This window comes from Natronomonas salinimetallica (genome assembly GCF_013839515.1).
GTDB lineage: Archaea > Halobacteriota > Halobacteria > Halobacteriales > Haloarculaceae > Natronomonas.
In genome coordinates this window covers 54988-107704 of the sequence record NZ_JACDNQ010000009.1, presented here as the reverse complement: position 1 = coordinate 107704, position 52717 = coordinate 54988, and the positions used below count along the sequence as shown (strand labels likewise).

Below are 52717 nucleotides of genomic sequence, written 5' to 3'. Positions count from 1 at the left end.
GTCCAGGCGGACCCCAATCCAACCGCCAGTTTTTGCCCGTTGTGCTTACCCACAAATACGCTGTCGAGAGGCTTAATTCCGGCGGTTGTGGCCGTGCTGTCGGATTCATCCCCGCCGTGAACGGCGAGGCTTTCTCCTTGACTTTCCGTAAACGCATTACCACCGGCGATCCCGATGTCGCGCGATTCGCGCCCCGGTGTCGCGGCCGCGTCACGGACGGATCGCCGGCCACATCAAAGGAGCGCCGCCGCCGCGTCGAACGCCGCGCCGTCGAAGACGACGAGTCCGGGCAACAAGAACACGGTCACGACCGCCGCGGTGAGCACGGCGGCGTACAGCGCAGTCGGGTAGTGCGCGATGGTTCGGCCCTCGATCGGCTCTTCGATCCACATCGCTTTGACCACGCGGCTGTAATAATACAGGCTCAACGCGCTGTTGATCGCACCGACCAGCGCGAGCCACCAGACGCCCGCACCGACGGCACCCGCAAAGAGATAATACTTCGAGACGAACCCGCCGCCGACCGGTAGGCCGGCAAGCGAGAACATAAAGACGGTCATCGCAACGCAGGCCAGCGGTGCCTGGCGGGCGAGGCCGTTGTAGTCCTCGAAGGTACGGCCGATCTCCCAGTGTTCGACGAGCGCGACGAAGAGGAACGCACCGGTGTTCATGAACCCGTATACGAGCAGGTGAAGCATGCTCGCCCCGAGAACGGTCGCACCCGCGCTCGCCCCGCCGACGCCGGTCAGCGCGGCCAGCCCGATCAGTACGTATCCCGCGTGTCCGATCGAGGAGTACGCGAGCATCCGCTTGACGCGCTCTTGGGTCGCCGCCGCGAAGTTCCCGATGGTCATCGTCAACACCGCGAGGATCTGGAAGACGAGCACCCAATCGATCGCTCCGACGACCGACTGGATCGGGAACCCGACCAACAGGATGCGGAACGCGAGGACGAATCCGGCCGCCTTCGAAGCCGACGAGAGGAACGCCGAGACCGGCGCGGGCGCGCCTTCGTAGGCGTCGGGGGCCCAGAAGTGAAACGGGACGGACGCCGTTTTGAACGCGAGACCGCCGATTATCATGAGCACACCGGTTCCGAACACGCCGGGGTAGGTGGCAGCCGCCTCGCCGGCCGCGTCGGCGACGTCCGAGAGCAGGAGGCTCCCGGTCGAAGCGTAGACGAGCGAGATCCCGTAGACGAGGATCGCCGAGGAGAGCGCCCCGATCAGGAAGTATTTGAGCCCTCCCTCGACGGAGCCGCGGTTCCCCTTCAGGTACGCGACGAGCGCGTAGGAGGGCAGACTCGCGAGTTCGAGCGAGACGAACGCGACGGCGAGACTGTTCGCCGACGCCATAAGCGACATCCCGGTCGCCGCGAGCAGGATGAGCATGTAGTACTCGGCTCTGTGGGGCATCTCACGGACGTAATCGAAGGAAGCGACCGCGACGAGCGCCGTCACGCTGCCGAAGATGAACGTGAAAAGCAGGCTCATCCCATCGACGACGAGCTGGCCGCCGAACAGCTCGATACCGCCCGAAGCGGCCCCGGAAAGCAAGAACACGCCGGAGGCCGCAAGCGCGCCGACCGCCCCGAACGCCGAGACGCCGGCGAGTACGCCCCCGCTCGTCTTCCCCGGACTGAACGCATCGATCACGAAGAGAGCGAGCGCGGCGAGGACGAACGCCCCGGCCGGCGCGAGCGCGAGGCCACCGGCGATCATCGGAGCCCACCCCCGAAGCCGACGTCGATGACGTCAAGCGTCGCGTCCCGGATCATCTCGAAGAACAGGTCCGGGGCGACGCCGAGCGCGATGATGAGCACCACGAGCACCACGAGCGGCGCGACGTCGTGTAGCGGTGCCCGTCCGAGTTCGTAGTCGGTTTCGAGTCGGAAGGGGCCGAACAGCGACCGCTGCATCGCCCACAGGAGATACCCGGCGACGATCACGATACCGAACATCGCGGCGGCAGCGAAAAGCGGCGCGGCCGGCAGCACCGTCGACTCGAACGTACCGATGAAGACGAACAGTTCAGCCATGAAGCCGGCCATGAGCGGTAGTCCCATGTAGGCGAACGCGCCGGTGAGAAACACGGTGGCAGTCACCGGCATTTTGCTCGCGAGCCCCGACATGTCGCCGATCATCCGGGTGTGTGTCGCGTTATAGAAGACGCCGACCGTCATGAACAGGAGTCCGGAGATGAGCCCGTGGGCGACCATCTGGAACGTCGCGCCGCCGACGCCGTAGACGGTGTACGCGACGAGCCCCAGGATGACGTAGCCCATAGAGGAGACGGACGAGTACGCGACGACGCGTTTGAGGTCCTGTTGGGCCAACGCGAGCAACGCGCCGTAGATGATCGAGATGACGGCGATGGCGGCGATCGGCGCGGCCAGCATCGCGGCCTGTTGGGGCAGTATCGTGAAGTTGAACCGAAGGAGGGCGTAGGTACCCATCTTCAGGAGGACGCCGGCCAGAAGCACCGAGACCGGCGTCGGGGCCTCGACGTGGGCGTCCGGCAGCCAGGTGTGGAACGGAACGATCGGGACCTTCACCGCGAAGCCGGCGAACATCGCGAGGAAGGCGGCCATCGCGAGCGCGTCGGGGCCGATGCCGATCGTCGACGTGCCGAGATAACCGAGTTGGCCCGCCCGGAGCGCCTCGGCGATGGCGGGCATGCTCGTCGAGGAGATCGCGTCGCCGAGGCCGAAGATCAGTCCGAAGTAGCCGATGAACATCACGAGCGAGGCGACGTTCGTGTAGACGAAGAACTTGATCGCGGCGTACTTCCGACGGGGACCGCCCCAGACGCCGATGAGCAGATACATCGGGATCAACACGGCTTCCCAGAAGACGAACCAGAGGACGAAATCCAGCGCCGAGAAGACGCCGATGAGGCTGCCTTCCAAAAAGAGGACGAGGCCGTAGAATTCGCTCTGGCGGCTGTCGATCGGCGTCCACGCGCTCAGGATGGCGAGCGTCGTCAGTACCGTCGAGAGGACGATAAGCGGCATGGAGATCCCATCGAGACCGACGTGGTAGTTGACGGCGTAGGGGCCGAACTGCAGCCACTCGGCGAACGCCTCGTAGGCGACGTCACCGCCCAAGAAAGCGTTGCCGCTTCCGTCGAACCCGAGATACATATACAGCGATACGAGAAGCGGTGCGAGCGAGACGCCGAAGGCGACTCGCCCGGCGTAGCCGCTCGGGGCGACGAAGACGACGGCGGCACCGATCAGACACGACAGGATGAGTGCCTCGACGAACATCAGAGCCACCCCCCGAGGATCGCAAAGACCACGAGCAACGCGAGCAGGCTCAAGAGGATGAGCGCCGCGTAGTTCGTCACGATACCCGTCTGGATCCGCCGCAGACGGCTCCCGGCCGAGAGACTCACGCTCGAGGTCGCGTTGACCGCGCCGTCGATGACGCCCTGATCGAACGTGTCGGCAGCCGAGGACAGCCGGACCGTGAAGCCTTCGGCGAGCCACACCTGATATTCGTCCTGGTAGTAGTTGTGCATGAGAAGCGTCCGTAGACCGCCGAGTTTCTCCGTGTGTCGTGTCGGTACCGCGCCGCGATAGAGGCCGTACGCGGAGCCGGCACCGAGGAGCGCCAGTCCGAGGCTGAGACCGGCACCCAAAAGCAGCGTCGTCACCTCGCTACCGACGTAGGCCGACGTGTATCCCGCGTGGTCGTGTAACAGTTCGCTGTAGTGTTCTCCGTGGGTCAGGAGGCCGACGTCGCGTTCGAGATAGCCCTCGAGGAACGCGACGTGGAGGCTGCCGCCCGAGAGCTTCTCGACCGGAACGAGGTTGATCCCCCCCGCGATGACCGCCAGTACACCGAGGACCGACAGCGGGAATTTGACGTTCCAGCGGACACCGTGGGGGTCCTCGGCGGTATCGCTTCGGGGCTCGCCGTGGAACGTGAGAAGCACCATCCGGATCGTATAGAAGCCGGTCAGAAACACCGCGGCAAGCGCCATCGCGTACGCGCCGAAAAGCAGTGGGCTCCCCCCGAGTGCGTGGATGAGCGTCTCGAAGAGCACCTCGTCTTTCGACCAGAAGCCGGAGAAGGGGAAGATGCCGGCGAGCGCGAGCGATCCGAAGAGGAACGTAACGTACGTGACCGGCATCTCGTCTTTCAGCCCGCCCATCTTCCACATGTCCTCGTCGTGGTGCATCGCGATGATAACCGATCCCGCACCGAGGAACAACAGCGCTTTGAACACCGCATGAGTCGTCAGATGGAAGAACGCGGCGACGTAGCTGCCGGCGCCCAACGCGAGCATCATGTAGCCGTACTGGCTGATCGTCGAGTACGCGAGCACCTGCTTGATTTCGTCTTTGACCACGGCCATCGTCGCGGCGAAGAGGGCGGTAAAGCCGCCGACGAAGGCGATGATCGCGAGCACCGTCGGCAACAGCGCATAGAAGCCATACATCCGAGCGACGAGGTATACGCCGGCGGCGACCATCGTCGCGGCGTGGATCAACGCGGAGACGGGCGTCGGGCCCTCCATCGCATCGGGCAACCACGTGTGGAACGGGAACTGTGCGGATTTACCGAGCGCGCCGCCCAACACGAGCAGCCCGAGCACGGAGAACCACGTCTCGGCTCCGAACCCGAAGAACGTCTCGCCGGCCGCGATCGCCTCCTCGGCCAACACGGGAAAGCCCTCGCTACCGGCGAAGCCCGCGGTCCCGAACGTGACCAGAACGCCGACGACGCCGACGAGGAAGAAATAATCGCCGAATCGGGTGACGAGGAACGCCTTCTTCGCCGCCGACGGGGGGGCGTCCTCCGTGAACCAGTGGCCGATGAGCAGATACGAACAGAGGCCCACGAGTTCGAAGAAAATGAACGCCATGAGCAGGTTGTCCGCGATGACGAACGCGAGCATGCTCGCGGTGAACAGCCCCAACCCGGCGTAGTACCGCGGCAGCCCCGGTTCGCCCTCGTCGTTCATGTAGCCCAGAGAGAAGACGTGGACGAGAAAGGCGATGAGCGAGACGATCACGAGCATCGCCGCCGAAAGCTGATCGATCAGGATTCCGAACGTCAGATCAAACGTCGCGTCGGCATCGACGAGCGTGTACCACGTCTGGTTGTGCGGTTCACCGGTCAGGAGGAGCCACGCGAGGGTGGCAAGAGAGAGTCCGAGCGTGCCCGCGGTCGCGAGGCTCCCGACGACGGCCCCCCGCCTCGGAAGCCACGCGCCGAAAAAGAGCGCGAGCGCGAAGGATGCGAGCGGGAGCAGGACGATCGCCGGAGTGAGTTCGTATATAACCGACATCTTACCACCTCAGGGTCGTCGCGTCTGTCACGTCGACGTCGCCGAAGTTCCGCTGTAGTACGAGGATGATCCCGATCCCGATCGCGACCTCCGCGGCCGCGATCGCGATGACGAAGAGCGCGAACACCTGGCCGGTGATCTCGCCCCAATAGAACGCGAAGACGACGAGGTTGATGTTCGCGGCGTTGAGCAACAACTCGACGCTCATCAAGAACAACAGCGCGTTCCGGCGGGTGAGCACGCCGAAGAGGCCGGCACAGAATACCGCGGCCGAGAGGACCATATAATACTCGACGGGGACGGTTTCGAGCACCATCAGGGCTCGTCCTCCGTGTCCTTTTTCGCCAGCAATATCGCGCCGTCGAGGGCGGCATCGAGCACGACCGCGATCGTGATGAACGCGACGAGGAAGCCCTCCCCGCCGATGTCACCGCCCGGTAGGTTGAACAGCGCATAGCCGATCGAAGCGGTGACGGAGCCGTCGGGGAACGGCCCAGCCGTTCCGAATCCGGCGCTCAAAAACACGGCCGACAGGAACGCAAACAGTCCGACGGCGAGGACACCGATGACCATCTCCCCCCGGTAGAGCCGCGGGCGAGTCGTCATCCGGTCACCTCCATGTCGATCTCGGAATCACGTCGAACGAGCATAACGGCGAACGTAATGAGGACCAGTACGCCGCCAACGTATACGAGTACCTGTATCACCGCGAGGAACTCGGCCCGTAACATCACGTAGTGGACCGCAACGGACAGCAACGCGACGCCCAAAAGCAGCGCCGAGTGCCACACGTCACGGGCCAGTACGACCCCGACGCTCGCCCCGACGGTGAGCAGGGCGAACAGGAGAAATGCCAGCGTCTCAAGCGGTACTACAGCCATTACCTGCTTGTGCACCCGGACGCCTTTTGAAGATTTCCGTTCCAACTTCCACTTTTTGCACGAGAACACGGGTCGCGCGCCGAACGGCGCGCGACACCGGTTCTCGGCAAAAACGTGGGGAAAATATGCGCGCGTGCTCCCTCCGCGACCCTCCGGGTCGCGTCAGTCCGCGCGCGCTACGGCGACTCGTTCACTCCGTTCGCTCGTCGCCGGGAACCGCCTCGGGGGCGACCGTCGGACGCCCCCTCGGCGGAGAGTCGCGTGTATGGTATGCACGCAAACGTATGATGAGGATGTCTCGGGTGCGGGGCATGGGAACTCACGTGTCGGGTCGGGTGCGGGGCATGGGAGCTCACGTGTCGGGTCGGGTGCGGGGCATGGAGTGGTCGGATGTGTCGATTACCGCCGCTCGGATGGTGGCTTTGTCCGTTCGTCAGCGCTTGTACGCCGTCTGTGGGTTGTATCCCACTGTTCGAACATCCCGTACTCCGTCATCGTCGTCATTCCGGCGATAGTGGCCCGGAGGCTGATTCCGATGAGAGGGATATCGGCCACGGTTACGACCACGTCCGCTTGGATCACCGCCCCTTCGCGTAGCAGTACGTCAAGCAGCTCTACGATGGCGTGCGTATCGTCCTTCGTTGGTTTCATAATACGATCACTCACCCGAGGTCGGGCGCGAACGTGTACGGCGGCCACGGGCCGGTGAATCTAACGCTCACGCCGTCACGTTCGACCAACCTGTCCAGCCGGCTACCGAGTTCTGCTTCGTCTGTCTCGTCGGCGAGAACCGCTACGCGCGCTATCTGTTCTCTGTCCGCCGGATCGGGGGTCTCCGACGGCGAGACGTTTGATTCCTGTTCCTGTAGTTCGCGTGCGGTCGGCTCGACCGTCCGTTTCAGCGCTGCCGTAAGTTCCGTACGGCGTTCACTCTTCAGTTCGCGGAGCCGTTTGTCGTACTGCTTTTCGAGCAGAAAGGCTTTGCCGGTGCCTGCTTGCCGTTGGCGTTGTTGTATCTTCCGTAGCTTCCCGTCCCGATCTTCGGCACCGTCTTCGAACGACGTTGGATCCCAAAGCAGGCTGATGCGATACTCCCGCGTGCCCGCGAACGAGCACAGTCCGCCGCGTATCCGGTCGTACTGGTCGCGTATCCATCCGGTGACGCCCGCATTCCCACCCTCGAAGACCGTGTTGAACCGCATCGGAAGCGGCGTTCCGAACACCTCACTCGCCGCGTCGACGACTTGCTGGTGTCTGAGTACCCGCTGTGTCAGTAGGTCCGTATCCGGAGGTTCTGTACCGTACGTCCGCTCACAGTCGTGGACGATGGCGGCGACGCCGCGCTCTCGGACGACGTAGACTGGGGCGTCCTCGACGCCACGAGCAGTGATCTCGGCCCCCTCGGCAGCCGTGGGATCGACCAGACAGTACAGATACCGCCCGTCCGTGACCTCTTGCCCGTCGTTCGGCTTCTCGGACCGTGCAGCGGCGTCCGTCGAGTGTTTACTCATCGGTGACGTCACCGAAATTAAACGGTGGATCGGCTGAACCGGAGGATTCGCGTCCAGAGAGCTGTTCAATGGCGTCGCGTACGAGACCATCGAGGTCGTTTTTAAATTCGGTGACGTCCTCATCGATCGCTTCTCGGCGTTTCAGCCGCTCGATTTCCTCCTCTAGGGCCTGCAGCTGCCGTCCAAGGCGTTCGATTTCGTCCTCCGAGAGTGATCCGGACTCCATCCGTCGGACGGCCTCCTGTTCGAGCGCTTCGACCAGTAACTCAACGACAGTCACGACGAGCGCGGTGAGTCCACCCTGCAGATCTTCACTCTCCTCGTCAAGCGTGAGTTCCACGGCTACTCACTCCCATCCGTAGACGTATCGGATGTAGACTCGGGAGGTGTTTCAACCCCTCTTTTTTTCTGTTCCGGAGGGGTTTCAGCCGTAGTTTTGGCATCAGATCGCGTGCTCAGACCTTCGGATACACCGGCCCCCTCCGATACACCGGCCCCCTCCGATACACCGGCCCCCTCCGATACACCGGCCCCCTCCGATACATCCGGGGAGGAGACGTCGGCCGCTGTCTCGACACGTTCCATGTCCGTTCCCGCCGGAAACTCGAGTCCGTACTTCGCAGCGGTTTCGAACGACGCGATGGCTGCGCGGATCTCGATTCCCAGCAGTTCAGTGTCGCCGACACTGACCGCGACGTCAGCATTGACGACTACCCCCTTGTCCAACAGCATCTCCAACATCTCCGCGAGATCACCCTGCGAGCGCGTCGGCTTGGGGTCACTCACCGCTCGACACCCCACCGTCCGCTGGCTCGTCCCCCGAGACAGGCCCGTCGTCGTTTTCGCTCGTCTTGCGGTGGAGCCGAAGGCCGTACAGCCGCTCACGGGCCGTCACCGTCGAATACCTCGGAACTGCCGGAACGGCCGAATGTGAGTTACGAGCCGCGTTTTGGGCGTTCGACGTCTGGGGCGGAAGTGTCGAGTGTGCCGTCGGATTCTTTTTATTGTCATCGGCTTCCGCTCGCCGTTTTTCACACTGTTTTCGGTTCTCAGCCCGGCGTCGTGCGAGTGCCTTCCGCTGTTGGAGGAGTTTATTCCGGGCCTTGTCCCGATTGGTCTGTGCTTTTATTTGTGCCTGCCGCGCCTTCTTGCTCCGTTGTCGCTGTTGTTTATTGGTCATTGGACTCACTGTCGTTGGCGTCGCACGTTCGCTCCAGTCGGACCTCAAGGATCTGGTTGTTGAGCGTTACGTCCGTAATCGTCACAGTTCGGGTGTCGAGCGCGACGCGCTCGACGCGTTCCGCTCCGATCCACAGTTCTAAGACCCCTCGTTCAGCGTCGAACGTAACGTCGAGTTCTGCCTCGGTCGCCCCCGGTAAATCCGCGATTACGACACATTCGGTCTCGTCGATATCCCGCGTCTCGATATGGAGCGCTGGAGTGTCATCTCCCGGATCACGTGCCGTCCCGTCCGGGGGGCGCGGGGAGTCCGACTGGGTACCGGGGCCAAAGCCGATTGAGACATCATAATCGTACTCGATGCTGGTCCCTCCGCGCTCAATGCGGCCCGACTCACGTCTGTGACCCCCCTCGTTCGTTTCGATTTCGGCGAACGCCTCAATGATGGCTCGTAGCTGACCGAGTAGGCCGGTTGGATGCCCGGATGAGTCCTCCGATGAGTCGTCAGGATCGTTCCGATGGGGGGCCATTAGCGTTTGACCTCCATCCGGTCTCGCATCTGTGATTGGATCAGTTCGGCCATCTCCAGTTCTGCCTCGAGTTCCTGTTTACGTTCTTCGTACTCCGCTTTTGGCCGTTCACCGATCTCATACAGTAGCTGGTTTTCCTTGATGTCGTCACGGATGGACCCCATGTCGTACATCTCGCCGAGCGCCATCGTGTGGAGGATATCCAGCACAGAAAAAAACGGCTTCACGAGCACGTCGTCGAGAATGAACACGTTTCATCGACCCCCTCGTTGCTGGTCTGTTCCGATATGGATATCGACGAAATTGTACGGCGGCCACGGTCCAGTATATTGGACAGTAACGTCGTCGTGAGCCGACCGTATCGTATCGATGGCGGCGTCGAACTCGTCTCGGTGCTCGCGGTCGACGAGATACGACTTATTGACGATCAACCGGTCACTGAAGAGGTCGTTCTCCGTTTCGTTGATACTTGCTTCCGAGAGCCGATCTGTCATGCCGGCTTGGGCTATCTCCTCTGCGGTTTCGTCCTCCCCGGAGTCGATTACTTTAACGCCCAGTTCGACCGTGCTGTCGATGTCGTTCAGGGTGCTTCGCAGGGCGCGTTGTGCTCCCCGCAGGACGCCCTTCAGTGTGCGTCCGTTTTTGAACGCCATCCCGAAGCTCATCGGCACGATCGTCCGGCCGCCGTCATATTCGAGCACGCGCTGGAGGACGTCGTTGTGAGCCTCAACCGCGTCGTCGGTGCGCTCCGGATCCGTCGTATCGATGTCCGAGACGACAGCCGAGAGCGCACGATAATCGACCGTATATATGCTCTCCGCACCGCCGACGCCCTCGACGTCCAGTTCGAGACCCTCCTGTTCGACGATGCCGTAGGTGTATAGCTTATTGCTCATTCGTCTCCTCCATGTGACTGGGTGTCTCTTGATTTATATTCGATCATGAGTAGCTTCAGTACGATCGAAAACGTCAGTAGTCTATTTACGTCAGAGCTGACCCGATCGAGTACCGCCTCCGTCTCGGAGATGCGGTACACCTTTCGCTTCGCCAGTTCGGTCATTTTGAGTAAGTCGTCGTCGGCGAGGTCAATTAAGTGTGGGTACACCGTTCCGGGACTCAGGTCTGCACCAAACAGTCGGTTGAGGTCCTGACGGAGTTCTTTTCCGGAGGCCTCACCTCGAATGGCGATCAACAACAGCATGGTCTCGTCCAGTTGTGCGATTGCCTGTTTCTTTTCGATGCTCTGTAAATATCCGTTATCAAGCCACCCGCTCATCGTGCTCACTGCGTCCTCGGAGAGCCGGGTTTCGGTGTACTGGGGCCGAGACCCCGTCTCGTCCGTCCCCATCTGAGGGGCCGCGTTCGGAGCGGAGAGCACGTCGTCTATAGCCGCGGAGGACGGGCTAACGTCAGCGTCCAGATCGTCGCAGAGTATTCCCAAGAGGTCGTGTATGTTCTCAGATTCATTCATGTGTCAGACCATCTCCGTCAGTGTGATTCTGGGGATAGGCCGCGACCGACCGATCCCGATGCCGAGGAGCGGGGTCAGCGGATTTTCCCCGTACAGGACGATTGCGCTCCCGGATCGTTCCAGGCGGAAATGCATGTCCGCGACACGGTCGGCCCGTTCTCTGAGTTCGGTTCCCGGCTCGGTGATGATAACTGTCAAGTCGTTGTGGAGGGCAACGTAGTTGGCAAGGGCACCCAACTGGCCATCGAACGTCCGCCGCGCGGTATCCATGCTAAGGACGTGTAATACCGGACCGTTGCTTTGTTCGCGCAGCTGTTCGACGTAGCCGATGTACGAATCATAGGAGGTGCATTTCTGCTCGTTCGCCGTATCTTCCGGTTTTCGTTCGTCATGGAGGTTCTTTGTGTTCGTCGTGGACTGTTCGCTGTCAGTCGCCGTGTCGGCATACGTTCCGAATACATGGCAGTAGGTCTCGAACACACGCGGATCCAACACGGCGTTCAAGTCGTTGTGAAGCAGCCCAGGGCTCCCTTCACGCGGAGGGACGACGGCAACGCCCATCTCGTTCGCCAGAAAGTTTCGAATCGTCGGAAGTGTCAACACGCTCCACGCGTCGCGGGATAGATCAGTCCCCAGATCGAGGTGAACGATGCTTCCACGGTTGTATCCATCAGAGAGGATGGGATCGAGATCGCTGATTCCCGTCGAAAACGTTCGTCTCGTGTTCGTTCTGGGTTCCCAGGTTCCATCGCCGGTGCCCGAATGGACAGTCGGCAGTTTGACCGGAGGAATGGCCTGAAACCGGCCATCGGCGAGGGTGATCGGCTGTAATCGGTTCCCGATACGGACGCCACGCAGCTTTTCCAGTCTGAGCCGACGCCGCGTTCGCCCGCGTTCGTCCTCCGAGACCTCCAGCGCGATCACACCGTCGACGATGTACCCGAGAGACGGCGAGTCAGCCGTCTCGGAGACGAGCAGCGTCCGGATACCCTCCTCTCTGGCGAGCGCGACCAACTGTGTGGTCATGGTTTCGATGTCCGGCGGATCGTCGTGACGGGCGGCGAGGTATTCGTACACAAGGTCCCAGCTGTCAAACGCGACCGTGAGTCGGGCGTTCGCCTCGTTGACGCGGGTAAGCCACTTGAGCAGCGAGTCCAGATCAAGCCGTTCGAACGGCACATCGACGTCCAACGGGCGTTCGAACGGCTCCCGTGAGATATCGAGGATGTGTGTCTTATCGAGCGAGGAGTGCTCCTCGAAGTACATATCGTGGACGGTATCTTGATCGACGCGCGTCGACACATAGAGTACGTCGCTGTGGCGCTCTAGTAAATCGAGGCCGCTGATCGTGAACAGTGTCTTGCCCGTTCCCGGTGCGCCGTTGATCAAAAGTGTATGCCCCAGGTCCCGGGTGAAAAAACGGCTAATCTCGCGAGGGAAGAGTTTATCACCCCGTTGGTCCGTCGCCGTGTGTAGTGAGTCGGATAGAGTCATACTGTGGACGACGATGGACTGCCATCGGAACGGTCGCGGATGGATCGACACGGCTGTCAGACCTAAAGCCCATGCGCCCGTGGGTGCCGGTACGGACCCGGGAGATAAATAGGCATGGTACAGTATACCTATTGAAACGATCATTACAGTTGATAAAACCGTCTCAACCTATTTGATACGGCTGTACGTACGGTAGAACGCAATCATGGCTCAACCCGACTCATCAAGTCTGGCGGAAGTTTTAGACCGTGTACTAGACAAAGGCGTCGTTGTCGACGCGTACGCTCGCATCTCGCTCGTCGGAATCGAGATCCTGACCGTCGAAGCACGGGTCGTCGTCGCCTCGGTCGACACCTTCCTCCACTACGCCGAAGAGATCGCAAAGATCGAACAGGCGGAACTTACTGCCGGCGCGGAAGCGGCACCGACGCCGGAAGCCTAGCCGGCAGTCTCGCCTCGACGCGGCCTAACGGAGGCGTACAGCACATAAAAGACCCACCAACCAATTTTTCAACACGCCCAATCCAGTACCCATGAGTGTTAGAGACAAAATCGATGAAATGACCGAGGCGAAAAAAGACTTCTCAGAGACGGAGCGGGAGTTCGAAGTCTACGCTGCGGAGTTCGGCGACGGCGTTGAAGCCAAACAGGACGTGAGTCATCTCGCCGGGGGAATCGAGGCCCTTCTAGAGGAGATGAAAGGAACCGACGAATCGTTCGACGCCTACAACGAGGCGTTCAACACCGATGTCGCTCGTCTCAACGTTGGGATCGACGAACGGCGTGAGGCAATATACGACGTGATCGAGACATTCGACGATTACGCGGACGTGTTTGCCGTGGACGTCACGGAAAAACAAGATATAAGCGACCTACTCGATGCGGTCGAGGCGTTCCAGGCGGAGATAGCGACGACAAAGGACGTGTTCGACGCCCACGAAAGCGAGTTTGCGGCGGACGTGGCCGCTATGCAGGATGTATCCGATCTACTGGCGGCGATCGAAACCCTCGAATCGGAGTTTGCGGCCGTCGATGACATATTCGGTGAGTACGTCGAGGCGTTCGAGGGCGACGTCGACAGTTTTCACGAATCGGTGATAGATCGGCGTGAGGCCTTCAAAGCAGTAAGCAACGCCTTCTTGCAGTACCGCGAGGAGTTCCACGAGGTCGAAGTACAGGCACTCCAGGACGCTGTCGTGGCGTTCCGGGCGGAGATAGGCGACGTCAGAACGGAGTTCAAGACGACCGAGGATGCGTTCGCTGCATTCGTTCGCGAATTTTACGGACAGAGCGATGCCAGCGAGCAGTCACCTTCGGGGGAGGGAATAGCGGTCGAACCGGAACGAGAGGGCGAAACCGGAGCCGACCTCGAAGAGCCCGACGCCGAGGCGGAGGGAAATGAGTCCCCGGCTGAAGCATCCGGGAGCGAGCAGTCCTCCGAATCGATCACAATAGAGGTCGAGTCCGAGGACTCAGAAACTTCGGAAGCCGACGACGATACCGCAACCGGGGCGGAGACGGCCGACGATATGGTACAGTGCCTGATTTGCAGTGAGTATTATCAGGCGATTACGGAGCCACACCTCCAGACACACGACATGACTATTCAGGAGTATCGTGACGAATACGGTGAAGACGTCCCGCTCCGACCGGATGATACATGACTGATAGTTCACGCGAGCGCAAGGTGCGAGGATCACAGATCCGGTCCTCGCGGGAGAGCAAACAGCAACAGCGAAACCAACGCCGCGAGGACAAGGGCCTCAGCCGACTTCAAAAACAGCGGGGGCAAAATGAGCAGCGAACGCCGACACAGCTCAGCGACCAGTTCATCCCGGAGGAGCAATCGTTCGTCGAGACGGAGGCGGTCAAGGAGGTCAAAAACCGCATGCGCCGCTGGATTGACGTCGAGCGGCCCGTTCACCTGATCGGGCCGACAGGGTGTGGGAAGACCGCGCTGGCGATGCACGTCGCCCACGACCGCGACCGACCGGTCGTCTGGATTAACGGTGACGCCGACCTGACAACGAGCGATCTGGTCGGCGAATACGCCGAAAAAGAACGTATCTCCGAGCACGATAAGTATATTCACAACGTCGTCAAGAGCAAGGACATCATCCGGGACCGCTGGGTCGATAATCCGCTTACGCTGGCCGTCCGGGAAGGCGCGACGCTCGTGTACAACGAGTTCTCCCGCACCAAGCCCGTCGCGAACAACGTCCTATTGTCGGTATTCGAGGAGGGCGTACTCGAGCTACCGGGCCAGCGCGGTGAGTCACGGTACGTAGACGTCCACCCCGACTTCCGAGCGATTTTGACCTCGAACTCCGTGGAGTACGCCGGCGTCCACGAGCCGCAGGACGCGCTGTTGGATCGTCTCGTTGGGATCCACATGGGTTTCTACGACCACGACACCGAAGTCGAGATCACCCGTTCTCACGTCGATAACACCGGCATGGAACGGATCGAATCGATCGTCCGACTGATGCGCGAGCTACGCGGACGTCTCGATATCGATATCGGAACCCGGGCGGCGATCATGGCCGCGGAGGGGCTCGAGCCCATCGATGATCCCGACCGGTCGACGCTCACGACTGTCTGTGTCGACGTGCTGGCTTCGAAACTCGCCCAACGCAGCGAGGTTCAGGCGCTGCGCAACGAGGTCGAAGCCGCCATCGAGGACGTAGGGGCAGACCTTTCTTGAGTCGTCGTACATATATCTAACAATATGCCGGACCACGCAAACGACCACGACGACGGCGATGACAGAGCCGACTCGATGGAGACGGGGGCCGAAGAGGCCGACGGGGCGGCCGACCAGTCCGGCCCGGCCGAGGACGGATCGGGCCAGTCTACGATTAGCTTAGGGGATGCACAGAGACGCGCCCGGGAGGTAGCGGCCGAGCTACTTGAGTACGAGTTCGAGGGAGTAATCAAAGTCGAGACAACGGACGGCGGCTGGCGCACTGTCATCGAGGTTATCGAACGCAGCGCCGTCCCCGACACCCAAGACATCATCGGTCGGTACGAGATCGGGCTCGACGCGACCGGTAGCGTCACCGGCTACGAGCTATTGGAACGCTATCGGCGCGGCGATATGAAGGAGGAATTATAAATAGGGACCTCGGATGCGAGGATTATGACTTACCGACTGGCCGTGGCGAACGAGAAAGGTGGGGTCGGAAAGACGACAACCGCAATCAACATCGCCGGTGCGCTCGCGGCGGCCGGCCACGACGTCCTGTTCGTCGACCTCGACGCGCAGGGAAACGGCACGGTTGGATTGGGCCTGGAGGGGAGTTACACCGCGGAAGGAACGTCGGTATACGATCTCCTCGTTGATTTTGACGCCGACGTCAGGATCGGGGACGTAATCCAGCCACACGAGGAGTTCGACGTTCTGCCGTCACACATCGACATGTTCAACGCCGAATCGGAGCTCCAGACGGCGATGCGGGGCCGCGAGCGGCTCTGGATGGCGTTCGAAGGGTTGGACGTCGGATACGACTACGTCGTGATCGATACACCGCCTTCGTTGGGATTGCTTACTGATAACGCGCTTTTGGCCTGTCGGAACGTCCTCGTCCCCGCACTCGCCGAGGATACCTCGAAACACGCACTCGACATCCTGTTCGATCATTTCGATACACTCGAGGGGGGCTACGGTGTGGATATCGACCCGGTGGGGATCATCATCAACCGGATCGAGGTCGACGGCGAGGCCGACCGTATGGTTAGGTGGTTCGAAGAGCGATTCGGCGGGGCGCTTCCCATCTGGAACATACGTAATCGTGTCGCGTTAAAACGGGCGTGGGCCAACGGGGCGTCGATCTTTGGCCACGGTGAAACCACGGACATGGACGCCGAGTTCCGGAGGATCGCTGACCACCTCAACGATCGAAAATAGCTCGATTCGACTGCGGATACGAACGGCTGTACCGGCGTGAGGGGAGCTGACACACGGGGGGTCAACAGTGCGAGCGGGTCAATGTCCTCGTGACCCCACCTTTTTGTCGCTCGGGATTCCTCGCTCCGCGAGGAACCACTCCCGAAAAAACGTGGATGAAAAAGCCGACCCCGTCGCGTCGGGGGGCCTCACTTCGTTCGGCCCCCGTCGCTCGGAGTCGGTGAAACGGCTCGCCTTCGCTCGCCGTACGCGTCTACTGGTAGTCTACTTCGCCGTCGCCCTCACCAACCCATCCCTCACGATCCGGCTCCCGAGAGGCCAGCGGGTCGATGTCCTTGTACCACGGGACGTTCTTCAGCTGTTCTTTGCTGTAGGCGAGGTCGTCCTTCGTGTCCCCGGTGAACTCGAAGTTCTGGGTCAGGAGGATCGCGTCGACGGGACAGACCTCCTCACAGAGCCGACAGTAGATGCACTGGCCGATGTGGAGGTTGTACTGCTCGCCGTTGCGCATGTCGTCGGTGACGATCTGGATCGTGTCGTTCGGACAGACCTTCTCGCACTGGCGACACCAGATACAGCGCTCCTGTGAGAACTTGTGGACGCCCCGAAAGCGCGGGGAGACCTCGGGGGTCTCCTCGGGGTATTGGACGGTGAACTTCTCGCCGTCCAGGGCGTGTTTCATCGTCGTTGCCATCGATTTGAGCATTCCGATCATTAGGCGATCACTCCGACGATTACGGCGGTGAGTACGAGGTTCGCGAGCGCCAACACGAGCATCCCCTTCCAGCCGATCTCGATCAGCTGGTCGATACGGAGCCGCGGCAGCGCAGACCGCGCCCACTGGGTGAACAGGTAGACGGCCCAGATCTTCGCGATGAACCAGACGATCCCGATGCTTGCGGGACCGGGGCCTGCGGGGCCGCCCAAAAACAGCGTCGCGATGACCGCGCCGCCGAGGAAGATGTGTAGGAACTCCCCGAGGTAGATCAAGACGAAGTAGACGCTCGAATACTCGGTCTGATAGCCCGCGACGAGCTCCGTCGGGGCTTCCGGGATGTCGAACGGATTACGGCCGACCTCCATGAGATTCGCGATGACGAAGAGCACGAATGCGAAGGGGTTGACGAAGGCGTACCACGTCGGGACCGAGAACCCGGCGACGGTGACGAGCGGTTCGGCCTGCGCGGCGACGATCTCGCTCATCTGTAGGGAACCGGCGAACAACACGACCGAGACCGCGATCAGGATGAGCGGAATCTCGTAGGCGAGATTCTGGGCGACCGCCCGGAGCCCGCCGAGCATCGAGAATTTGTTGTTCGACGCGTAGCCGGCCATCACGAGCCCCAACGAGGCGATCGACGCGATCGCGAAGACGTAGACGAGCCCGACCTCCGGGTCGGCGAGGTGGATGCCGCTACCCATCGGGATGACGGCGAAGCCGAGCAGCGCGGAGAACGCGAGCACGATCGGCGCGAGATCCCACGCCGGGCGGTCGACGCCCTCGGGGACGATGAGCTCCTTCGAGAGCAGCCGGACCGCGTCGGCGACGATGATGACGAGGCCGAACGGGCCGAGCCGGTTGACAGCGTACCGATCGGTGAAGGCCGCGGTGACCTTCCGTTTGGCCCACGGCCCGGCGACCGCGGTCATCGTCATCATGAGCGAGCCGACGATCGCCGCGCCGACGAGCGCCGCGATCGCGGTCCCGAGGGGGCCCGACCCGAACGGCAGCACTTCAACGAGGCGGTCGGGCAGCGGCGCGCCCTGCAGTGCGGTGAGCGCCGACGCCATCACCGATCGACCTCCCCGAGGACGATATCGAGGCTGCCGAGCGAGGCGATCAGATCGGGGATGTACTCGCCCTCGCTCATTTCCCGGAGCGTGTGTAGGTTACAGAAACACGGGCTACGGATCTTGAACCGGGCGGGTTTGTCGGTGCCGTCCGAGCGCATGTAGATCCCCAACTCGCCCTTTGCGGCCTCGACGCCGCGGTAGATCTCGGTGTCCGCGTCGGGCTTCAGCGTCCGGGGGACGTTCGATTGGATCTCGCGGTCGTCCTCGGGCCACTCGGCGAGGAGATCGACGCACTGTTCGATGATCTTCGCGGACTCTTCGACCTCGCGCATCCTGACGAGCACGCGGCTGTAGTTGTCACAGCCGTCCTCGGTGATCACGTCCCAATCGAGTTCCTCGTAGTAGCCGTAGGGGTCGTCGCGGCGGAGATCGAAGTCGATCCCCGATCCGCGGGCGACGGGCCCCGTCGCACCGTACTGTTTTGCGGTCTCGGGCGGGAGTTCACCGGTGTCGACACAGCGGACCTGGAAGATCTCGTTGGAGGTGATGAGGTTGTGATACTCCGTCGTCTTCTCCGGGAGTCCGTCGAGGAAATCGCGGATCTTCTCGAAGAACTCCGAACGGGGCTCGGGTAGATCCCAGGCGACCCCTCCAAGGCGGAGGTAATTGAACATGAGCCGCTGGCCCGTCAGGTCTTCGAGGATGTTCTGGACGACCTCCCGGTCCCGGAAGGCGTACTGGAAGACGGCCGTGAAATCGCCGAAGACGTCCAGAGCGAACGTTCCGAGCGCGAGCATGTGGCTCGCGATCCGACACAGCTCTGCGGACATCGTCCGGATGACCTGGGCGTATTCGGGTACGTCGATGTCGGCCATGTCCTCCGCCGCGCGCGCGTAGGCCCACTCGTTTAAGATGCCCGCCGAGACGTAGTCCCAGCGGTCGGGGTAGGGCATGATCTGGTGGCGGTACGTCGACTGCTGGCACATCTGCTCCTCACAGCGGTGCAGATACCCGATGTCGGGTTCGACGTCGGCGATCTGCTCGCCGTCGAGGACGGTCTTGACGTGGAGGACGCCGTGGGTCGCCGGGTGGTGGGGGCCGATGTTGAGGAACATCGTGTCCGATTCCGCCCCCTCGCCGCGGGTGTCCGGCTGCAGCGGATTGGCGTGCTCGCGGAACGGGACGACCTGTGGCTTCTCGGGGTTGTAATCGAGCCCCAGCGGATGGCCCTGCCAGGTCTCGGGCAGCAGGATTCGGCGCATGTCGGGGTGGCCCTCGTACTCGATGCCGACGAGGTCGTAGGCCTCCCGCTCGTGCCACTCGGCGGTCCGGTAGACGGGTTCGCCGGTCTGGCTGATCGGGTCGTCCGTCGGCGTCGGGACGACGACGCCGACCTCCTGTGTCGGGTCGTCGTACTTCTTGAGGTGGTAGATCGACTCGAAGCGGTCCTCGTACTGCTGGGCGGTGACGTTCGAACAGTAATCGAAGCCGGCCTCCTCCCGGAGCGCCGACAGCGCCTCCTGGACCTCGTCGGGCCGGACGACGAACGCCGGCGCGTTGACGTGGTCCTCGCGGTCGAGCGCGGTCTCGCCGAGCAGCGCCTCCAGTTCGTCGTAATCGACGGTGCCGTCGGCGGCCTCGCCGACGTCGGTGGGACGGGGTTCCTCCAAGCTCATGGCGAATCAGCCCAGTTGTACCGCATGACGAGGTCCTCCTCGTCGATCTGATCGGCGAGGTGTTCGACCAGTTCGTCGCGTTCGAGGTCGCCGAACTCCTCCAGTTCGTAGGGTTTGACCGTCACCGGTGAGGTCTCGCCGTTCCGGATGCGCTCTTGAAGCTTGGCGATGCCGTAGATGAGCGCCTCCGGGCGAGGCGGACAGCCGGGGACGTGGATGTCGACCGGGATGACCTCCTCGGCACCCTTGATGACGTTGTATCCCTCCTGGAAGGGGCCACCGGAGATGGTACACGAGCCCATCCCGACGACGAACTTCGGTTCGGGCATCTGGTCGTAGACGCGCTTCATCCGGGGGGCGAACTTCGAGACGATGGTCCCGGGGACGATGATCACGTCGGCCTGTCGCGGCGAGGCGCGGGGGACGCCGGCCCCGAAGCGATCGAGGTCGTGTTTGATCGCGTAGCTGTGAATCATCTCGATGCTGCAGCAGGCGATCCCGAACTGCAACATGAACATCGAGTTGCCCCGAACCCAGTTCATGAACTGATCGAACTTGGTGAGAATGAAGGGGGTCGAGCCGAACGCCTCCCGGAGTTTCGAGTTGAATCGGCTGTCGACGCCCTCGCCCATCCGGGCTTCCTGCGTCGAGACTGTGTCGTGGATTTTTTCGCTGTCGCTGCTCATAATTGGGTTTTGATCTCCGCGCGTTCGCTTTTGACCCAGCGAACGGCACCGGTACGCCACGCCCACCCGAGGCCGATGACGAGGATTGCGAGGAAGACGAGCATCGGTCCCAACACCGGCCCGAGGCCGAACTCGGCGACGGCGTCGCTGTATATCAGCGCCCACGGGAAGATGAGCACCGTCTCGACGTCGAAGACGACGAACAGCAACGCGACCATATAATACTGGATGTTGAAACGGATGCGCGTGTCCCCGGTCGGTACCTCACCGGACTCGTAGACGGCGCGCTTGCCTTGTTCGGGCACGCTGGGTCGAAGCAGGCTCGAGATGGCGATCATCGACAGGGGGATCGCAAGCCCCACAAGAGCCAGCGCGCCGACGGCGATCCATGGATTGCTCATGCGGTCTATATCGTTATCTGGTTTGGAAGACAACCTATTAAGGGTTGTTGAGTCAGGCGATACGGGATCGACGGTAGCCATCCGGTGAATCGCCTCGGGGGCAAGTGGTTCGAGAGACGCGGAGCGTCTCGTCATCACGGAAATCTCTGATTTCCGTACGACCTCGGGGTATTCGCCTTGTCCGCTGATAAAACACCGTTCAGAATCGAGGCGATGTGGCTACAGCCGTATCGTACAGCATTAACTATGTGGTACATTTATTTTGGCGGACGACCTATCGTCGCCCGCTGTCGACGGACGACAGCACGACCGGACGGGGAGCCCACATGTATCTTTCCCTCTCCCACCCCCACCCCCTACCCCGGTCGTTTTTCACGCCCAGCGTGAAGCCCCCGGACCGGAAGCGTGGACTCACCACGGGAACGTGTCGGTATCGAAACTGTCAGTACCGGGGAGGGCGAGTACCGGGCCATGGAGACGCGAGACGCCCCGGATTGGGACTTCAAGGAGCGGGACGTGTTGGTGCTTCGGGAACTATCGCGGGATCCACAGCTCTCCTCGCGGGATCTCGCCGGAATCCTCGAAGAAAAGTACGACATCGACGTCTCCCACGTCACCGTCTCCGAGTCGATCCGCGGAATGCGAGAGGAAGGCGTCTTCCGCGAGGCGATCATTCCCAACGAGGAGTACTTCTACTTTGCGCTCTTCGAGTTCAAGTTCAATCCGGAGCACTTCGAATCGGAGTGGCGGCCCGCGATGGAGTTCATCCGTGACTCCCCCAATACGCTGTTTTATTTCCTCTCGGACGGCGAATACCAGTGGAAGTCGGTGATGATGTTTACCGGCCGCGAGGCTCAATCGCGGTGGATCCACGGGTTCTACAAACACCACGGCGCGGCCGTCGAGAACATCCGAAACTCGCTCATGACGAACGTCTTGAAGTTCCGGACGGACCCCGAGATCCTCGAGAACCTCCACGAAAGCGAAGTCTGAGACGGACAGAAAGCGAAGTCTGAGACGGACAGAAAGCGAAGTCCGAGACGGACAGAAAGCGAAGTCCGAGACGGACCGTCATCCGCTCGGGGGCGACGCCGTCACCATCCCTCGTTGGGACGGCCGAAGCGACGACGCGGCAAGCAGCGACACAACGAAGCGACGACACGACGACACGACGACGCGGCCGTCGGCGGTAACCGACCGGTACATCCATACAGACTGGGGGCGATCACCCCGGTATTGTGTCTGACGGACTCGCTTCGGTACCGGCAGTGGTTCGGTTTCCGATCGGCCTGCTCGCCGCTGTCGTTGCTCTCCTCGTCATGGATCAAGTGATGGCACGGCTTCCGGAGGGGTCGACGCCGCCGCGGGTCGCGGCCGGCGTCCTGACCGGGACACGTCCCGACGATGCGCCCGCCCGACTCGCCGCCTTCGCCCACTATGGGGCCGGGATGGGGACCGGCCTCCTGTTCGTGTATTTTTCGCTCGTCGCCGAGTGGCTCTTCGGTGGCGGCTCCGTGGTATCGGTCGCCGCGACGACGCTCGTGGTGTACGTCCTCATGGTCGCGTTCTTCCTCCTTGTCCCGTTACCGCGGGCTCGCGGGCTCCGGGGGCCGCGCCGGCGCGGAACCGCCCGGGACTGGGCGATCGCCGCCGCGGTGTATCTCGCGGTCCTCGTCCCCGCCGTCGCCGGGATCACGCTCGCCGTTTCGTAGATATCGGCAGACAGCGTCGTAGCCGCCGGCGTCCGGTCGACGCCGTCAGCCCTCGAACGCCTCCGGGTCGAAGGGGGTCGCCGTCCGCCAGTAGCGCTCGAACGTCTCGGTGGCCCACGAGCGGACCGCCTCGTCGTCGGTGTGAAGCGACGCCTGCAGGATCCCGCCATCGTCGCGTACGAGCAGGTACACCGTTCCGTCGGCGACGGTGACGGACAGCGGGACGTCATCCTCCCGGACCCGTATCCGGCCCCCCTCGTCGGCGAGCGCCGTCAGTTCGGCCCACAGTCGGGCGTCCGCCGCGAGCGCGACGATGGCGCTCTCCGAGAGGACGGCTTCGAAGGTCTGCTCGTCCGCTTTGACCCGCCGCTTTGCGACCGAGAGGCTCTGTTCGTTGAGCGTATGCGAGAACGCACACAGGCGCTCGGCGTCGTCCATCGCGTCGAGGACGCGCTGTAACGGCGCGCTCGGGCGGGTCCGACTCGGTACCGTGACGGTCGCGTCGGCGAGTCTACGCAGGTCGAATCCCATCGCGTCCGTGGGAAGGTATGCGACGACGTCGCGCAGTTTGGCCTCCGTTTCGAGGATCGAAAGCAGGTCGGCGACCCCGTCGGCCACCAGTCTCCCGGTGGCGGTCGCGGCGTAGTGGCTGCCGTCGCGTCGGACCCACGACCGGTCGGTGAAATCCTCGAGGATCCGCCCGAGCGTCGCCTGCGACGCCCCCGTCGCCTCGGCGAGGCTCCGCCGGGTGTGTGTATCGGCCGCCAGCAACCGCAGCACGTCGACCCGGTTGCTCGAGCGGGCGAGAAACTCGATCTCCTCGAGTGCAGCCTCCATACGCCATCCACCGGAGCCCGAAATAAACCGTCTTCGTTCCGTGAAACGATTGCACGCCGTGTCTCGCTGACCCGGTGTCCGGGCGTTTCGTACGGTGGAATATTTTACGAACTCCGTTATGTAGCTCCGAACACTACTGGACTGTATGGCAGGGATTCGCGCCGGATCGAAACGCACGTCCATCGAACCGGAGGTGTCCCGGTAGCGTGTTCTCGCGGCGAAGCGGCGCGCTGTTTGCCGTCTCGGCCCTCCTGTTCGGCGGCACCTTCGTGGCAGCGAAAGCCGGGCTGGCATACCTCCCGCCGCTGTTTTTCGTCGCGGTCCGCTTCGACATCGGTGCGGTCGTTCTGGCGGCGTACGCGGCGGCGCGGCTCTCGCGGGCCGAACTCCGGCCCCGGACCGTCGGCGACGTCGTCGGCATCCTCGCGACGGGGCTTCTCGTCATCGGGCTGACGAACGCGCTGTTGTTCGTCGGCCAACAGTATACGACGAGCGGCGTGGCCGCGGTCGTGTTCAGCCTGAATCCGATCTTGACGCCGGTCTTCGCCGCGGTGTTGCTCACCGAGGACCGACTCTCCGTGCGCGGGTCGGCCGGGATGGTCCTCGGACTGCTCGGCGTCGGACTGGTCGCAAACCTCGACCCGACGGCGCTTTTGACCGGTGGCGTCGGAATCCCGCTTCTGTTCTGCGGTGCCGTGACGAGCGCGCTCGGGGCCGTGGTGATCCGCCGCGCCGAGGCGACGATGTCGAGTACGGCCCGAACCGTCTGGGGAGTCCCGCTCGCGGCCGCGCTCTCACACGCCCTCAGTTACTCGGCCGGCGAGTCGGTGACGGGGCTCTCGGTGCCGCCGGTCGCGGTCGCCGCGCTCCTCTACGTCGGGATATGCTCCGGGGCGATCGCCTACCTCACCTACTTCGCACTCGTCGACGAGGCGGGCGCGACGCGGGCGAACCTGCTGTTCTATTTCGTCCCCGTGGTCTCGGCTGTCGGCGGGTGGGTCCTGCTCGGTGAGACCCTCTCGGCCGCTTCGCTGATCGGGTTCGGGGTCATCTTCACCGGATTTCTCCTCGTCAGCGGTCCGCCGACCGACGTATCCGGGACGGTCCGGAGCGCCCTCCGCGAGCGGATCGTCCGGATCGACTCTTGACACTGTGGGACGGCTCGGCGTGCCGTCGTGCAGCCACAATTATTACCAGTGTCGTTTATACAATAACGCATGGGACAGACTGACGCGGCCGGGTTTGAAGCAGCCGCAGAACGGATCCAGGCGGCAAAACAGTACGTCGAAAGTGGCGACATCGAAACCGCCAAAACCGTCGTGTTGGAGACGTACGACGCCAGAGCCGAGCGTACCCGCCGATTCGCGCCGCCGGATAAGGCCCTTCATCAAGCCGTCTCCGAAGTCGTCTACGGGTTGGAATCCGGCGATCACGACGACGTATACGACGCCTTAGACGAGCTATACGGGCTGTATGCCGCCGCTGCAGAGCGAAGCAGGGCCGGCAGTGACGTGTGACCGATCCCACTGTATGTCGCTCACCTGTGGGATTCACTCGTTGGGGGAGAGGCCTCCGATGAGGCGGGAGTCCATCGAGACCTCGAAAGGGTTCGACCTTCGGTGGTCTTGATGTGTCGCCGTCGGCCGTCGTCGGGGGAAAAGCCGTTCTTCGCCCGCACCGAGCGGCGACGGGTCGTTTCATGCGGACTGTTGTCGTCCGGGAGCGGTTGCCGCCCACACCGCTCCGGCGGTGACCGGCACATCGGCACGACGTGTCCGTATCAGGCGTCGTCGACTTCCCACGGACGGTCCGTATCAGGCGTGGGCGTCGACGTCGACTTCCCACATATCGTTTTCGCGCATCGCTCGACCGACCGCCCGGTGGAACGCGACGATGTCCTCGAACTCCTCTTCGTCGACGCCCTCGAAGATATCGGCGACGCTGACGACGCGACTGTGGTTCAGCCGAACGGGTTCGTCACCGTACTCCTCGGCGAACTCGTCGGCCGAGAGCGGGAAATCCCCCTCCTCGTCGAGTTTCTTCGCGAGCACTGCCTGCCCGTACTTTCGCTTTCCCTCGGAACCTTTCTCGCCGTCGGGGTCGTGAGGCCACTCCATATCGTCTCGTCCGGTAGCCGGGATGAAAGCGTTTCCGCTCTCGACGCGTCCGTCCCCCGCGGACCGCCGGCGTATCCAGCGGTGAAACGCTCACAGTATTAAGTAGGCCTTCCGCCGAACGATGATTAACGGAACCATGTCCACACGAACGACTCGATCGGTCGGGGCGGAACAGGTACTCGAATTCCGACTCGGCGAGGAGACCTACTGTGTCAGTATCGACTACGTGACCGAGATCGTGGATATGGGAGCGTTGACCCCGATTCCGAACTCCCCACCGCACGTCGAGGGGGTCATCGATCTCCGGGGGAACACGACGTCGATCATCGATCCGAAAGTCGGTCTCGGGACCGACGGTGACCTCGGCGACCGGATCGTCATCTTCGACTCGGAGATATTCGAGGACGAGCGCTCGGTCGGGTGGGCCGTCGACAGCGTCGAGGAGGTGTCAGACGTCGACGAGGAGGCGGTCGACGACTCCCCGATCGAGGGCGATCACATCCGGGGATTGATCAAACGGGATTCGGGATTCGTCGTCTGGATCGACCCACAGGCGATGGACGACGAACTCGTCGACGGCGAGGCGGTGGCCGAGACCCCCTCGGATCTCTGATCGCGTCTTCTGGCGGCTATAGTGAACATCGCAACTATATACACATCGATCGCACTGGCGGCGTGCGGTCGAATGTGTATTGTCTTCCGATCTCTACTATATGCGTTCGTGACGCGTCCCGCGCCGACAGGACGGATCGCGTGTCTCGGCGCGCGGTGTGTGTCGGCGCGCGGTATTGGACCCCCTCGGACGGGATGAGACCCCCTCGGACGGGATGAGACTCACCTGCTCGATCGCGTTCCGATACTGCCCCAGACATCGTTCGTCGGTCATCGAAGTCGATTCCGGGTGTCCCTCCGTGACTCGAATTCGAGGGACGCCCTCTCCCGTCATCACGGGAGGCTCCATCGTCCACGCGACCGCGAAGGACAGGACTTTGCCGGCGGCAATCGAAGGGGCTCCTATGAGTGCCTTCGAGGGATTTCGGTGTACCGACTGCGGAGCGACGATCGACGACGAGGGCGCGACGCGCTGTCCGGAGTGCGCCGGGTCGCTCGATGCACGGTATGATTTCGAGGGGATCGACCTCCCGCCGGAGGCGTTCGCGGGCCGTTCCGGCGGCTGGAAACACCACGAACTGTTGCCGTTCGTTCCGGACGGGATGGGGGAAGGGGCGACGTCGCTCGTCGATGCCCCGCGGCTGGCCGAGGAGTTGGGCGTCGGCCGCGTCCTGATCAAAAACGAGGCCGAAAACCCCACCGGGTCGGTTACCGATCGCGGGCTGGCGCTCGTCGCCGAGGCCGCCCGTCGTGCCGACGCCGACACCCTCGCGTTGGCGACGACGGGCAACGGCGGGCAGTCGACGGCCGCCTACGCCGCCCGCGCCGGGTTGCTCTCGCGGTCGTTCGTCCCGAGTCGGGCGACGTTCATCAACAAGGCGATGATCAACGTCCACGGCGGAGACATGCACGTCGTCGAGGGGCGCTTCGACGACGCCCGCGCCGCCTACGAGGGGAAGCGAGAGTCGATGCCGGCGGCCGAAGAGGAGGAGTGGTTCCCGGCCGCCCCCTTCGAGTCGCCGTTCCGCCACGAGGCGGCCAAGCCGATCTACTACGAGATCGCCGAGGCCCTGGGGTGGACGGCACCGGACGCCGTCGTCGCTCCCGTGGGTCACGGCGCGACGATCGCCGGGCTCTGGAAGGGTGCTCGGGAGTTCGAGACGACCGGCCTCGTCGCGGGGACGCCCGAACTGTACGCCGCCCAGCCCGACGGCTGTGCGCCGGTCGTCGAGGCGCTCGAAACCGGGAGCGATCCCGAGCCGTGGGAGATCCCGGATACGGTCGTTGGCCCCCTCGAGATCCCCGACCCCGCCGGGGGGCTCGCGGCGACCGAGGCGGTCCGAGCCAGCGGCGGTACAGGTGTCGCAGTCGACGATCAAGACCTCCTCGACAGCGCCGCGACCGTCGCCCAACACGAAGGCCTCGAGGTCTCTATCGCCTGCGGGACCGCCACGGCCGGCGCGTGGGACCTCGCCGAGGGGGGGCACTTCGGCCCCGAGGACACCGTCGTCCTCCTCAACACCGCCGCGGGCAACAAAGACGCCGACATCGTTCGTAGTCGGCTCATGAGCCAGGGTATTTAAGAAACCGGCGACCACGGCAGTACGTTTTTATATTGTTGACCGAAAAGCCGAGCCAATGGCCCTCCTCGAAACGGTAGTGGTCGGCGTGGCGTTCGGCCTCGCGCTCGCGGCCCCGCCGGGACCGATGAACGCGATCATCGCCGAGGAGTCCGTCCTCCGGGGGTGGAAAGCCGGATTCAAGACGGGGATGGGGGCGATGAGCGCCGACATCCTGTTTTTCGTCCTCGCGTTGGCCGGCGTCGTCGCGTTCGTTCGGGAGTTTCCGAGGCTACAGGACGCGATGTTTCTCGCCGGCGGAGTGTTGATGCTGTATTTCGCCTACGGCGCGATTCGGGGCGCTAACGAGGCGTTCAGATCGGAGGTAGCCTCCGAAAGCCGCGGCTTCTCGAAGGCGTTTCTCCTCTCCGTGAGCAACCCCTACCAGATCCTCTTTTGGCTCACGGCCGGCGTCGGGCTGTTGACCCCCGGGACGGTCGACGTGCTCTCGTATGCGAGCGGTTCGCTGTCGGGGATCGTCGTCGTCGAGACTGGGAGCCCGGCGTTGGTCGTCGGGCTGTTCTGTGGCGTCGCCGGCTGGATCCTCGGCTTTCCGGCCGCGCTGACGGCGGCGGAGTCCCGGATGGAGTCGTTCGCGCCGGTGGTCGCCTACGGGAGTTCGGCCGTCTTAAGCGGATTCGGGCTCTATTTCATCGGCGACGTCCTCCTGTTATAGGTCCGGATCCGGCGGTTCGGTCGGTTCCATCCCGGCGATTTCGCCCTCGAGCCACTCTTTGAACCACCGAACCCGCTTGATTCGCTGGTAGGCGATGCTTTCGGCGGTCTCGGAGCATACCCGCGAGATCGCATCCTCCCCCCGCTCGAGGACGCGGCCAACCATCTCGTTTGCGTCCATGTGGGTCCGCGACTCGTATCCCATCCGAAGGATCATGAGCGTCGTCCCGTTGGCACCGACCTTGTCGAGGAGATCGGCCTCCATGAGACAGCGCGTCTCCAGGGGAACGTTCGAGAGATCGCCCTCGTAGGAGTGTTCGGCGACGGCGTCACAGACCTGCGCGATGAACGACTCGGGGTACTCCGTCCGCGATTCGAGGTACTCGCGGGTGACGCGGGCCCCGGCCTCGGCGTGGACGTCCTGATCGACCTCCAGTTTCGCGACGTCGTGAAAGAGGGCGGCGACGCGGGTCACGTCGACGTTCGCGTCCTCTTTTTCCGCGATCTCGGCCGCCAGTTCGGCGACGTTGAGGATGTGGTTGTAGCGGTACTCGGCGGAGTGCCACGGATACCATCGCATCCGACCGCCCTCCTCCTCGCCTTCGATGCTGGCGGCCAAGTAGTCGTAGACGAACCGTTTCATGTCCTCGAACTCCTCGGTTGAGACCGGCGCTTCGGTTATTTCGACACCCATGTATCCACCTCCACGGGACGGAAAACGAACGTGTAAATCATCTTGTTGACGAAAAGGGTAGTTCGACTCTTTAGGTTTACGACCGGCGGTTGTGGCGCTCGAATCGGGTCAGGCCGAGAGAGCGGTGCTAAGCGGCGCTACGTCCTCAGGCGATGCACAGGGCCGGCTCGTGGCGACGCACAAGGCCGGCGACGACAGGGCTGGACTCGTGGCGACGCACAAGGCCGCACAGGGCCGGCTCGTGGCGACGAACGGCACTGCGCCGCGGTGGCATCGCTGGCCGGCGGTGTTATATTTGTGGAGCGTCTCGGAGAGAACGTATGATGCTGCCGACACACGCGCTCGTGGGGATGGCACTCGCACTCCCCGTGGCGTCGTCCTTTCCCGAACTGGCCCCGGCGGCACTGATGGGCGGGTTCGTCGGCGGCGTCCTCCCGGACCTGGATCTCTACGCCGGCCACCGGCGGACGCTGCACTTTCCGACGCTGTACCCGGTTGCTGCCCTTCCGGTCTCTCTTCTCGCGCTCGTGCGGCCGGGGGCGGTGACCGTCGCCGCCGCGTTCGTCGTCCTCGGGGCGGGCGTCCACTGCCGGATGGACGTCTACGGCGGGGGACTCGAACTCCGGCCCTGGGAGGGTACGTCCGATCGGGCGGTGTACGATCACGTGGCCGGGGAGTGGCACCGACCGCGTCGTCTGGTCAGCTACGATGGTTCGACGGGGGATCTCGCGGTCGCGAGCGCGGCCGCCGCCCCCCTCTTGATCCTCGTCGAGTGGCCCCTCGTTCCGCTCGTCGTCGGTTCGTTGGCCGTCGGAATCGCGTACGTCCTCCTCCGTCGACGGCTGGCCTCGCTCGCGCCGACCGTCTTCGGGATTGTACCGGAACCGTTCGATCGGTACGTTCCGGAGCGGTATTACGACGATTCGGCGGACAAAACCCGCTTATAGGCGATAAATCGATCAAACGTCTACCTCTTTCGAGTACCGTTCGGTTTTATATCATTCGGCGTGGAAGCGTCGATATGGAGATCCGTGAAGCCACGATGGACGATGGTCCCGCGATCCGATCCATCGCGCTGCGGTCGATGGAAGCGTCGTACTCGCTAAGCCCGAGTACCATAGAGAGCGCGATCATGCAGTGGTACGGCGTCGACAGCTTCGCCGACCTGCTCGAGGACGACGAGGTCCTGTTGCTCGTCGCCGAACGGGACGGCGAGCCGGTCGCGTTCTCCGAAAGCGCCCTCATCGACGACCGGGGGGACATCCACTGGATCCACGTCGCCGCGATGCACCGTGGTGAGGGGATCGGGCAGTCCCTCTACGAGGCGACGCGTGAACACCTCGAACGCGAGGGAGCGGAGACGGTTCGCGGCCTCGTGCTCGCTATGAACACCGAGGGGAACCGCTTCTGGGAGGAACGCGGGCTCGAAAAGGTCGGCGAGGGGACCGTCGAGGTCGATGGAACCGCGTTCGTCGAGAACATCTACGTCGACGAGGAGAGCGTCGAACTCAAGCCGGTCGTCGTCGACGACCGCGAACTCTACATCGATCGCGGGGACGTCAGCCGGGGATCCGCCGGCCCCTTTTATACGGTCTACACCGACGAGGACCGCGAGAACCGTTATAGCTACTACTGTGGGAACTGCGAGTCGCTGATCACCTCGATGGACACGATGGGCCGGCTCTCCTGTGAGGAGTGTGGCAACCAACTGAAACCGGCGCGGTGGGACGCTGCCTACATGTAGGCCGAACGCGGGCGGTCGGCATCGGGAACCGTGGCAATATTTATCCCCTGGGGGGACGAATCCTCAGTCGAATGGGAGCTGTTAGCACATCCCTCGTCGAGGAGGCACGGACCGTTTTCCGCGATCTCGGCTACGAACTCACCGCGGAGGGCGATGAACTTCGGGCCGAACGGAAATGGCGGACCGTCTACGTGACGACGGCGGACCCGGAGGACGCGAACACACACGGCCGACTCCGATGTTTCGTCGCCCGCGCCGAGCGAGCGCCGACCGTTCGGGACCGACTGCTCGCGATCGAACCCGACTACGACTGGGCAGTCGTCAGCATCGACGAGGAAGGGGAGTACCGGGTGCTGTACCCGAGCGCCGACGTGCTACCCGCGCCGTAGCACGGCTGCACTCGACTGCGGCCCGCTGAAACGGACGGGGCGTCCATTCTCGGGTGGCCGTCGGGGCGAGGTCGTCTGGTATGTTCGTCTGTGCACGCGGAACGATACCGAAAACGGAGCGGACGCGGTGACGAAAACGGAGCGGACGCGGTGAACGGTATCCAAAAAATACGGTAAATATACCGACACATCAGGGTAGCTTTACAACCTCCCGCGTCGAATCGGAATCCGACATGGTGTTCAAAAAGATCACGCTCATCGGAACGAGCGACGAAAGCTTCGACGCCGCCGCGGACGAGGCGCTCGACCGCGCGGAGAACACGCTGGACAACATCTACTGGGCGGAAGTAGAGGAGTTCGGTGTCGAGATGGACGCCGCCGACAGCCGGGAGTACCAGGCCGAACTCGAAGTCGCCTTCGAACTGGAGTAACGTCGGTCCGGACGCCGGGGGGTTTATTTAGCCGCCGAAGAACGTTGCTCGCATGAACGAACGGCGTCTGGTTGTCGCCGGGTTCGGGGCTCTCGTTACCGCGGCCGTCGGATACCTCGCATACCGTTTCATCGCCGCGATCACCGTCGCGATCTTTCTGTACTACTCGACGCGACGGTTCTACGTCTCGCTCGGCCGGTTTCGGCTCCCGAAGCGGGTGCGTGCGATGATTACGATCTCGATGCTCGCGGTCCCGCTCATCGTCCTTCTCAGCTACACGCTCGTCCTGTTGGTCGTCGAAGCCAGGCTGTTCGTCGAGACGTATCCGGTGTTCGAAACCATCCCGGACGACGTCGCGTGGTTCGAAGGGCTCGAAGATCTCCCCGAACCGACGATCGTCGGGATCATGGAGGCCTACCGGGGCGGCGAACTCGACGTATTCATCGACTTCGCGGTCGAACACGCGGCGTTCGTGACGAGTCTGATAACGGGGCTGTTGTTGAATCTGCTCATCGTCGTCATCCTGACGTACTACCTCCTCATCGACGGCGCGACGTTTCGGTCGTGGCTGTTGCGGTTCGACGACGGCGGGATCGTCCGGGAGTACCTGGAAGCGGCCGACGACGAACTCGAAGCGGTGCTCTTCGGAAACCTCCTGAACGTCATCGTCATCTCGATCGTAGCAATCGTCGTCTTCACCGGCTACAACGCCTTCGCCCCGGCCGCAGCCGAGGTTCCGTACCCGGCACTCGCAGGGGCGTTGACGGGCATCGCGAGCCTCATACCCGTCGTCGGAATGAAGATCGTGTACGGGCCGATCGCGGCGATCGCAGCGGTCCCGGTCGTGCTCGGCGGCGATCCTGCGTTGCTGTCGTACGTCGTCGGGTTCGTGGTGTTGGCCGTCGTGATCGTCGATACGATCCCGGATCTCGTCCTCCGGCCGTACTTCAGCGGAAAGCGGACCCACGTCGGCCTGTTGATGCTCGCGTATATCTTCGGCCCGGTCGTGTTCGGGTTCTACGGACTGTTCTTCGCGCCGATCGTCCTCGTGTTGGGGTTGACGTTCGCCGACACCGCCCTCCCGCGGCTGCTCGGGGCCGATCGGAAACCGGAGGGGCCGCCCGACGGCCAAACGACACTCGAGGAGTTCCGGTGACGTCCGCCCCGGTCCGTGCAGAGCGGGATCGGTTCGGATGGCTGTCGGCGGTCCGAACGGGTCCGGTCCGGTCCGTATCCTCGCGTCCCGGGGCGGCCCCGCAAGCCGCCCCCGCTCGCACCACCCCAACGTTGGTACCGTCGGGTGCTCTATGATCGGATATGTCGAAGACAGCGCCGTTCGAAGAACACACAGAGCGATACGAGGAGTGGTTCGAAGAGCACGACGACGCCTACCGGTCCGAACTGGCGGCGCTGGATCGCCTCGTGCCGGCGACCGGGCGCGGGGTGGAGATCGGGGTCGGAAGCGGGCGGTTCGCCGCGCCGCTCGGGATCGACGTCGGGATCGACCCGGCCGAGGCGATGCTCGAACGCGCCCGCGAGCGGGACGTCGACGTGGTCAGGGGTGTCGCGGAATCGCTCCCGTTCCGGGACGGGACCTTCGACACCGCGTTGATGGTGACGACGGTCTGTTTCGTCGACGACCTCGCGCGGGCGCTAGCCGAGGCCAACCGGGTCCTCTCACGGTCCGGGCGTCTCATGGTCGGGTACATCGACGAGGACAGCCCGGTCGGGGAGATATATAAAGAACACAAAGACGAGAACCCGTTCTACAGGGACGCGACGTTCGTCTCGACCGACGAACTCCTCGACGCGCTCGAAGCCGCCGGGTTCTCCGAGTTCGAGTTCGTCCAGACCATCTACCGCTGGCTCGATGACATAGACGGGACCGAGCCGGTCGAAGAGGGGTACGGCGAGGGATCCTTCGTCGGCATCAGAGCCGGTCGATAACGGCTGCCAGTCTCGTACGGGGCGGGCGAGGCCCACCGCCAGGAGCCGAACGGGAAAAGTACAATGCCCCCCCGACCGTACCGCCTCACATGAGCCTCTCGCTCGAAACCGACTGCCCCGACTGTGATTCGACGGAGTTCTACAAGGCGGCGAGCATGCGGATCCACCTCGGCGTGAAAAAGAAGTGGCACTGTACGAACTGTGCGTACGGGTTCACTACGATCAACGGGATCGACACGTCGGCTTGATACCGTCGGTCCTGTCTCGAATATCGTACCACCCGGTGCAGTATTTTTTCGCATACAGCCGATCGTACGCGGCGCGCGAGGCCCGTCGGCCCTCGCGGGGCGGTGGCCACCGATCAGCCGCCCCGATAGATCAAATAGAGCAACGCGGCGGCGATGAGAAGATCGAGTCCGTGACTGACGAGGTGGTGTAGGACCATCGGGATCAATCCGAACACGGTCGCGGTGCCGACGAGAGAGCGGACGAGCAAGGCACCGAGGACGCCCGTGATGAGCAGGTACCGTGGCGTTCGCCGACGGCGGTACGCGATCACCGCCGCGAGGAACAGGAGTCCGGTCCCGGCACCAGCGAGGATGATCAACCCCATCAACACCGGGGCTAACTGCGGGCTGAGCCACGCGAAAACGGCGGTGGATTCGGGGGTCATTGGTGCGTCGAGATGTCGGATGGACGTGCGTGATCGACGATCATACGGCTAGTGAGCCATTCCTCCGCCGAGCGGCTGGTAGTGGGGGAGAGACGGGTGGGGGAGATGGATCCCGACGGCCATCAGCCCGTGTGCCAACAGGATGTACCCGAGGATGACGAACACGACGCCGAGCAGTCGGTGCAGGCGTTGTCTGTGGACCGCATCGACCGACTCGATGAGCGTGCCGTAGGCGAACACCGCCGGGATCGTCCCGATCCCCAGCGCCGCCAGCGCGATGCCGCCCGAGACCGCCGATCCGGTGGCGAACGCGAACAGGTAGGCAGGATACAGTATCGGACACGGGAGCAGCCCGTGGAGCGCGCCGAGACCGACGATGCCGGGGCTGTTGACGAGCCCCTGTATCCGGACGGCGAGCCAGTTCGTCGCCCGCCCGACACCCGGGATGTTGATCCCGGCCGCCCCGCCGAGCAGATACTTCACCCCGGCGGCGATGATGAATACGCCGATCACGATCCCGATACTTCCACGGACGAGATCCGCGACCGCAGTCAGTTGCTCGGTCGTCAAGAAGACGAAGCCGCCCAGCGCGCCGAAGGCCGCACCCAAAAGCGTATAGCTCGTCGCCCGGCCGACGTTGAAAAGCGCGTGCTGTCGCACCTCGTACGTGGTGAGATGGCTTTCTCGCCCCCGACGGGCAGCGGTCGCCCCGCCGTCGGGTCGCGGGTTCATCCGTTCGGAGTACATCGTCACGAGCGGACCGCACATACCGATACAGTGGGCACCGCCGAGCAGCCCGATCGCGAGAAACAACAACAACACGTCCACACGGAGAATAGAGCCGATCATGCGTCTGAACGTGTAGTGATTGTGTCGCGGCGCATTATCGGTTCTGGTTCGACCGACGAACGATGACGCGGGTCGCGTCGGTCCTGGTCTACGGTGAGGGGTCTTCCTACGGTTCGGTGGCTGCGGAGGCGCTCGAACGGATCGACAACGTCGACTCGCCTTCGTGATACGGAGGGGGGTTTCGGCTCGGCGTGTGGTCGGCCGGAGGAGGGTGCGCGAAGCGTGTGGTCGGCCGAGGCCGTCGTTGGTGCGGTTATACTCCGGTATCAAACGGCGCGAACTCCCCGGCGCGGATCGCGGTGTCGGCGAGCAGATCCGCCGCGGCGTTGAGGTCGGTGGGATCGACGACTTCGACGGGGGTGTGCATGTACCGGTTCGGGATCCCGAGGTTGAGCGCGGGCGTCCCGCCGCTGGCCGTATAAAAAGCGTCGGCGTCGGTCCCGGTCCGACTCCCCGCCGCCGCGAGTTGGTAATCGATTCCCGCGTCATCACCGACGTCCCGGACGGCCCCGACGAGCGCCGGGTGGTTCGCGCTCCCACGGGCGACGACCGGCCCACCGCCCAACTCGACGTCGCTGCCCACGTCGCCCGGCGAGTCCGGGTGATCCGTCGCGTGAGTCACGTCGACGGCGACGACCGCGTCGGGATCCAACTCGAAGCCGACCATCCGCGCGCCCTGGAGGCCGACCTCCTCTTGGACCGTCGAGACCGCGTAGACCGTCCCGTCCGGATCGGCCTCGACCGCCCGACGGAACGCCTCGGCCGCCGTCCAGATCCCGACGCGGTTGTCCATTCCCCGTGCTGCGAGCCGCCCGTCGGCTAGTTCGGTGATCGGCGTCTCGAGCGTCACCGGGTCGCCGACGTCGACGAGCGCCGCGGCGTCGTCACCGTCCGCGACGCCGACGTCGACGTGCTGTTCGGCGATATCGTCGTATCCCTCGTCCCCGGTATCCCGGAGGTGGATGGCCACCTGCCCGATGACGCCGGAAACCGGGCCGTCGTCGGTGTAGACGGTGACGCGCTGGCCGCGGGTGACGGTCCGATCCGAGCCGCCGATCCGCGAGAGCTTCAAGAAGCCGTCGTCGGTGATCGCCCGAACCATCAGTCCGATCTCGTCACCGTGGCCGGCGACGGCGATGCTGGGGGCGTCGGGATCGCCCTCGTAGATCGCGACCGCGTTTCCGTAGGCGTCGGTTCGCGTCTCGTCGGCGTACTCCTCGACGTACGCCAGCCACCTGCGCTGCCCGTCGGTCTCGAAGCCCGACGGCGTCGATAGCGAGAGCAGCCCTTCCAGGAACGATCGCCGTGTCTCGTCCATACCGGGGCTACGGCGCCCCGCGTCTTATACCGTCGGACGGAGCGGCCGCCACGCCCGGCGTGCTCTCGCCGGTCGGTACTCCTCGCCGTGTGGGATCTCGCCGGTCGGTACTCCTCGCCGTGTGGGATCTCGCCGGTCGGTATAAATCCCTCCGTGGCGAACCCCCCACATGGCAGATTTCACGCTCTTCGAACTCCACTTCGAGGACTCGGATTTGACCGCGAACGCCCCCTACAGCTACGGTGAGAAGGACGTCGACGCGGACGGGGTACCTCCGGCGCCCACCACCGCGGCGGACACGTCCTCGAAGCGGGGACCGATCCTCGCCGTCCTCGTCGGGTTGGGATTCTTGCTCGCCGTCGCCTACCTCGCCCGGAAGCGGGTTCTCGGTGGTGACGGGGCGACGGAGGACGGATTCGACGCCGGATCGTAGGCCGCCACCGGCGTCTCACGGCCTCGGGAGCGACTCCCGGAAGGTCTTTGATGCCCGATCGGCTAGACGTACTGTGAATCTCTTCCGTGCCGCCCGCGCCGTCGCGGGATCGGAGGGCGACAGTCCGGTCGATTGGACCGCTGTCGGTACCGCGGCCCGTGCCGGGACCGCCTCGGGCGACCTGTCGCTGTCCGAGGCCGACCGCGAGGGGTACGCCGCCGACGTCGCCGACGCGAGATCGGAGATCCGGGCCGCCTCGGGCATCGAGTTCGACCTCCCGAAAGCCGTCGAAATCCAGCACCGACACCACTGGATCGACGCGAACGTCGAGACGTTCAGGCGACTGCTCATCCCCCTCGAAGGGCAGGCGATGGTCGTCCCGTCGATCGCCCGGGCGGCGAACACGGGGACGATGGCCCTCACGCTCGGCTTTCTCGCGAACAACGTCCTCGGCCAGTACGATCCCGCTTTGCTCGGGGACGACGAGCACCGTCTCTATTTCGTCCACCCGAACGTCGTCAAGGTGGCCGACGCCCTCGACGCCGACCTCGATCGGTTCCGCCGGTGGATCGCGTTCCACGAGGTCGCCCACGCCGCGGAGTTCGACGCGGCCCCCTGGCTCACGGAGCGTCTCGAATCGGGCATGGAGACCGCGGTCTCCGAACTCGCTACCGGTCGCTTCGACCGCGAGACGCTCGCCGACATCGACGTGACCATGACCGCCGTCGAGGGGTACGCCGAACTCGTCATGGATCGGGCCTTCGACGAGGAGTACACCGACCTCCGCGAGAAGCTCGACGCGAAGCGACAGGACGTCGGGCCGATCTCGGCGCTCCTCCGACGGGTACTCGGCTTCGGGCGGAAGCGCCGACAGTACGAGCGCGGGAAGGCGTTTTTCGACGTCGTCGCCGACGAACGCGGCGTCACCGGTGCCGCCGCCGTCTGGGAGCGCCCCGAGAACCTGCCGACCGACGAGGAGTTGGACGACCCCGAGGCGTGGCTCCGGCGGGTCGAGTAGGACGCCGACCGGATCCCCGAACCGATCACGGACGGGCGGTAGTATAAATACCGCCGGCGTGTATCCCCAGGTTGGGTATGGCTGACTTCGTCACGATCGCTGCCGTCACGCTCTTCGTGGTCGTCGTCCACACCGCGATCGCGGTGTATCTCTACCGGTCGCTATCGGACTCGACCTCGGGGGGCGCTGGGGGGATACGCGAGGTGTCACCCGATCCGTCGGGCCCCTCCGAGAGCGTCGACGGTGGCGATGACGGGAACGCCGACGCCGACCCGGAAGAGACGGTTCACTGCCCGGTCTGTGGCACGCCGAACGATCCGCAGTTCCGGTTTTGCCGTCGGTGTGTCTCCGATCTCTCCGGGAGCACCCCGCCGCAGGGGGCACGGAAAGCCACCGGGCCGGGATGAGGTCGACGACTCGTCTGAAGCGACGACGACGACCCACTCTGGGTGGTGAGGGTGCGAGTTGAATCGGTCGGGGACTACGGTCCGCCGCGTCGCCGATCGGCCGGGGCGATGGCGTCCGCGGCCGGGAACAGATACCACACCAGCGTGGCCCCGACGAGCAGTCCGGTCAGGACCGATCCGCCGACGAGTTCGAGCGAGGCGTCGCCCTGTATCGAGATGAGCCCCGAGGACAGCCCCACGAGCAGGACCGTCCCGAGTTTCATCCACCGGAGCGTCCGCGCGCGGTCCGTATTCGAGATGGGATCGACCACTACTCGGTCCCCCCGGGGGCCGAAACGTGCATCGCCACGAACCGCCAGGGCGTCCCGGGGGGAGCCTCCGCCGGTTCGGCCCCCGGTCTGCGTTCGAGCGTCCCGCTCCATCTGGTCTCGAACGCATAGCGGGTTCCCGACCGGAGGTGGGTCCAGGCCATATCGACCTCGTCAGAGAACCACGCGTGATCGTCGCGTTCGGTGACGCGGAGCGAGTCGCTGTCGACGACCCACTCGTCGGTCGTCTCGGTCTGTGCGTCGAGGCCGGCTTCGATCTCGGCGAACCCGTAGAGCTTCTCGCCGATACCGAACTTCACCGTCGTCTCGTCACGGGCGAAAAAGGGGGCGAGCGCGTCGCCGGCCCGGAGGGCGTCGTAGTAGGTCCGGACGGTTTCTTCGGCGTCCATACCCGATCTGGGAGGGCCGGGGACTTACCGCTGTGGATGGTGTCCGACCACCCGATTCCGCCCGGCCCCACCGCGTCCATACGGCCGTTTTTCACTCCGCCCACTCCAGCATTCGCGTATAAAATGGATCGCTCCCGAGGGCCGTCCGATCACCCACGAGAACGAGCGCCCGTTTGGCCCGCGTCAACGCGACGTTGACCCGACGATGGTCCTCGAAGATCGGGCTCGACAGCTCGCCGGTCGCGCTGAAGGAGATGACGATGACCTCCTTCGAGGAGCCCTGGAACCGATCGACCGTGTCGACGGCGACCCCTGGGGCCCGGAGGCGGCGAGAGATCTCGGCCACCTGGGCCCGGAACGGGGCGATGACGCCGACGTCATCCGGATGGACGCCCGCGGCGAGAAACGACTCGACGATCTCGACGACGCGGTCCGCTTCCGTGGGGTTCGTGTTGCCGCTTGCGGTCCCGCCGGGATCGACGAACGAGACGCTGTCCGAGAGCGCCGGCGGGAGGGCCCCCGGGTCGACGCCTGCCAGATCGTCGAGCCGCCGGGCGGCCACCTCGGCGTCGGCCGGTCGTAGCTTCCCGTCGTAGAACTCCTCGCTCGAGAGGTACTGGATCCGCTGGCTCATCCGGTACTGGCGGTCGAGCATGACCGCGGCGTCCGGCGACTGCTCGATGAGGCGCTCGAAGAGCGACCGTTGGAGGTTGTTTTCGGCCCGTACGACCGGCGGAAGCTGTCGGTGGTCGCCGACGAGGACGAACCGGTCCGCGAGCGTCGTCGCCAAGAACGTGCCCGGCTCGGTGAGTTGCCCCGCCTCGTCGATGACCGCGACGTCGAACGACTGGGACTTGAGAGCCCGAGAGCCACACGCCGCGGTCGTAGCGGCGATCACGCTCGCCGCCGAGAGCGTTGCCGCGCGCTCCTCGGGGTCACCGCTCCGTTCGAGCCGGTATTTTTCCATGTCGTCGCGGACGCCGGTCTCCGAACCCCACCGTAACACGTCGCTAAAGCCCTGCGCTTCGAGCGCCTCGATCGCGTTGTCGACGGCGCGGTTCGTGAACGCCGAGAGCAATACCCGCTCGCCCCGGTCGACGAGGGCTCGGACCGCGTGGGCGAGCGTATAGGTCTTGCCGGTCCCGGGCGGGCCGTGAATCAACGCGACGTCGTCGGCCCGGACCGCGGCGTTCACCGCGTCGTTTTGTGCGTCGTTGTTGTCGACGTAGGTCCGGTGTGCCCCCGAAAATTCCGGGTCACGCCGACCGAAGAAGACGTCCTTGCGATCGGCGTCGCCCTGCAGGATCGCGTCGTGGAGCGCGGTCAGCTGGCGGTCGACGCCGATCTCGGAGGGGTACTGATCGAGCCGGCACAGCTCGATCGGCTCGTCGGCGACGACGACGACTTCCTCGCCGAGGTCGGTGATGGTCGCGAGTTCGGCGGTTCCCCGTGTCGGGTGGCCGTCACTCGCGAGCACGCGATCGCCCTCCCGGAGTTTCGAGACGTCGTCGGCCGTCCGGCGGGCCCGAAGCTCCCAGCGACCGCCCGAGACCGGCTCCCGTCCGATCGGTTCAAGTTCGATCAACGCACGATCGTCGTCGGCGCGCTCCTCGGCGGATTGCTCCCAGAGTTTGCGGTACTCGGCGTGTACCTCCCGGCGTTCGTCCTCGATCGCGCGGTAGAACCGCTCGAAGTACGCCCGCTCCGCTTCGGGCAGCGGCTCGCCGAGTTGGCCGGCTTTCGACTCCTGGTCGAGCCGTCCGGCGACGACCATACACGTATCCCGTTCGAAACAGTACTCACATTTCGCCCCGGCCGACAAGCCGGTGGGGACGGAGCGGTCGTACTCCGCGGCGGCGATCTCGTTTCGAACCCGCAGGACGTACTTCAAGAAGCCGGGACCGATCGAGAACTCCTTGGCCGGCGAGAGGTCGCCGGAGGCGTCGGCGCGATCCAACGCGGTGTTTTTCGTGTACAGGAGCGTCCCCGTATCGGGGGCGTCCGCGATGTCGTCGGCCAAAAGCAGGGCATAACAGGTCGCCTGCACCTTGTCTTGAAACCGCGGATCCCGTTTGAGATTCTTGCCGGTCTTCAACTCGACCGGACTCCCCCGACGAACCGCGTCGGCCCGGCCTTTGATCCCGAACCGTTCGGAGATGAGCGTCTGTTCGGAGCGCCAAGAATCCTCGCCGAAGCGGCCCTGCTGGAGCCACCCCTCGATGGCGGCCGCGTTCTGTCTGACGTCGTCGGCGACGCCGTCGGCGGTCTCCCCGAGCAGTCCGATGTCGAGTGCCGTCTCCGCGACCCGTTCGGCGATGCTGTCGTCGATGTCCCGGCCCCGAAGCAAGTCGCCGAACACCTCGTGGACGACGGTTCCCTTGACGACCGGGTATTTCAGCGGGAGGCCGGTGAGTTTGTTCAGGTAGTAGATCCGCGGGCACTGGACCCAGCCACGGACGTCCGTTACGTCGACCAGAAAGTCCGGCTCGACGACGACAGCGGATTCCCCCGTCGTCGAGTAGCGCGTTTCACCGTCGAAGGTACGCTCGTCGACCGCCGTCACGAGCAGTTCCATGCCGGGGTCGACGTGGGCTGCGGTCTCCGTCCACTTGCCCCAGAGCGTCACCCCGACTGGCTCGGCCGCGCCGCGGTCGGGGCGCAGCGTCAGTTCCACGAGCTCTCCCGTCCCGTGGCTCGTCTCGACGGTTCGGGGCTGGCTGACCTCGAGGACCGGACCACGCACGTTCACATCTGATCGTGCGCCCTCCGGGGAAAAACGCTGTCGGTCAGGGGAACGAGCGGTCCGACTCGCCGCGACCGACCGAGCCGATAGGTTCTTTTCGTCCTCTGTCGATTGTCCCGGTATGCGCGTCCGCGACTGGCAGGACATCCTCGAAGACGTCGTGGAATCGGACGCCGAATCGAGCGGTTGGCGGGCCGTCGCCGGCGACCGCCACGGCGGCGTCGGCGAGGACATGTTCATCGGCCACCCCTCGGTCGGCGTCTTCCAGTTGAAGACGTTCGCAAAGAACCCCTACGACGTACGCGGCGTCGGCTCGCGGGTCGCCCGGCGGATCGACGACGAACTCGAGCCGCTGTTCCCGGAAGCCGACAGCGCGGGGCGCTTCGGTGTCAACCGGGGGATCGAGGACGCCGATGACGCCGAGACGCGTGCCAAACGCCTCGAGGCCGTCCTCGAGACGCACGCCGACGCCCCGACGACCGGCGACGCGCTGTTCGAGGACGTCATGGACGCCCTCAATAGTCCGGCGTTCGGGCCGATGGAGTACGACATGTACGGCCGCCCGGACGGACTCGATGCCCTCTCGGAGACGTTCGAGGGGGCCGAGGAACTCCTCTCGGCCGAACTCGACGACCTCCTCGACGAGGACGTCGGACGGGGCTTTCAGTGACGCTACGGACGATACGGCGGGCGGGAGTCACGGCCCCGCCAAGCGCGCGACGCCGTATAAAAGGTCGGCGAGTCGGTAACGAAGCGGATCCGCCCCAGCCGTCGGCGGCGACCGGGGTGGGGCCGGCGCGCGGCCGGCCCGGCTCACTCCGTTTCGGGGTCGGCGTAGCGCCTGTAGCTCATCGTCGATCCGTCGACGATGACCATGTCGGATCCGTGCTGTTGTTCGTGCGGTGGGTCCTCGCCGAGCGCTTCGATGTCGATGTCGCCGTATTCGTATGGTGTGTTGGTTTCTACCATACGCAGTTTCGGGGCCCATCCCATATAAATCCTTGTCAGCCAGTGTCAACCACGGCATCGGGAACGTTGACGGTCCGTGGTGTCGGAACCGCCGCAGCCCGCGATGTCACCCATCGAGGCGGGTCTCGATCCCGCGTTCTTCGAGGTCGGCGGCGAACGCCTCGGCGTCCGCGTCGATCGCGTCGACGGTGTCGTAGTGGATCGGAACGACGAGAGCGGGATCGAGCGACGCCGCGAGGGCTGCGGCCCCGTGGCGATCCATCGTACACGTGCCTCCGATCGGCGGGCAGAGCACGTCGACGGAGAGGTGTTCGTGGCCGTCGAGTACGTCCGTATCGCCGGGACAGTACGCCGAGACCCCATCCACGGTGACGTGGAACCCGCATCCGCGGCCCTCCGGGTGGTAGGGGCGTCCGTCCGGCCGGACGTGTGGCCCGTCGGGGTCGTTGAACGCCGCGGTCGTCCGAACGATCGCGTCGCCGACCGCGATGTCGGCCTCGGCATCGACGGTTCGGACGTCGTAGGGCAGGTCGGCAAACCGTTCGACGTCGCGGTCGATCCGGTGGGTATTGATCCCTTCGAAGGCGACGACCGTCGCGTCGGCGTCGGCAACGGTCCGGATCCCGTCCGTGTCGTAATGTTGTCCGTGCGTCACGCAGACGACGTCGCCGTCGCCGCCCTCGTAGTCGTCCAGAACACCGTATCGGCCCGGATCGACGTAGACAGTCGTCCCCCCGCCGTCCAATCGTACCGTGGCGTGTCCGAGCCAGGAAAGCTCCAGGCCGTCGTATTCGATCATGTTCTGCGGTTACGCGTGGGGCCGTCACAAACCCGACGATTACCGGACTGTCGAGTACCCGGCGACCGGGTGGTAATAAAAACGGTCGTCCGGTCGGATCAGGCCGCGCGTCGTTCCTTCGCCTTCGGGCGGAGTTTCTTGTAGCCGCACTTCCGGCAGCTATCCGCTCGTTTCGGGTTTCGGGCGTTACAGCGCATACAGATCATCTTGTCGAGAATGCGCTCTTCTGCTTCCTCGAAGCTAGCCATACCGGATGGGAACGTTCCCGCGCGGATAAATCTACCCGTTCCGGGGCGCTGTTGACCGATCGGAGACAGCCGTCGGGGGGCGGCCGGCCCGGGACGAACAAAGCCTTTAGTCTGGACCGTCTACGAACGCCAAATGGTACTCGACGACTTGGGCAGTTCCCTCCGGGGAACGCTCGACAAACTACAGGGCAAGACGACCCTCAGCGAGGCGGACGTCGAGGAGATCGTAAAGGAGATCCAGCGATCCCTGTTGTCGGCCGACGTCGACGTCGACCTCGTCATGGAGCTGTCGGACTCGATCCGCGGGCGGGCCCTAGAGGAGGAGCCGCCGGCCGGAACGACCGCGCGCGATCACGTCCTCAAGATCGTCTACGAGGAGATGGTCGAGTTGGTCGGCGAGTCGACGGACCTGCCGCTCGAAGAGCAGACGATCGTGCTCGCGGGACTCCAGGGATCGGGGAAGACGACCACCGCGGCGAAGATGGCGTGGTGGTTCTCGAAGAAGGGCCTCCGGCCCGCCGTGATCCAGACCGACACGTTCCGCCCCGGTGCCTACGAACAGGCAAAGGAGATGTGCGAGCGCGCGGAGGTCGCGTTCTACGGCGACCCCGACAACGACGATCCCGTCGATATCGCCCGGACGGGCCTCGAAGAGACCGCCGAGGCCGACGTCCACATCGTCGACACGGCGGGGCGACACGCCCTCGAAGAGGCGCTCATCGACGAACTCGAAGAGATCGAGTCCGTCGCCGATCCCGACCGGAACCTGCTCGTCCTCGACGCTGCGATCGGTCAGGGGGCGAAAGATCAAGCCGAGCGCTTCCACGATGCGGTCGGCATCGACGGCGTCGTGATCACGAAACTCGACGGGACGGCGAAGGGCGGTGGTGCCCTCGCGGCGGTCGACCAGACCGACTCCTCGATCGCCTTCCTCGGTACCGGCGAGGAAGTCAAGGACATCGAGCGCTTCGAGCCCTCGGGGTTCATCTCCCGGCTGCTCGGGATGGGCGACCTCAAACAGCTCTCCGAACGCGTCGAGCGTGCGATGGCGGAGACCCAAGAAGAGGAAGACTGGGACCCCGAGGACCTCATGAAAGGGGAGTTCACTCTCAAGGACATGCGCAACCAGATGAACGCGATGAACCGGATGGGTCCGCTCGATCAAGTGCTCGATATGATCCCCGGCCTCGGCGGCGGGATCAAAGACCAACTCCCCGAGGACGCGATGGACATGACCCAGGATCGGCTTCGGGATTTCGAGGTGATCATGGACTCGATGACCGAGGCCGAACTCGAACACCCACGCGCGATCGGTCAGAGCCAGATCGAACGGATCGCCCGTGGCTCCGGCAAGGACGAAGAAACCGTCCGGGAGCTGCTCGAACAACACAAGATGATGAGCCAGATGATGAAGCAGTTCCAGGGGATGGGCGAGGGCGACATGCAACGGATGATGAAACAGATGGGCGGTGGCGGCGGCGGCGGCGGCGGTGGCCTCGGCGGCATGGGGCCGTTCGGCGACTGAGACGGATCGGCGTACCACGTGACCGGCGAGCGCCAGCCCGGACCGGCACTCGCCGGAAGCCGATGCTGTCAGCGATACGTTCACGGCGTGGTCGCCGGGACGCGATCCCCTGAAATCGGTATCGCCGGCAGTACGACGACAGTTCGTATGAGACGGTCCGCGTCGTGTTCCCCCCGTCGACGTCGTTCGGTTCACTCGGCCGTCTTCCAAACCATTATATCAGGCGGCCATAAGATACAAGTACTCGATGCCGACCGGGAACGAAACGATCTTGGCCGTCGACGACGAGCGGGGACTCGTCGACATCTACCAGGCGTGGTTCGACGACAGATACGACGTTAGAACCGCTTATGGCGGTCGAGAGGCCCTCTCAACGTTCGATGGCTCGATCGATCTGGTACTGCTCGACCGCCGGATGTCGGGCGTCTCCGGCGACGAAGTCCTCGAGACGCTCAGAGAGGCGGGCCACGACTGCCCGGTCGTGATGGTGACCGCGGTCGAACCCGACGAGGGGATGGTCGAACTCCCCTTCGACGAGTACGTCCTCAAGCCGGTCGACAAGAAAGAACTGTTCGAGACCGTCGAACGCGCGCTGGTGCGGGCGTCCGACGACACCGCAAACGACGTCCTCGACGCCCTCGGCGACGAGAAGGCCCGGCGCTGTTGTAGCGTACTCAACGGCGAGGTCAAGAGCGCACGCGAGGTGGCGAACCTGACCGGCTACTCGCTACCGACCGTCTATCGTCGACTCAACACGCTCCGGCAGGCCGGCCTCATCGAGAGCCGAACCCGGATCGATCCCGGCGGCGACCACCACGAGGTGTTCGTCACGATCGCCGAACGAATTACGGTCGAACTCGACGGATTCAGCGTCATGCGCGAACTGTCGGCGGAATCAAAAGCGTGATTCGCTCCGGATCGAGCGCGCTCCGCGGGTGAGTCCCCCCACCCGTGATCGCCTCCCTCGGCGTTTTTAAGTCCCGGCGCCGTGTGATCGACAACGCATGGTCGTCGGAGACATCTCGACCGGAACCGAACTGTTGGTGATCGGCGGCGGCCCCGGCGGCTACGCGGCCGCGATCCGAGGGGGCCAACTCGGCCTCGACGTGACGCTCGTCGAGGCCGATGCCTACGGCGGTACCTGCCTGAACGAGGGGTGTATCCCGTCGAAGGCGCTCATTCACGTGAGCGATCTGGCCCACGAGGTCGAGGGTGCGGAAACGATGGGGCTTTACGCGCGCGCGGACGTCGACATGCAGGGGCTCGTCGGCTGGAAGGATGGCATCGTCGAACGGCTGACGGAGGGCGTCGAGACGCTCTGTACGGCCAACGGTGTCAACCTCATCGAGGGCCACGCCGAGTTCGTCGACGGCCATACCGCCCGCGTCGCCCACAGGGGGGAAGGCCAGGGCAGCGAATCGATCGAGTTCGAACACGCCGTCGTCGCCACCGGCAGCCGACCGATCGAGGTCCCGGGGCTGGCCTTCGACGGCGAGCGGATCCTCGCGTCGAGCGACGCCCTCTCGCTCGAATCGCTGCCGGACTCGCTTCTCGTCGTCGGCGGGGGCTACGTCGGCATGGAGCTATCGACGACGTTCGCGAAGTTGGGCAGCGACGTGACCGTCCTCGAGATGCTCGGGGACGTCCTCCCGGGATACGGCGACGACGTCACGCGCGTCGTCCGCGAACGTGCCGAGGAAATCGGGATCGACTTTCGCTTCGGCGAGGCGGCCCAGGAGTGGACGGAGACCGGGGACGCTGCCCGCGTCACGGCCGACGCCGAGGACGGCGAGACGAACACCTATACCGCCGACCGCGTCCTCGTCGCCGTCGGCCGGGAGCCGGCCGCGGACACCTGCGGCGTCGAGGCCGTCGGACTCGACCCGACCGAACAGGGCTTTCTCGAAACCGACGACGCGACACGGACCGCCGTCGACCACGTCCACGCCGTCGGCGACGTGGCGGGCGAGCCGATGCTGGCGCACAAAGCCTACCGAGAGGGTCACGTCGCCGCGGAGGTCGTCGCCGGGGAGCCCGCGCGGCTCGACCACCGGGCGATCCCGGCGGCGGTGTTTACGGACCCCGAGATCGGAACCGTCGGGCTGAACGCCGAGGACGCAGAGGCCGAGGGATTCGATCCCGTCACCGGTGAGATGTCGATGGGCGCCTCCGGGCGGGCGCTCACGCTCGGTGCCGAGACGGGGTTCGTCCGCATCGTCGCCGACGCCGAGACGGGGTTCATCCTCGGCGCTCGGATCGTCTCCCCTCGGGCCTCCGAGCTCGTCGCCGAGGTCGGATTGGCGATCGAGATGGGCGCACGCCTCGGCGACCTCGCCGCGACGATACACGTTCACCCGACGTTGTCGGAGGCGGTCGCGGAGGCGGCCGCGAACGCGGCGGGGACGGCCCTCCACACGCTGAATCAGTGACGACGCGCCCGGACGGGAGGGAGCGACGACAACCCCTATGTCCGCCGCCCCCGAGCGACGGGTATGCAGATCGCCCCCTTCGAGCTCGAACGGTGGTTCGCCGAGGTCGAGGCCGACGCCGACGTGATGCTGGCCGAAAGCGGTGTCCGACCGCTCTCGGCGGACCGCTTCGACACCGACCCCGGCGAGTTGGGCTACGTCGTTCCCACGGCGGGCGACCCCGGGTTTCGAGCCGAGATCGGAGCCCACCACGGACGGGACGGCGAGGAGACGGTCCTCACCTGTGGAACCCAGGAGGCGAACCTTCTCGCGATGCTCTCGCTTCTCGACGAGCACGCCGTCGTCGTGACGCCGACGTACGGCTCGTTTCCCGGCCTCGCCGGGGCGCTCGGCGACGTGACGCGGGTCCCGCTTTCGGAGCCCGACTGGAGGCTCGACCCCGACGCGGTCGGGGGGGCGTTACGGTCCGAGACCGACCTCGTCGTCGTCGTCAATCCGAACAACCCGACCGGCCGGTATCACGACGAGGCGACGATGCGGGCGGTCTACGAACGCTGTGCGGACAACGGCACCTACCTGCTCTGTGACGAGGTGTATCGGCTTCTCGCGCCGGAGCCGATCGCGCCGGTCGCAAGCTTCGGTCGCTACGGGGTCTCGACCGGCGGCGTCTCGAAGGCGTTCGGGCTCGCCGGCCTCCGGTTCGGGTGGCTCTGTGGCCCGCGGGCGGTCGTGGCCGCCACAGAGAACTGGAAGGACTACACGACGATCTCCCCGCCCGCCTTCGGCCACCACGTCGCCGAGCAGGCGTTCGACCGACGCGAGGAGATCCTTTCGGAGAACCGCAAACACGCCGCCGAGAACCGCGCCGTGGTCGAGACGTTCCTCGGAGAGCACGGGCTCGGGTGGTCCGCCCCCGACTGCGGCGTCAACGCCTTCTTGGACGTCCCCGACGGCTTCGCCGGTGGGGACTCGTTCTGCCGGAGCCTCCTCGCCGAGGAGTCGGTCGTCCTCGCTCCGGGGGAGGCCTTCGGCCGTCCGGAGTGGGTCCGGATCGGCTTCGGGCTTCCGGCGGTAGAGCTCGACGAAGGGCTCTCCCGGCTCGGCGCGTTTTTGAACCGACACCGGTAGCTCGATCGCTCATCCGGTCTCGGCATCGGCTCCCTCCGGGGATGTCCCCGGCGGACCACGGCTACTCGACGATCAAAGAACGAATACGGAGCTATTCCACTCATATGTTTCAGACGCCATCGGCGGAGGTGACACCCCCTGATCGATCCGTTGCCAACGGGACGCTGTTCCGTGTCTCGTGTCCGTATCGCGGCCGTTTTGGCGGCGAATGGACGACCGTCGAGGCCGACGACAGCGCCCACTACCTGCGTCCGAACCGCGGTCGCGAACTCCCGGCTCGACCCCGACCGTCGGGAGACGACCGGGGCGTCCGGCGGGTGCGGTCCGCGCGCGCCGACGGCGGATGAGACGCCGCGCGCCGACGGCGGATGAGACGCCGCGCGCCGACGGCGGATGAGACGCCGCGCCGCCGTGACCGGGCCAACGCTCGCCGAGGACGACAGTCCGTACGAACCGGCCCGAACGCGCCGAACGGTACTTATTTGTTCCTCCCGAATCCGTCCGCATGGAACCCGACGCAGTCCTCTTCGACCTCGACGACACGCTCTGTCGGTACCGTCGCTCCGGGGCGTCGTTGCTCGTGACCGCCTTCGAGTCGACGGGGCTGGATCCGTTCGTCTCCTCCGAGGAATACTACGGCCGGTATCCGGAGTTCATCGACGGCAGCGACTCGATGGTCGACCTCCGCGAACGATGTTTCGCCACGATCGCGGCGGAGAAGGGATACGACCCGGAAGACGGCCGCCGGATCGCACGGGCCTACGCCGACGAACGTGATCACCGAAACGTCGAACGGGTTCCGGGCGTCGACCGCGTGCTCTCGGCGCTGTCGGAGGTCCCCGTCGGGGTCGTAACCAACGGCGCACCGGGCATGCAGGCCCAGAAACTCGACGCACTCGGGCTGGCCGACGCCTTCGACGTCGTCGTCCACGCCGGCTACGACGCCCCCGCAAAGCCGAGTCCGGAGCCGTTCGACGCCGCGCTGTCGGCGATGTCGGCCCGCGCCGAGCGGAGCTATCACGTCGGAAACTCACTCCGGACTGACGTCGCCGGGGCGAACGCCGCCGGCCTCCGGTCCGTGTGGGTTCCGGAGGGACCGGGCGATCGATCGCCCGATCCGAAACCGGCACACGTCCTCCCCGAACTCGATCGGATGCCGGACGTCCTCTCGCTCGAGTGATGCTGCCGGCGGTACGGTCGCAACGCGTCGGACCACGGGGAAACGGCTCGCGTTGTCGGAGCGTTCGAGCGCCACCGACGGTATTCTCCGTCTGTATACAGTAGCGCTATAGAAATCACAATACCGGATATTCTATGGGAATATACAACCCAAACAACCCGTAGTATGAGAGAAAGGTTTACATACGCCTCAACACAACGGTAGGACAGATACCATGGACGACCCGAAGGTCCGACAGGCCGTGCTGTTGCACTGCAGCGGGGAACTGACGGAAGCCGAAGCCGCCAGGCAGGCGGGTATCCCCCGGTCGAGGCTCCGGTACTACGCTCGGACCTCCGGACTCGTTGTGTCCTCCCCGGTCGAGTCGTCGGACAGTTCCGAGCCGCCGGCGTGAATGCCGGCCGCCCCTCTCGGGACGATGTCGCCGTCGCTTCTCGTGGACAACGGCATCGACGCCCCCACGGACAACGGCGGGGCGGTCGTACCGACGGCACTCGCCCCGTGGGCACGATCGACCCTCGTCGGGTCGGCTCTCTTCGCGTCGGTATAGCCGCTGGTATCACACTGCCGGCTGTCCGTCGCGACCGAACACCGCGGGGTCGCGACTCGCGTGCACTGGGGACAGCCAGCGGTGTCAGTTCAGCAGGCGGGCGAGTTCGGCCGCGCTCTCGGCCTCGAAGGACCGGACCGTTCCGACGATCGCGTCTCGTCGCTCCCGGTCGTACGTGCCTTCGACGGCCGCGTGAAATTTCTCCTCGACCGTCCCCCACGACGCCGGCGTCGCCGGGTGCCCCTCGAACCCCTCGACGGCCGTCTCCGAGGTAGCTCCGTCGCGGGACTCGACGGTGAGGCGGGCGGGGACCAGCCCCCGTTCGCGCCGCGCCGTCAGTTCCGCATCGGCCGTGACCGTCACCGACTCGGCGATCGGCTCGATGTCGGTCCGGGCTCCTCGGTGGACGGCCAGCTCGCGGTCGACGATGGCGGCCGCGACCCGCTCGGGATCGACCGCCGGAACCGCTGTCTCGAACGTCTCGACGGTGATCGCATCGATATCAGCCGGATCGATCGGTGTCTCGCTTGCGAGGCCGATCGCTGCCTCGATCGCCGGCTGTTCGTACGGATGTCCATCGTAGGGGAGGACGGCAGCGTCACGGACGCGTTCACACCCGGGGTCGAAGTCGAGATCGAACGCCCCGAAGCGGTCGTGCCAGCCGTTCGGCGCCGAGAACGCGGCCGGCCCCGGGACGCCGCCGTCGGCGAGGCGACACGCCTGAATGGCTGCCGCCGCCGCGTTCCCGGTCGGGACCGGATCGGCCCGGTCGCCGGCGTCGAGTGCGAGCCGCGCCGCCGCGATGCCGACGGCGTCCGCCATCGTTGCCGGATCGAGCCCCATCGCCCGTCCCGCTCCGGCCGCCGCGGCGACCGCCGTGTGCGTCGCCGGATGGAAGCCGTCGAGCGGCGCGTTCCACGCACACTCGCCGTGGACCTCGAGGGCAGCCGCGATCGCGGCGATGGCCGTCTCACCGGTCGATCCGGTGGCGTCCGCCGCGGCCACGGCCGCCCCGATCGATCCGCCGACCGGAGCGGGCGTCGGAGACAGAAACGTCGGCCCGTTCCCCGAAGCGACCGCGATGCCGTTGCCCATCGCCGCCCGCGGGGCCGGGGCGCTCTCGGACGTCCCCCAGAGTCGACACCCTCCGGCGTCCGAAGGTCCGTCCGAAATCAGTCCCCGTCGGGCGGCGTCCACCGTTCGGTCCTCGCGGGTTCCGAGGCCGACGCCGACGGTATCGAGAAGCCGACGCTTTGCGGCCTCGCGGACCCCGTCCGGAAGCTGCCCGTACTCGACGTCGGCCGCGAAGTCGGCGATCTCGTCCGTCGAAGTCATACCGTAGGCGACGACGCGGGTATAAAAAAGCGTTCCGCGGTCGGTTACCGATCTACGGGCGGGTCGTCGCCCACACCGCGAGCGTGCCGAGGACGATCGCGGGGATCATCGGCAAGACGAGGTAGGCGTCCCAAAACGACAGCCCGACGTTCGAAGGGATGCGCGGATAGACGTAAATAAAACCGGGGACGACGAGGAACGCGACGAAGACGGCCCCGACGAGCGACCAGCCACGCCAATCGAAGGTCCGGTCGGCCTCGTCGGGATGGACCATCATCGGATCGTCGGCCTCGACGTCCGAGTCGTCCGTCGTCGGGTCCCGTTCGGAACCCTGCTCTCGATTCGACGTCGGGCCGCGCGTGTGGTCTGTCATGACGTCTCGCGGTGGGTGTGTCCGTGGCTCCCGTGTGCCATCACTCGTCGTCGTCCGGCTCGTACTTCTCGTCCGGAACGACGACGACGGAGCCGAACCCTTCGCGGGATTCGAGCATCCCGTGGGCGCGTTGGACCTCGCTCATCGGCAGCACCTCGCGGACGTGGGGTTCGAACGTGCCGTCGAACACCTTCGCCATGACGTCGTCCATCTCGCCGGGTGTCCCCATCGTCGAGCCGAGTATATCGAGTTGCTTCCAGAAGACCTTCGGGATGTTCGTCTCGGGGGAGACCCCAGACGTCGCCCCACAGGTAACGATGCTGCCGCCGCTTGCGGCCGCGCTGAGGGAGGTATCCCACGTCGCCTCGCCGACGTGGTCGACGACGACGTCGACGCCACGGCCGTCGGTCAGGTCCT

Annotated in this window: 66 protein-coding genes (1 of these 66 cut by a window edge); 30 read left to right on the top strand and 36 right to left on the bottom strand. The window is 64.7% G+C overall.

The features are described 5' to 3' along the window. Positions 1 to 233: 233 nt before the first annotated feature. The 16 genes from HZR14_RS09315 to HZR14_RS09240 form a co-directional block, all read right to left on the bottom strand. Positions 234 to 1721 carry an NADH-quinone oxidoreductase subunit N gene (locus tag HZR14_RS09315; RefSeq protein ID WP_181692594.1) on the bottom strand — a complete coding sequence of 496 codons (1488 nt, stop codon included), beginning with the start codon at positions 1719 to 1721 and terminating at the stop codon, positions 234 to 236. Continuing rightward, the gene (locus HZR14_RS09310; protein WP_181692593.1) at positions 1718 to 3268 is read right to left on the bottom strand and encodes a complex I subunit 4 family protein; all 1551 of its coding nucleotides are present in this window, start codon (positions 3266 to 3268) and stop codon (positions 1718 to 1720) included. The genes HZR14_RS09315 and HZR14_RS09310 overlap by 4 nt, the downstream gene beginning before the upstream one ends. Next, a complete protein-coding gene (gene nuoL / locus HZR14_RS09305) occupies positions 3268 to 5298 on the bottom strand; it encodes an NADH-quinone oxidoreductase subunit L (protein WP_181692592.1) in 2031 nt (676 codons plus the stop codon). Before nuoL ends, HZR14_RS09310 begins: the two co-directional genes overlap by 1 nt. A gap of 1 nt (position 5299) precedes the next feature. Next, complete coding sequence (gene nuoK / locus HZR14_RS09300; protein WP_181692591.1) at positions 5300 to 5614, bottom strand: NADH-quinone oxidoreductase subunit NuoK; 315 nt, start codon at positions 5612 to 5614, stop codon at positions 5300 to 5302. Then, positions 5614 to 5904 carry a proton-conducting membrane transporter gene (locus tag HZR14_RS09295; RefSeq protein ID WP_181692590.1) on the bottom strand — a complete coding sequence of 97 codons (291 nt, stop codon included), beginning with the start codon at positions 5902 to 5904 and terminating at the stop codon, positions 5614 to 5616. The genes nuoK and HZR14_RS09295 overlap by 1 nt, the downstream gene beginning before the upstream one ends. Next, positions 5901 to 6179, bottom strand: coding sequence for an NADH-quinone oxidoreductase subunit J (locus HZR14_RS09290; RefSeq protein WP_181692589.1), 279 nt, complete (start codon positions 6177 to 6179; stop codon positions 5901 to 5903). The genes HZR14_RS09295 and HZR14_RS09290 overlap by 4 nt, the downstream gene beginning before the upstream one ends. Positions 6180 to 6578: 399 nt before the next feature. Continuing rightward, a complete protein-coding gene (gvpM, locus tag HZR14_RS09285) occupies positions 6579 to 6830 on the bottom strand; it encodes a gas vesicle protein GvpM (protein WP_181692588.1) in 252 nt (83 codons plus the stop codon). 11 nt (positions 6831 to 6841) lie between these two features. Then, positions 6842 to 7690: a gas vesicle protein GvpL gene (gvpL, locus tag HZR14_RS09280; RefSeq protein WP_181692587.1), complete on the bottom strand. Its 849-nt coding sequence runs from the start codon at positions 7688 to 7690 to the stop codon at positions 6842 to 6844. Continuing rightward, positions 7683 to 8030, bottom strand: coding sequence for a gas vesicle protein K (locus tag HZR14_RS09275; RefSeq protein ID WP_181692586.1), 348 nt, complete (start codon positions 8028 to 8030; stop codon positions 7683 to 7685). The genes gvpL and HZR14_RS09275 overlap by 8 nt, the downstream gene beginning before the upstream one ends. 2 nt (positions 8031 to 8032) lie before the next feature. Then, positions 8033 to 8476, bottom strand: a complete 444-nt coding sequence (gvpJ, locus tag HZR14_RS14600) for a gas vesicle protein GvpJ (protein WP_181692585.1) — start codon at positions 8474 to 8476, stop codon at positions 8033 to 8035. Next, entirely contained in the window at positions 8469 to 8870 is a 402-nt protein-coding gene (locus HZR14_RS14595) for a protein gvpI (protein WP_181692584.1), read from the bottom strand. Before HZR14_RS14595 ends, gvpJ begins: the two co-directional genes overlap by 8 nt. After that, entirely contained in the window at positions 8860 to 9399 is a 540-nt protein-coding gene (gene gvpH / locus HZR14_RS09260) for a gas vesicle protein GvpH (protein WP_181692583.1), read from the bottom strand. The genes HZR14_RS14595 and gvpH overlap by 11 nt, the downstream gene beginning before the upstream one ends. Continuing rightward, the gene (gene gvpG / locus HZR14_RS09255; protein ID WP_181692582.1) at positions 9399 to 9650 is read right to left on the bottom strand and encodes a gas vesicle protein GvpG; all 252 of its coding nucleotides are present in this window, start codon (positions 9648 to 9650) and stop codon (positions 9399 to 9401) included. The genes gvpH and gvpG overlap by 1 nt, the downstream gene beginning before the upstream one ends. A 3-nt stretch (positions 9651 to 9653) precedes the next feature. Beyond that, on the bottom strand, positions 9654 to 10295 hold the full coding sequence (gene gvpF / locus HZR14_RS09250; protein WP_181692581.1) for a gas vesicle protein GvpF: 642 nt from the start codon (positions 10293 to 10295) through the stop codon (positions 9654 to 9656). After that, positions 10292 to 10870, bottom strand: a complete 579-nt coding sequence (locus HZR14_RS09245) for a helix-turn-helix transcriptional regulator (protein ID WP_220132509.1) — start codon at positions 10868 to 10870, stop codon at positions 10292 to 10294. Before HZR14_RS09245 ends, gvpF begins: the two co-directional genes overlap by 4 nt. A 3-nt stretch (positions 10871 to 10873) precedes the next feature. After that, positions 10874 to 12364, bottom strand: a complete 1491-nt coding sequence (locus HZR14_RS09240) for a gas vesicle protein GvpD basic region 2 domain-containing protein (RefSeq protein WP_181692580.1) — start codon at positions 12362 to 12364, stop codon at positions 10874 to 10876. Positions 12365 to 12569: 205 nt separating this feature from the next. Between HZR14_RS09240 and gvpA the strand changes: the two genes are divergently transcribed. From gvpA to HZR14_RS09215, 5 genes are all read left to right on the top strand, one after another. Then, on the top strand, positions 12570 to 12806 hold the full coding sequence (gene gvpA / locus HZR14_RS09235; RefSeq protein WP_181692579.1) for a gas vesicle protein GvpA: 237 nt from the start codon (positions 12570 to 12572) through the stop codon (positions 12804 to 12806). Between the two features lie 91 nt (positions 12807 to 12897). Beyond that, positions 12898 to 14028: a MucR family transcriptional regulator gene (locus tag HZR14_RS09230; protein ID WP_181692578.1), complete on the top strand. Its 1131-nt coding sequence runs from the start codon at positions 12898 to 12900 to the stop codon at positions 14026 to 14028. Continuing rightward, complete coding sequence (gvpN, locus tag HZR14_RS09225; protein WP_181692577.1) at positions 14025 to 15068, top strand: gas vesicle protein GvpN; 1044 nt, start codon at positions 14025 to 14027, stop codon at positions 15066 to 15068. Before HZR14_RS09230 ends, gvpN begins: the two co-directional genes overlap by 4 nt. Positions 15069 to 15092: 24 nt before the next feature. Beyond that, positions 15093 to 15479, top strand: coding sequence for a gas vesicle protein GvpO (locus HZR14_RS09220; RefSeq protein WP_181692576.1), 387 nt, complete (start codon positions 15093 to 15095; stop codon positions 15477 to 15479). Positions 15480 to 15503: 24 nt separating this feature from the next. Then, the gene (locus HZR14_RS09215; protein ID WP_181692575.1) at positions 15504 to 16271 is read left to right on the top strand and encodes a ParA family protein; all 768 of its coding nucleotides are present in this window, start codon (positions 15504 to 15506) and stop codon (positions 16269 to 16271) included. A 253-nt stretch (positions 16272 to 16524) separates the two neighbouring features. Here HZR14_RS09215 and HZR14_RS09210 read toward each other — a convergent pair whose 3' ends face one another. From HZR14_RS09210 to HZR14_RS09190, 5 genes are read right to left on the bottom strand one after another with little or no spacing between them, the layout of a single operon-like run. Beyond that, entirely contained in the window at positions 16525 to 16986 is a 462-nt protein-coding gene (locus tag HZR14_RS09210) for a NuoI/complex I 23 kDa subunit family protein (RefSeq protein ID WP_181692574.1), read from the bottom strand. Then, positions 16986 to 18062 (bottom strand): complex I subunit 1/NuoH family protein, encoded by a 1077-nt coding sequence (locus tag HZR14_RS09205; RefSeq protein WP_181692573.1) that lies wholly within the window; start codon positions 18060 to 18062, stop codon positions 16986 to 16988. The genes HZR14_RS09210 and HZR14_RS09205 overlap by 1 nt, the downstream gene beginning before the upstream one ends. Then, positions 18062 to 19741, bottom strand: coding sequence for an NADH-quinone oxidoreductase subunit D (locus tag HZR14_RS09200; RefSeq protein ID WP_181692572.1), 1680 nt, complete (start codon positions 19739 to 19741; stop codon positions 18062 to 18064). The genes HZR14_RS09205 and HZR14_RS09200 overlap by 1 nt, the downstream gene beginning before the upstream one ends. Beyond that, complete coding sequence (locus tag HZR14_RS09195; RefSeq protein ID WP_181692571.1) at positions 19738 to 20427, bottom strand: NADH-quinone oxidoreductase subunit B; 690 nt, start codon at positions 20425 to 20427, stop codon at positions 19738 to 19740. Before HZR14_RS09195 ends, HZR14_RS09200 begins: the two co-directional genes overlap by 4 nt. After that, on the bottom strand, positions 20424 to 20828 hold the full coding sequence (locus HZR14_RS09190; protein WP_181692570.1) for an NADH-quinone oxidoreductase subunit A: 405 nt from the start codon (positions 20826 to 20828) through the stop codon (positions 20424 to 20426). The genes HZR14_RS09195 and HZR14_RS09190 overlap by 4 nt, the downstream gene beginning before the upstream one ends. A 471-nt stretch (positions 20829 to 21299) precedes the next feature. Between HZR14_RS09190 and HZR14_RS09185 the strand changes: the two genes are divergently transcribed. Both HZR14_RS09185 and HZR14_RS09180 read left to right on the top strand, forming a co-directional pair. Continuing rightward, on the top strand, positions 21300 to 21821 hold the full coding sequence (locus tag HZR14_RS09185; RefSeq protein WP_181692569.1) for a winged helix-turn-helix domain-containing protein: 522 nt from the start codon (positions 21300 to 21302) through the stop codon (positions 21819 to 21821). 245 nt (positions 21822 to 22066) lie between these two features. Further along, positions 22067 to 22540, top strand: coding sequence for a hypothetical protein (locus HZR14_RS09180; protein WP_370464971.1), 474 nt, complete (start codon positions 22067 to 22069; stop codon positions 22538 to 22540). Positions 22541 to 22585: 45 nt separating this feature from the next. On the opposite strand, the gene HZR14_RS09175 is transcribed toward HZR14_RS09180, so the two are convergent. Beyond that, positions 22586 to 23377 carry a helix-turn-helix transcriptional regulator gene (locus tag HZR14_RS09175; protein WP_181692568.1) on the bottom strand — a complete coding sequence of 264 codons (792 nt, stop codon included), beginning with the start codon at positions 23375 to 23377 and terminating at the stop codon, positions 22586 to 22588. Between the two features lie 206 nt (positions 23378 to 23583). Between HZR14_RS09175 and HZR14_RS09170 the strand changes: the two genes are divergently transcribed. Next, a complete protein-coding gene (locus HZR14_RS09170) occupies positions 23584 to 24525 on the top strand; it encodes a DMT family transporter (RefSeq protein ID WP_181692567.1) in 942 nt (313 codons plus the stop codon). Positions 24526 to 24594: 69 nt separating this feature from the next. After that, positions 24595 to 24894 carry a hypothetical protein gene (locus HZR14_RS09165; RefSeq protein ID WP_181692566.1) on the top strand — a complete coding sequence of 100 codons (300 nt, stop codon included), beginning with the start codon at positions 24595 to 24597 and terminating at the stop codon, positions 24892 to 24894. 297 nt (positions 24895 to 25191) lie between these two features. On the opposite strand, the gene HZR14_RS09160 is transcribed toward HZR14_RS09165, so the two are convergent. Continuing rightward, positions 25192 to 25494: a DUF5785 family protein gene (locus tag HZR14_RS09160; protein WP_181692565.1), complete on the bottom strand. Its 303-nt coding sequence runs from the start codon at positions 25492 to 25494 to the stop codon at positions 25192 to 25194. Positions 25495 to 25630: 136 nt separating this feature from the next. Between HZR14_RS09160 and HZR14_RS09155 the strand changes: the two genes are divergently transcribed. From HZR14_RS09155 to HZR14_RS09145, 3 genes are all read left to right on the top strand, one after another. Next, on the top strand, positions 25631 to 26107 hold the full coding sequence (locus tag HZR14_RS09155; RefSeq protein ID WP_255479217.1) for a chemotaxis protein CheW: 477 nt from the start codon (positions 25631 to 25633) through the stop codon (positions 26105 to 26107). 403 nt (positions 26108 to 26510) lie between these two features. Further along, complete coding sequence (locus HZR14_RS09150; protein ID WP_181692563.1) at positions 26511 to 27689, top strand: threonine synthase; 1179 nt, start codon at positions 26511 to 26513, stop codon at positions 27687 to 27689. 55 nt (positions 27690 to 27744) lie between these two features. After that, positions 27745 to 28401: a LysE family translocator gene (locus HZR14_RS09145; protein ID WP_181692562.1), complete on the top strand. Its 657-nt coding sequence runs from the start codon at positions 27745 to 27747 to the stop codon at positions 28399 to 28401. On the opposite strand, the gene HZR14_RS09140 is transcribed toward HZR14_RS09145, so the two are convergent. Then, positions 28396 to 29094 carry an HD domain-containing protein gene (locus tag HZR14_RS09140; RefSeq protein ID WP_181692561.1) on the bottom strand — a complete coding sequence of 233 codons (699 nt, stop codon included), beginning with the start codon at positions 29092 to 29094 and terminating at the stop codon, positions 28396 to 28398. The two genes, HZR14_RS09145 and HZR14_RS09140, sit on opposite strands and share 6 nt — an antisense overlap. 320 nt (positions 29095 to 29414) lie before the next feature. Between HZR14_RS09140 and HZR14_RS09135 the strand changes: the two genes are divergently transcribed. The 7 genes from HZR14_RS09135 (at position 29415) to HZR14_RS09105 (ending at position 33853) form a co-directional block, all read left to right on the top strand. Further along, positions 29415 to 30041: a metal-dependent hydrolase gene (locus HZR14_RS09135; protein ID WP_181692560.1), complete on the top strand. Its 627-nt coding sequence runs from the start codon at positions 29415 to 29417 to the stop codon at positions 30039 to 30041. A 74-nt stretch (positions 30042 to 30115) separates the two neighbouring features. Further along, positions 30116 to 30838, top strand: coding sequence for a GNAT family N-acetyltransferase (locus HZR14_RS09130; protein ID WP_181692559.1), 723 nt, complete (start codon positions 30116 to 30118; stop codon positions 30836 to 30838). Positions 30839 to 30909: 71 nt separating this feature from the next. Beyond that, entirely contained in the window at positions 30910 to 31227 is a 318-nt protein-coding gene (locus HZR14_RS09125) for a DUF7116 family protein (RefSeq protein WP_181692558.1), read from the top strand. Positions 31228 to 31460: 233 nt separating this feature from the next. Then, positions 31461 to 31658: a dodecin gene (locus tag HZR14_RS09120; protein ID WP_181692557.1), complete on the top strand. Its 198-nt coding sequence runs from the start codon at positions 31461 to 31463 to the stop codon at positions 31656 to 31658. Positions 31659 to 31710: 52 nt separating this feature from the next. Next, positions 31711 to 32814 (top strand): AI-2E family transporter, encoded by a 1104-nt coding sequence (locus HZR14_RS09115; protein ID WP_181692556.1) that lies wholly within the window; start codon positions 31711 to 31713, stop codon positions 32812 to 32814. Positions 32815 to 32975: 161 nt separating this feature from the next. Beyond that, complete coding sequence (locus HZR14_RS09110) at positions 32976 to 33605, top strand: class I SAM-dependent methyltransferase (RefSeq protein ID WP_181692555.1); 630 nt, start codon at positions 32976 to 32978, stop codon at positions 33603 to 33605. Between the two features lie 89 nt (positions 33606 to 33694). After that, complete coding sequence (locus HZR14_RS09105; protein ID WP_181692554.1) at positions 33695 to 33853, top strand: DUF7838 family putative zinc beta-ribbon protein; 159 nt, start codon at positions 33695 to 33697, stop codon at positions 33851 to 33853. Between the two features lie 113 nt (positions 33854 to 33966). On the opposite strand, the gene HZR14_RS09100 is transcribed toward HZR14_RS09105, so the two are convergent. The 3 genes from HZR14_RS09100 to HZR14_RS09090 form a co-directional block, all read right to left on the bottom strand. Further along, entirely contained in the window at positions 33967 to 34278 is a 312-nt protein-coding gene (locus tag HZR14_RS09100) for a DUF7471 family protein (protein ID WP_181692553.1), read from the bottom strand. A gap of 48 nt (positions 34279 to 34326) precedes the next feature. Continuing rightward, the gene (locus HZR14_RS09095) at positions 34327 to 35127 is read right to left on the bottom strand and encodes a sulfite exporter TauE/SafE family protein (RefSeq protein WP_181692552.1); all 801 of its coding nucleotides are present in this window, start codon (positions 35125 to 35127) and stop codon (positions 34327 to 34329) included. Positions 35128 to 35380: 253 nt separating this feature from the next. Beyond that, positions 35381 to 36445, bottom strand: coding sequence for a M20/M25/M40 family metallo-hydrolase (locus tag HZR14_RS09090; RefSeq protein WP_181692551.1), 1065 nt, complete (start codon positions 36443 to 36445; stop codon positions 35381 to 35383). 169 nt (positions 36446 to 36614) lie between these two features. On the opposite strand from HZR14_RS09090, the gene HZR14_RS09085 reads away from it, so the two are divergent. From HZR14_RS09085 to HZR14_RS09075, 3 genes are all read left to right on the top strand, one after another. Beyond that, entirely contained in the window at positions 36615 to 36878 is a 264-nt protein-coding gene (locus HZR14_RS09085) for a hypothetical protein (RefSeq protein ID WP_181692550.1), read from the top strand. Positions 36879 to 36951: 73 nt separating this feature from the next. Continuing rightward, positions 36952 to 37896, top strand: coding sequence for a zinc-dependent metalloprotease (locus tag HZR14_RS09080; protein ID WP_181692549.1), 945 nt, complete (start codon positions 36952 to 36954; stop codon positions 37894 to 37896). A 77-nt stretch (positions 37897 to 37973) separates the two neighbouring features. After that, entirely contained in the window at positions 37974 to 38303 is a 330-nt protein-coding gene (locus tag HZR14_RS09075) for a zinc ribbon domain-containing protein (RefSeq protein WP_181692548.1), read from the top strand. A 74-nt stretch (positions 38304 to 38377) separates the two neighbouring features. Here the strand turns inward: HZR14_RS09075 and HZR14_RS09070 are convergent, their stop codons facing one another. The 3 genes from HZR14_RS09070 to HZR14_RS09060 form a co-directional block, all read right to left on the bottom strand. Then, positions 38378 to 38614: a DUF8527 family protein gene (locus HZR14_RS09070; RefSeq protein WP_181692547.1), complete on the bottom strand. Its 237-nt coding sequence runs from the start codon at positions 38612 to 38614 to the stop codon at positions 38378 to 38380. After that, the gene (locus HZR14_RS09065) at positions 38614 to 39021 is read right to left on the bottom strand and encodes a nuclear transport factor 2 family protein (RefSeq protein WP_181692546.1); all 408 of its coding nucleotides are present in this window, start codon (positions 39019 to 39021) and stop codon (positions 38614 to 38616) included. Before HZR14_RS09065 ends, HZR14_RS09070 begins: the two co-directional genes overlap by 1 nt. Before the next feature lie 91 nt (positions 39022 to 39112). Then, on the bottom strand, positions 39113 to 41770 hold the full coding sequence (locus tag HZR14_RS09060; protein ID WP_181692545.1) for an AAA domain-containing protein: 2658 nt from the start codon (positions 41768 to 41770) through the stop codon (positions 39113 to 39115). 115 nt (positions 41771 to 41885) lie between these two features. Here HZR14_RS09060 and HZR14_RS09055 point away from each other — a divergent pair, with 115 nt between their 5' ends. Continuing rightward, the gene (locus HZR14_RS09055) at positions 41886 to 42434 is read left to right on the top strand and encodes a hypothetical protein (RefSeq protein ID WP_181692544.1); all 549 of its coding nucleotides are present in this window, start codon (positions 41886 to 41888) and stop codon (positions 42432 to 42434) included. Between the two features lie 143 nt (positions 42435 to 42577). Here the strand turns inward: HZR14_RS09055 and HZR14_RS09050 are convergent, their stop codons facing one another. The 3 genes from HZR14_RS09050 to HZR14_RS09040 form a co-directional block, all read right to left on the bottom strand. Continuing rightward, complete coding sequence (locus HZR14_RS09050) at positions 42578 to 42733, bottom strand: hypothetical protein (protein ID WP_181692543.1); 156 nt, start codon at positions 42731 to 42733, stop codon at positions 42578 to 42580. 106 nt (positions 42734 to 42839) lie between these two features. Further along, the gene (locus tag HZR14_RS09045) at positions 42840 to 43532 is read right to left on the bottom strand and encodes an MBL fold metallo-hydrolase (RefSeq protein WP_181692542.1); all 693 of its coding nucleotides are present in this window, start codon (positions 43530 to 43532) and stop codon (positions 42840 to 42842) included. 98 nt (positions 43533 to 43630) lie between these two features. Then, a complete protein-coding gene (locus HZR14_RS09040) occupies positions 43631 to 43780 on the bottom strand; it encodes a 50S ribosomal protein L40e (protein WP_011321777.1) in 150 nt (49 codons plus the stop codon). 133 nt (positions 43781 to 43913) lie between these two features. On the opposite strand from HZR14_RS09040, the gene HZR14_RS09035 reads away from it, so the two are divergent. The 7 genes from HZR14_RS09035 to HZR14_RS14215 all read left to right on the top strand — a co-directional run bounded on the left by HZR14_RS09035 (position 43914) and on the right by HZR14_RS14215 (position 50592). Then, positions 43914 to 45305, top strand: a complete 1392-nt coding sequence (locus tag HZR14_RS09035) for a signal recognition particle protein Srp54 (protein ID WP_181692541.1) — start codon at positions 43914 to 43916, stop codon at positions 45303 to 45305. 247 nt (positions 45306 to 45552) lie between these two features. Beyond that, the gene (locus HZR14_RS09030) at positions 45553 to 46212 is read left to right on the top strand and encodes a response regulator transcription factor (protein ID WP_181692540.1); all 660 of its coding nucleotides are present in this window, start codon (positions 45553 to 45555) and stop codon (positions 46210 to 46212) included. Positions 46213 to 46309: 97 nt separating this feature from the next. Beyond that, on the top strand, positions 46310 to 47734 hold the full coding sequence (lpdA, locus tag HZR14_RS09025) for a dihydrolipoyl dehydrogenase (protein ID WP_181692539.1): 1425 nt from the start codon (positions 46310 to 46312) through the stop codon (positions 47732 to 47734). Between the two features lie 63 nt (positions 47735 to 47797). Further along, on the top strand, positions 47798 to 48862 hold the full coding sequence (locus HZR14_RS09020; protein WP_181692538.1) for a pyridoxal phosphate-dependent aminotransferase: 1065 nt from the start codon (positions 47798 to 47800) through the stop codon (positions 48860 to 48862). A 505-nt stretch (positions 48863 to 49367) separates the two neighbouring features. Beyond that, positions 49368 to 50042 (top strand): HAD family hydrolase, encoded by a 675-nt coding sequence (locus tag HZR14_RS09015; RefSeq protein WP_181692537.1) that lies wholly within the window; start codon positions 49368 to 49370, stop codon positions 50040 to 50042. A gap of 214 nt (positions 50043 to 50256) precedes the next feature. Beyond that, entirely contained in the window at positions 50257 to 50436 is a 180-nt protein-coding gene (locus HZR14_RS09010; RefSeq protein WP_181692536.1) for a hypothetical protein, read from the top strand. Further along, the gene (locus HZR14_RS14215) at positions 50437 to 50592 is read left to right on the top strand and encodes a hypothetical protein (RefSeq protein WP_220132507.1); all 156 of its coding nucleotides are present in this window, start codon (positions 50437 to 50439) and stop codon (positions 50590 to 50592) included. Positions 50593 to 50676: 84 nt separating this feature from the next. Here HZR14_RS14215 and HZR14_RS09005 read toward each other — a convergent pair whose 3' ends face one another. The 3 genes in view from HZR14_RS09005 to HZR14_RS08995 are tightly spaced (at most 52 nt apart) and all read right to left on the bottom strand, a layout consistent with a single transcriptional unit that may run on beyond the window. Continuing rightward, a complete protein-coding gene (locus HZR14_RS09005; RefSeq protein ID WP_181692535.1) occupies positions 50677 to 51927 on the bottom strand; it encodes an MmgE/PrpD family protein in 1251 nt (416 codons plus the stop codon). Between the two features lie 52 nt (positions 51928 to 51979). Continuing rightward, positions 51980 to 52300 carry a DUF7977 family protein gene (locus tag HZR14_RS09000; protein WP_181692534.1) on the bottom strand — a complete coding sequence of 107 codons (321 nt, stop codon included), beginning with the start codon at positions 52298 to 52300 and terminating at the stop codon, positions 51980 to 51982. Between the two features lie 40 nt (positions 52301 to 52340). Continuing rightward, positions 52341 to 52717, bottom strand: the end of a protein-coding gene (locus tag HZR14_RS08995) for a zinc-binding dehydrogenase (RefSeq protein WP_181692533.1). Its footprint extends 679 nt past the window's final position; 377 of the gene's 1056 nt are visible here — the last part of the coding sequence; its start codon lies off the right edge, out of view — the gene reads right to left on this strand; the stop codon is at positions 52341 to 52343.

Excerpts from the sequence above, each read along its gene's own strand:
- HZR14_RS09315 (WP_181692594.1), bottom strand. The coding sequence starts at position 1,721 with ATGATCGCCGGTGGCCTCGCGCTCGCGCCGGCCGGGGCGTTCGTCCTC.
- HZR14_RS09310 (WP_181692593.1), bottom strand. The coding sequence starts at position 3,268 with ATGTTCGTCGAGGCACTCATCCTGTCGTGTCTGATCGGTGCCGCCGTC.
- nuoL (WP_181692592.1), bottom strand. The coding sequence starts at position 5,298 with ATGTCGGTTATATACGAACTCACTCCGGCGATCGTCCTGCTCCCGCTC.
- nuoK (WP_181692591.1), bottom strand. The coding sequence starts at position 5,614 with ATGGTGCTCGAAACCGTCCCCGTCGAGTATTATATGGTCCTCTCGGCC.
- HZR14_RS09295 (WP_181692590.1), bottom strand. The coding sequence starts at position 5,904 with ATGACGACTCGCCCGCGGCTCTACCGGGGGGAGATGGTCATCGGTGTC.
- HZR14_RS09290 (WP_181692589.1), bottom strand. The coding sequence starts at position 6,179 with ATGGCTGTAGTACCGCTTGAGACGCTGGCATTTCTCCTGTTCGCCCTG.
- gvpM (WP_181692588.1), bottom strand. The coding sequence starts at position 6,830 with ATGAAACCAACGAAGGACGATACGCACGCCATCGTAGAGCTGCTTGAC.
- gvpL (WP_181692587.1), bottom strand. The coding sequence starts at position 7,690 with ATGAGTAAACACTCGACGGACGCCGCTGCACGGTCCGAGAAGCCGAAC.
- HZR14_RS14595 (WP_181692584.1), bottom strand. The coding sequence starts at position 8,870 with ATGACCAATAAACAACAGCGACAACGGAGCAAGAAGGCGCGGCAGGCA.
- gvpH (WP_181692583.1), bottom strand. The coding sequence starts at position 9,399 with ATGGCCCCCCATCGGAACGATCCTGACGACTCATCGGAGGACTCATCC.
- gvpF (WP_181692581.1), bottom strand. The coding sequence starts at position 10,295 with ATGAGCAATAAGCTATACACCTACGGCATCGTCGAACAGGAGGGTCTC.
- HZR14_RS09245 (WP_220132509.1), bottom strand. The coding sequence starts at position 10,870 with ATGAATGAATCTGAGAACATACACGACCTCTTGGGAATACTCTGCGAC.
- HZR14_RS09240 (WP_181692580.1), bottom strand. The coding sequence starts at position 12,364 with ATGACTCTATCCGACTCACTACACACGGCGACGGACCAACGGGGTGAT.
- gvpA (WP_181692579.1), top strand. The coding sequence starts at position 12,570 with ATGGCTCAACCCGACTCATCAAGTCTGGCGGAAGTTTTAGACCGTGTA.
- HZR14_RS09230 (WP_181692578.1), top strand. The coding sequence starts at position 12,898 with ATGAGTGTTAGAGACAAAATCGATGAAATGACCGAGGCGAAAAAAGAC.
- gvpN (WP_181692577.1), top strand. The coding sequence starts at position 14,025 with ATGACTGATAGTTCACGCGAGCGCAAGGTGCGAGGATCACAGATCCGG.
- HZR14_RS09220 (WP_181692576.1), top strand. The coding sequence starts at position 15,093 with ATGCCGGACCACGCAAACGACCACGACGACGGCGATGACAGAGCCGAC.
- HZR14_RS09215 (WP_181692575.1), top strand. The coding sequence starts at position 15,504 with ATGACTTACCGACTGGCCGTGGCGAACGAGAAAGGTGGGGTCGGAAAG.
- HZR14_RS09210 (WP_181692574.1), bottom strand. The coding sequence starts at position 16,986 with ATGATCGGAATGCTCAAATCGATGGCAACGACGATGAAACACGCCCTG.
- HZR14_RS09205 (WP_181692573.1), bottom strand. The coding sequence starts at position 18,062 with ATGGCGTCGGCGCTCACCGCACTGCAGGGCGCGCCGCTGCCCGACCGC.
- HZR14_RS09200 (WP_181692572.1), bottom strand. The coding sequence starts at position 19,741 with ATGAGCTTGGAGGAACCCCGTCCCACCGACGTCGGCGAGGCCGCCGAC.
- HZR14_RS09195 (WP_181692571.1), bottom strand. The coding sequence starts at position 20,427 with ATGAGCAGCGACAGCGAAAAAATCCACGACACAGTCTCGACGCAGGAA.
- HZR14_RS09190 (WP_181692570.1), bottom strand. The coding sequence starts at position 20,828 with ATGAGCAATCCATGGATCGCCGTCGGCGCGCTGGCTCTTGTGGGGCTT.
- HZR14_RS09185 (WP_181692569.1), top strand. The coding sequence starts at position 21,300 with ATGGAGACGCGAGACGCCCCGGATTGGGACTTCAAGGAGCGGGACGTG.
- HZR14_RS09175 (WP_181692568.1), bottom strand. The coding sequence starts at position 23,377 with ATGGAGGCTGCACTCGAGGAGATCGAGTTTCTCGCCCGCTCGAGCAAC.
- HZR14_RS09165 (WP_181692566.1), top strand. The coding sequence starts at position 24,595 with ATGGGACAGACTGACGCGGCCGGGTTTGAAGCAGCCGCAGAACGGATC.
- HZR14_RS09160 (WP_181692565.1), bottom strand. The coding sequence starts at position 25,494 with ATGGAGTGGCCTCACGACCCCGACGGCGAGAAAGGTTCCGAGGGAAAG.
- HZR14_RS09155 (WP_255479217.1), top strand. The coding sequence starts at position 25,631 with ATGTCCACACGAACGACTCGATCGGTCGGGGCGGAACAGGTACTCGAA.
- HZR14_RS09150 (WP_181692563.1), top strand. The coding sequence starts at position 26,511 with ATGAGTGCCTTCGAGGGATTTCGGTGTACCGACTGCGGAGCGACGATC.
- HZR14_RS09145 (WP_181692562.1), top strand. The coding sequence starts at position 27,745 with ATGGCCCTCCTCGAAACGGTAGTGGTCGGCGTGGCGTTCGGCCTCGCG.
- HZR14_RS09140 (WP_181692561.1), bottom strand. The coding sequence starts at position 29,094 with ATGGGTGTCGAAATAACCGAAGCGCCGGTCTCAACCGAGGAGTTCGAG.
- HZR14_RS09135 (WP_181692560.1), top strand. The coding sequence starts at position 29,415 with ATGATGCTGCCGACACACGCGCTCGTGGGGATGGCACTCGCACTCCCC.
- HZR14_RS09130 (WP_181692559.1), top strand. The coding sequence starts at position 30,116 with ATGGAGATCCGTGAAGCCACGATGGACGATGGTCCCGCGATCCGATCC.
- HZR14_RS09125 (WP_181692558.1), top strand. The coding sequence starts at position 30,910 with ATGGGAGCTGTTAGCACATCCCTCGTCGAGGAGGCACGGACCGTTTTC.
- HZR14_RS09120 (WP_181692557.1), top strand. The coding sequence starts at position 31,461 with ATGGTGTTCAAAAAGATCACGCTCATCGGAACGAGCGACGAAAGCTTC.
- HZR14_RS09115 (WP_181692556.1), top strand. The coding sequence starts at position 31,711 with ATGAACGAACGGCGTCTGGTTGTCGCCGGGTTCGGGGCTCTCGTTACC.
- HZR14_RS09110 (WP_181692555.1), top strand. The coding sequence starts at position 32,976 with ATGTCGAAGACAGCGCCGTTCGAAGAACACACAGAGCGATACGAGGAG.
- HZR14_RS09105 (WP_181692554.1), top strand. The coding sequence starts at position 33,695 with ATGAGCCTCTCGCTCGAAACCGACTGCCCCGACTGTGATTCGACGGAG.
- HZR14_RS09100 (WP_181692553.1), bottom strand. The coding sequence starts at position 34,278 with ATGACCCCCGAATCCACCGCCGTTTTCGCGTGGCTCAGCCCGCAGTTA.
- HZR14_RS09095 (WP_181692552.1), bottom strand. The coding sequence starts at position 35,127 with ATGATCGGCTCTATTCTCCGTGTGGACGTGTTGTTGTTGTTTCTCGCG.
- HZR14_RS09090 (WP_181692551.1), bottom strand. The coding sequence starts at position 36,445 with ATGGACGAGACACGGCGATCGTTCCTGGAAGGGCTGCTCTCGCTATCG.
- HZR14_RS09085 (WP_181692550.1), top strand. The coding sequence starts at position 36,615 with ATGGCAGATTTCACGCTCTTCGAACTCCACTTCGAGGACTCGGATTTG.
- HZR14_RS09075 (WP_181692548.1), top strand. The coding sequence starts at position 37,974 with ATGGCTGACTTCGTCACGATCGCTGCCGTCACGCTCTTCGTGGTCGTC.
- HZR14_RS09065 (WP_181692546.1), bottom strand. The coding sequence starts at position 39,021 with ATGGACGCCGAAGAAACCGTCCGGACCTACTACGACGCCCTCCGGGCC.
- HZR14_RS09055 (WP_181692544.1), top strand. The coding sequence starts at position 41,886 with ATGCGCGTCCGCGACTGGCAGGACATCCTCGAAGACGTCGTGGAATCG.
- HZR14_RS09050 (WP_181692543.1), bottom strand. The coding sequence starts at position 42,733 with ATGGTAGAAACCAACACACCATACGAATACGGCGACATCGACATCGAA.
- HZR14_RS09045 (WP_181692542.1), bottom strand. The coding sequence starts at position 43,532 with ATGATCGAATACGACGGCCTGGAGCTTTCCTGGCTCGGACACGCCACG.
- HZR14_RS09040 (WP_011321777.1), bottom strand. The coding sequence starts at position 43,780 with ATGGCTAGCTTCGAGGAAGCAGAAGAGCGCATTCTCGACAAGATGATC.
- HZR14_RS09035 (WP_181692541.1), top strand. The coding sequence starts at position 43,914 with ATGGTACTCGACGACTTGGGCAGTTCCCTCCGGGGAACGCTCGACAAA.
- HZR14_RS09030 (WP_181692540.1), top strand. The coding sequence starts at position 45,553 with ATGCCGACCGGGAACGAAACGATCTTGGCCGTCGACGACGAGCGGGGA.
- lpdA (WP_181692539.1), top strand. The coding sequence starts at position 46,310 with ATGGTCGTCGGAGACATCTCGACCGGAACCGAACTGTTGGTGATCGGC.
- HZR14_RS09020 (WP_181692538.1), top strand. The coding sequence starts at position 47,798 with ATGCAGATCGCCCCCTTCGAGCTCGAACGGTGGTTCGCCGAGGTCGAG.
- HZR14_RS09015 (WP_181692537.1), top strand. The coding sequence starts at position 49,368 with ATGGAACCCGACGCAGTCCTCTTCGACCTCGACGACACGCTCTGTCGG.
- HZR14_RS09010 (WP_181692536.1), top strand. The coding sequence starts at position 50,257 with ATGGACGACCCGAAGGTCCGACAGGCCGTGCTGTTGCACTGCAGCGGG.
- HZR14_RS14215 (WP_220132507.1), top strand. The coding sequence starts at position 50,437 with ATGCCGGCCGCCCCTCTCGGGACGATGTCGCCGTCGCTTCTCGTGGAC.
- HZR14_RS09005 (WP_181692535.1), bottom strand. The coding sequence starts at position 51,927 with ATGACTTCGACGGACGAGATCGCCGACTTCGCGGCCGACGTCGAGTAC.
- HZR14_RS09000 (WP_181692534.1), bottom strand. The coding sequence starts at position 52,300 with ATGACAGACCACACGCGCGGCCCGACGTCGAATCGAGAGCAGGGTTCC.